This window comes from Methylocystis sp. L43, from assembly GCF_015709525.1.
Taxonomy (GTDB): domain Bacteria; phylum Pseudomonadota; class Alphaproteobacteria; order Rhizobiales; family Beijerinckiaceae; genus Methylocystis.
The window spans coordinates 1-54,692 of sequence record NZ_JADNRA010000025.1 but is presented as its reverse complement, the minus strand read 5'-3'; the positions used below and the strand labels follow the sequence as shown (position 1 = coordinate 54,692).

Genomic DNA, 54,692 nt, shown 5'->3' with positions numbered 1-54,692 from the left:
GGCTTGTGCAAGACGTGATCACGAACTGAGGCGGCTGGCGTGCAGAACATTGCGATCCTTAATCTTCCCGGGCCTGAATTTCTCAATGTCTTCGGCCTCGTCGTCATCCTCGTGCTGGCGGCCACTTACCTTTGCATTCGGCTCGCGGACCGCACCGGTCGCCGCGCGCCGCCGCCCGTGCCGCAGAACCCCGACGCGATGGAGGTCGCCTTCCTGCAGGGCGGCGTCAATCAGGTTATCCGAACGCTGATCTATGATCTTGCGCAGCGCGGCTTCGTCGTCCTCGCCGCGGAGGATCACGTGATTCCGACAGACAAGCAGCCGGAGCCGGGCGAACTCAACGCCATGGAGACGCGCCTGCTCGAAGCCGTGCAGGCGAAGCCGAAGGCGCATGCGCTGTTCGAAGATCGCGGCTTGCGGCGCTGGCTGCTGGAACAGCTCGCGCCGCTGCGCGCCAAGCTCGCCGCGGAGGAGCTGATCAAGCCCAAGTCGGTGAAGATTTGGCGCCGGCGCGCGCAGATCGGCGGAACGCTGATCATCGTCGGCCTGGCGCTTGCCAAGATCTATGTGGAATGGACAGCGGGCGCCGAGAATGTCGCCTATCTGGTCTTTCTCGCAGCTGCGTCGGTCGCGTCGCTTTTTGCGCTTGCCTATGTGCTGACCAGAACCCATGCCAGCCGTCGCGGCCACGCCTATCTCGACGCGATGCGGCTGGCCTATGGCGGGCGTCTGAAGGCGGCCGTCGGTCACATCGGATCGCCCGGACCCGAAGCGCGCGCCTTCCACGGCGCCGCGTTGTTTCTCATCGGCCTATATGGATTCGCGCCGCTCAAGGGCACGACGGAGGCGATGTTCGCCGAAGCCTTCAGTCGCGGCTCCGGAAGCGATGGCTCCGATTGCGGAACAAGCTGCGGCGGCAGTTGCGGCGACGGCGGAGCGAGCGATGGTGGCGTCCGCGATTGACGCGCCGGCCCTCGGGTCCGGACTTGGCTATCGTCCGCAGTTTCGCGCCGATCTCTTCGCCCGACGGGACGATGTCGATTTTATCGAGATCATCGCTGATCATTATCTCGACGCATCAAAAGAAAAGCTCGCTGAACTTGAGCTTCTAAGAGCGCATTTTCCGCTCGTCGCGCATGGTCTCGATCTCTCGATCGGAAGCGCGGACGGCGTCGACTCATGCTATCTCGATAAAATTGCCGCGCTGATCGAACGCATCGATCCGCCCTGGTGGAGCGAACATCTTTGCTTCACGCGCGCGGGCGGAATCAGCATTGGGCATCTTGCGTCGCTGCCCTATACGCAGGAAGCCATCGACGTCGTCGCGCGCAATGTCGAAATAGTGCGCAGGCGCATCAAGACGCCGCTGATTTTGGAAAACATCACTTGCGTGGTGCGCATTCCAGGCGGCGAAATGGACGAAGCTGAATTTTTGTGGCGCACGCTGGAAGCGACCGGATGCGGTTGGCTGTGCGACGTCGCCAACATGCATGTGAATGCGACGAATTTCGGCGCCAATCTCGAAAGCGACTTCGCGCGCTGGCCATGGGACAGACTCGTGCAAATCCACTACGCCGGCGGACGAGAGCGAGACGGTCTGTTGATCGACAGCCATGACGCCGCGACGAGCGATGCGGTTTGGCGGCTCTATGATCGCGTCATCGCCCGCGCGCCGGTCAAGGCCGTCATTCTCGAGCGCGACGAGAAAATGCCGCCGTTCGGCGAACTCATCGATGAAGTGGCGCGCGCGCGACGGACGCTCGTGGAGAACGGGCGATGGCGTTAGCGCAGACGCAGGCGCTGCTCGCGCGCCTGTTCACCGACGATGATCTGCGGCGGGAATTCTTCGAAGCGCCGATCGCCGTGGCGATGCGTTTCGGCTTGAGCATGTATGACACGGAGCGCCTCGCCGGAATCGACAGGCGCGAAACGGAAGTCTTTGCGCAGAGCCTGATCGGCAAACGCGCGCTTTATGTGCGCAGGGCGCTGCCGCTCACAGCGCGCGCATTGGGCGATCGATTCGATGCGCTTTTCCGGCAGGCGATCCACGGCGCTGCGCGAGAGGCGACAAATCGCTCGGACGCTGCGGCGCTGATCGCATTTATCGATACGCGTGTCGCAAAAAGCGAATTGGAGCCGCGCTGGGTCGCCGACCTCGCGCGTTTCGAATTGGCCTTCATCGACGCCGGGCGTTCCGGCGCGACGCTTTTTTTCCGGGCGTTTGATTTCAATGTCGCATCGGTCGCCCAGGCTCTCGCCAAAGGCGAAGAGTTCAGCGCCGTTCGCCGAAAAACGTTTGGCGTTTGGGCGCGCGCGCCCGGAGGCAGGCTGCGCTGGCGGCTATTTCAGCCTTAAACCCTGCGCAAAACTTCCGGCATTTCTGCGTGGCGCCGCTCGGCGACGACATCAACCATGCGCTCGGCGCCGCGGTCTCGCGCCTCCTGACTCTGCGCCTTGGCGAAGTCTTCGCTGGCTTCCTTGAACTGCGCTTCCGCTTCTTCGAGTTGGCCGCGCAGTTCCGCGATCGACGCAAGGATGTTGTCGCGTCGCGTGCGCGCCGCCCGCGCATAAGTCGGATAGGCGAAATGATTGGGATCGTCGATGTTGGCGCGCCGCTCTTCCTGACCGATTTCACGGTCGAGCTCATTGGCCATGCGCGTGAATTCGGCGATCATTGCATTCAATTGGACGACGCGCCGGCGTTTTTCCTCGGCCTGGAACCGTTTGAGACGGACAAGCGTATCCCGCGACTTCATGCGACAAGCTCCATTACGCAACTTATGCGAAACAAATCCTTAACTCCGCGAGACAAGGCTCAATATGCCCTGGGGAAGTTGCTCGTTTGTTACCGAAATCGAATTTTTGAATTCTTCGTCGCTGTGTGTCTTCGGCGCACTATCTCAAGCCAGGGGCGCGCTTTGGAGGCCCAAGCTATGCGAAATCTTGCTGCAATTCTTGCGGGCGCGGCCATAAGCCTCGCAGCTCCCATCGCCGTAATGGCGGAAGCTCCAGGCTCCGCTTTTTCGCAAGATAAACTCGAATGGAAAGCGGGTCCGTCAGAACTGCCGAGGGGCGCGGAAGTCGCGATGCTCTTCGGCGATCCGACGCAGGGCGGACCCTACATTCTGAGAATGCGTGCGCCCAAAGGATATAAAATCGGGCTGCACAAGCACAGCGGGATGGAGACGATGACGGTGCTGTCGGGAGCCGTTCGTTACGGCGAAGGAGCCAAGCTCGATCCAAACGCCGAGAAGACGCTTGCCGCCGGCGGTTTTGCGGCGACGCCCGCGGAAGCGGGCCATTGGGTCACCTTCGAAGACGATACAGTGGTGCAAGTGACCGGCGTCGGCCCGTGGAACATCACCTATCTTGATCCGCGCGACGATCCTCGCGCAGCTCAGCGGTAGATCACGCCGGCTCCTTGGCGCGCGCCGTTGACGCCGCGGCGCCGCCATAGCGGCGATAGATAAAGTCCGGCGCCGTGATGTGCGATTCGACTTCCGCGTAAGCGGCAAAGCGCGCATGGTCCGGCGAGAGGTGGCAGGCGGGGTCTGTCGCCGCGGCGTCGCCGGCGATGGCGAACGCCTGACAGCGGCAACCGCCGAAATCGATTTCGCGGCGCTCGCAGGAACGACAGGGCTCCTTCATCCAATCCGTGCCGCGGAAGGCGTTGAAGGCTGCGCCGTTCCGCCAAATGTCGGCGAGCGGTCTCTCGCGCACATTGTCGAATGTCAGTCCCGGCAAGGTCTGCGCGGCGTGGCAGGGCAGAACCTTGCCGGACGGCGTCACCGCCATGATCGAACGGCCCCAGCCGCCGGTGCAGGCCTTTGGCCGCGTCGCGTAATGATCGTGGATGACGAAATCGAAATTGAGAACGCCGGCGAGACGCTTCTTCGCCTCGTCGACGATGCCGACTGTTTCCATGAAGGCGTCGCGTGTCGGGATGAGCGCGGCCCGGTTCATCTGCGCCCAGGCGTAATATTGAATATGCGCGATCTCGATGCGCTGCGCATCGACCTCGACGGCGAAATCGATAATCTGCGGCAGATGCGCAATGTTCTGCCGGTGCATCGGCGCATTGATCGTCAATCCCATGCCGAATTCGCGCGTCCATCGCGCGACGTCGCGCTTCTTGCCGACGCCGCCCTGATAGCCCGAGATTCGGTCGGCGCTCTCAGGAACGACATCCTGGATGGAGACCTGCACATGATCGAGGCCGATCTCGGCGAGACGCTGCAACCGCTCGCGCGTCAGCAGAACGGCGGAGGTGACGAGATTGGTGTAGAGCCCCGCGTCGACCGCCTGTGCGAGTATCTCTTCAAGATCGCGTCGCACGGTGGGTTCGCCGCCGGAAAGATGCAGCTGCAGCGCGCCGATCGACGCCGCCTGACGGAAGGTCTCGCCCCATTCATCGGCGGTGAGTTCGGTATTCGAGCGCTCGAGCTCAAGCGGATTGGAGCAGTACGGACATTGCAGCGGGCAGCGATGCGTAAGCTCGGCGAGCAGCCCCGCGGGTCCGCCCGCGAATGGCGCGATCGACGCGGCGAAGGCGGAAGGCGGCGGCGCCGCAAATTCGTCGGTTCCGTCGCACAGCAGCCGCTTGTCGGCGAGGCCTTGCAGCAGCGCCGTGACGTCGCGCGTGATAACGTCGAGGGGCGCGGAATATTGCTGCGCGAGGCGCGCGCACAGATCGGCGAGGCGTGTTGCGCCATCAATCGCGCGCAGCACGATGAGCCCAATCGGATCGAGTTCATAGGCGCGCTCGGGCGCGAGAATAACCGTTCGAGCGCGCGCGCGGTCTTCGTGCAGCCGCGCGTAGCGCGTGAAGGCCGAACGCGAATCCGGCCCGATCACGAACCGCGCGGCATGCGCCTCAGACATTTGCTTCTCCTGGCCGCCATGCGCCGGGCGGGATCGGCCCGGGCGTGACGTAGGCGTGATGTAATGCGTCAAGCTGCGCCCACAAGACGTCGCATTTGAACCGCACGGCGCCGACGCAGGCTTCCTGTTCAGCGCGGGTTTTGGCGTTATCGAGCACATAGCCGAGCGCAAATTCGGAATCGCGCGGCGCCTGGGTCAGCCGGCGTTTGAAATAGGCCATCACCTGGTCGTCGACGAAATCGTAATTTTCCAGCATTCCGACGATGCGTTCGCGATGGATCGACGGCGCGAAGAGTTCGGTCAGCGAAGACGCGACCGCAACGACGAGCGGCTGCTCGACGACAAAGCGCACATAGGCTTCGACGGCGAATTTCGTCGCGGGCAGGGCGCCGCGCCGAGAGGTCACGTAGTCGCGCGAGAAGCCGAGCGCGTCCGTCAGCACGAGCCAGCGCTCGATGCCGCCGCCTTCTTCGCCCAGACCATCATGATCATGGATGCGATGTATCCATTCGCGGCGCAGCTCGCGATCATGGACGCGGCTCATGAAAGCGGCGTCCTTGCGCGGCACCGCCTCCTGATAGCAGTAGCGGTTCAGCGCCCAGGCGGCGACCTGATCCTTGTTGAGCTTGCCGCCGTGCAGCAGCTTATGAAACTCGTGCTTGTCGTGATAGCGCTCGGCGCCAATCGCACGGATCGCAGCTTCGAATTCGTCGCGGGGGAGGGGCGCGACGCCGCGCCAATCAATGGCTACGATCTCGTTCACAGGTCGACCTCCATGCCATCCTCGCCGATTTCCCAGCCGGCCGCTTGAGCGGTCGCATATGCGTCCGAGAATTCGTTGAGCAGAGGATTGGAATTGTTGATGTGCACATAAATTTTGCGGTTCACGTCGAGCGGCGCGAACGCGGCGATGGAGCCGTCGGCGCCGCTGACATTGATATGGCCCATGCGCGAGCCGGTCTTGCCGAGCAGACCTTGCTCGATCATCTCATTTTCGTGGAAAAGCGTGCCATCGAAGAAGACAAGCTTGGCGCCCCGAAGCCGCTCGGCGAGATCCGCGTCAACCTTGGCGCATCCCGGAATGTAAAAGAACGAGTCGCCAGTTCCGGCTTCGATTATTTCAAGCCCCAACGTGTCGCCGGCGCTCGTGCCGAAATTCGGCGCATTGGCGTTTTCGAGGTAGAGCGCGATCTTGCCCGGAACGGGGAAGGCGCGGATCGCGAGACCTAGATCGATGCCCGCTCCGGTGACAGGCACGGCTTCGTCTATGCGCAGCTCAATGCGGGGCACGAGCTGCGTCTGCAGGATCGTGAAAATCGGATTGGCGCCGAGCGCATCGAGAACCCGTCCCGCGGCGTAGAGGCTGAACGGCTGCGCTTCACGCATGTTGAGAAGACCCGCGACATGGTCCACGTCGCCATTTGTCAGCGCCACCGCCTTGATCGGGCTCGCGCGCAGACCGTCATCGGGGGCGGGAGCAAGCTCGGGCGCGGCGGCGATTTGCTCGCGCAGATCAGGCGAGGCGTTGAGCAGCAGCCAATCGGCGCCATTGGCGCTCACCGCCAATGAGGACTGTGTGCGCGGCAAAAAGCCAGGCGCTCCGGCGCGGACAGCCCGGCAATTCGCGCAGTTGCAATTCCATTGCGGGAAGCCGCCGCCGGCTCCCGACCCCAAGATTCTGATCCGCATTGGCTTTTCGACACAGCGGGCGCGCCGCCACGTCGGATCTCCCTGAATGTTATTTTCTTGGCACTATGCGCAGGCGACCCACATTCGCGCAAGTGCGACCGATTTGCGCGGGCTTCATGAAATATCGAGAATTTTTCCCTGCAGTGGCGGGCGTCTCGCCCCGCTTTGGACGCTTTCATTCGTCAGAAGCGGCTGTGGAGAGGCGAAGCGCCTCAGTCGAAGCGCGCCGCTCAGGATTCAGTTCCGAGCAGGCGCTGGATCGAGCCAAACAATTTGCGCACTCACAGAAAAACGCTGACGCGCTTAAGCGCGCTCTTGATCGCGGCGGCGCTTGGCGGCTGCGTGTCGGACGGCATGCGGATGGTCGACGGCCACGTCGGCAACGCCGTTTCTCTCGTCTCTGGAGCCCAGGGGGAGCCGTCGAATGTCGCCATTTTCGTCGCTTCGACGCGGCGTTCCGAAGGCGCGACGGACGACGGCCGCGCGCATTTTTCGCTAACATCGATTGGCGTCCCGCTCAACCATCGTGCTGGAAGCCTCGAGCGTCCAAGCTTTGGCGGCGCCGATCGGCGGCGGCATTTCACAGTGCTGTCGAAGCGCAATATGGATGAGCACGAATTCTACGGCGAAGTCGCCTCGCACGTCTCGGGTCGCATCGGCAATTCGCGCGACGTGCTGCTTTACGTGCACGGCTTCAACACCGGAGTCGAGGAGGCGCGCTTTCGTCTGGCGCAGATTGTCGCCGACGGGCGCTTCTCCGGCGTTCCCGCGCTCTTTACGTGGAATTCCCGAGGCGGGCTGTTCAATTATGAGTCCGACAAGGAGGCGGCGACAGTCTCACGGGACGCGCTTGAGAAGTTTGTCGTCGAACTGTCGCGCACGCCTGGCGTCGGACGGATTCATGTGCTCGCCCATTCGATGGGCGCGTGGCTGACGATGGAGACGCTGCGCGGCGTCGCGCAGTCCGGCCATCCGGATCTCGACGGCAAACTTGGCGAAGTCATGCTGGCCGCGCCCGACATTGATCTCAATGTTTTCCGCCAACAGGTCGCGCGCGTCGATCCTCGGCATGTGTCGATCTTCGTCGCCAACAATGATCGCGCGCTGTCGCTCGCGTCGCGCATCGCCGGCGACCGGCCGCGCCTCGGCGCGATGAATCCCACCAATCCTGAAGACAAGTCGGAGCTCGATCGATTGGGCGTCGCCGTACACGACATCTCGTCCTTCTCGACGGACTTCGTCGGCCATGGCGCATTCGCCGAAGCGCCCGACGTGGTGCGAAAGATCGGCGCGCAGCTGACAGCCCCGCGCCCTGGCGAGGCAGAGACGCAAGCGGTCATTGACGCGCGTGGAAGCGAGGCGGAGCCGGAACGCGCCTCAGCGCCCGTCAATCAGAAGGTCGAGAGCCAGCCCCTGGCGCCGCTCGCCGCCGCTCGGTGAGCTTGCCATTTTCCGGTCTTATGACTACTTTCTTACGAGTCGATAATCGATCTGCTCAGCGTATGAAAAATGTCAGACACCGCTACACTTTCCGCAAAATTTCAGATCTCGATCCCAAAGGCCGTTCGCGAAGCGCGCAAATGGAAGGCCGGCCAGGAGTTTGCGTTCATCCCCAAAGGATCTGGCGTGCTGCTCGTTCCCGTGCCTGAGCGCGATCAACTGGCCGGGATCGCGAAGGGCGCAAAACCAGAAAACTACCGCGACCGCACAGACCGCTTTTGATGCGTCTCGTCGATACTTCTGCGTGGATTGAATGGCTGATCGGGTCACCCACGGGAAAGGCGTTGTCACCTGCCATTCCCTCCCGTGATGACTGGCTTGTTCCGACAATCGTGCAGCTTGAACTCTTCAAATGGATGAGCCGCGAAGTAAGTGAAGATCGGGCGGACGAGGTGATTGCTTTCACCCAACTTTGTGTAGTGGCGGCGCTCGACACTAAAATCGCTCTGACGGCTGCGGAGCTATGCGCCAAACACCATCTGGCCACCGCTGACGCCATCGTCTACGCCACAGCGCTGGAACATGGCGCAGACGTTCTGACATGCGACGCGCACTTCAAAACCTTGCAGCGCGTCCTCTATGTCGCGAAAAGCAAATCATAGCCGCCACCAAACCCGTTACGCCTCTTTCGGCGGCGCCGCTTTTTCCGCCTCCGCTTTCGCGAGCTTGTTATAGCGCCTCACGCTGAGCGGAATGGCAGCCAGAAACGCGACGCTCAGCACGGCGAGCAGCTCCATCGGATAGATCGCCAGCAGCAGCGCCGTTACGCCCACGCCGAAAAGCACCGGGATCACGAGATCACGCGGTATGCGCCCGATGCGCTTGCCGGAGAAATGCGGAATGCGGCTCGCCATCAGGAAGGCGATGCCGAGCACGTAGACGATGTAAAACGGCGTCATCGCCTTGGATGCCGGCAGCTCCAAAACGGAAAAATGTAGATAGAGCGGCAGCAACACCGTCACGGCGCCGGCGGGCGCCGGCATGCCGACAAAGAATTCGGCGTGCCAGGCGGGCTTCGTCGGATCGTCCATCGTCACATTGAAGCGGGCGAGCCGTAGTGCGCCGGCGATGGCGAAGACGAGCACGGCGAACCAGCCGAGGCCTTTGATCTCGTGCAGCGTCCACAGATACAGCAGCAGGCCGGGCGCGACGCCGAAATCGACGAAATCCGAAAGCGAGTCGAGCTCCGCCCCGAAGCGCGACGTGCCCTTGATGGCGCGCGCCAGGCGGCCGTCCAGTCCGTCGAGCACCGCCGCGGCCATCACCGCCGTCACTGCCGTTTCAAATCGTCCTTCGATTCCATAGCGGATCGCCGTCAGCCCCATACACAGGGCGAGCAGCGTCACGAGATTGGGAAGAACGATGCGCAACGGAATGTTGCGGAATCGCAGCCGACGCTGTTCGGAAGGCGTCAGCACGCCCTCTTGCGAATCGCGCCCGGAGAAGAAGGGATCGGCCATGGATCGTTCAACCCGCCTTGAATGACAGCGCAGGGGCGCCGGCGGTCATGTCGGCGAGGATCGTCTCGCCGGCGATGGCCCGGGACCCGATAGCCACCATGGGCCGGGCCGATGACGGCATATAGACGTCGACGCGCGAACCAAAACGAATGAGGCCAAAACGGTCGCCGACGCCGATCTGCTCGCCTTCCTTGACGAATCCGACGATGCGCCGCGCGACGAGACCTGCGATCTGCACCACCCCAAAGCGCCCCGACGGCGCCTCGATGACCATGCCGCTGCGTTCATTGTCTTCGCTGGCCTTGTCGAGGTCGGCGTTGAGGAACAGCCCCGGCTTATAAGCGATTCTCGAGATGCGGCCGGTGATCGGCGCACGGTTCACATGCACGTCAAAGACGCTCATGAACACGGAGATGCGCTGCATCGGCTCGGCTCCCAGGCCGAGTTCGGCCGGCGGCAGAAAAAAGCCGACCGCGCTGACGACGCCATCCGCGGGCGAGATGACGAGCCCTTCGCGCAGCGGCGTCACCCGCGGCGGATTGCGGAAGAAATAAGCGCACCAGGCGGTGGCGATGAAGCCTATCCAGCCGAGCGTCGGCGACAGCCAGTCGAGCAGGAAGGAGACGGCGGCGAAACCAGCGATGAAGACGTAGCCTTCCGGATGGATCGGAACGAGCGACTTACGGATGGAATCGATGATCGACATGCGGGCCTGCTTTCGTGGCGGGCTAATCAGCGCGCGCGTTTCCTTTGCCATGTTGCGGCGCCAAAGTCACGGATGCGCGGCGTCATCATGGCAGCCGAAGGATGCGGCAGGGGTCGCCCTTCGCCAGGGCTGGCGCGCCTGGCTCGCGGATCAGCAGCGCTTGCGATTGCGCCAGCTCGGTGAGCAGCGACGAGTCTTGCAGCGGCTGCGGCGTTGCGACGAGCCGGCTATTTTCGTCCAAGGCGAGCCGCGCGCGCATATAGTCGCGCCGCCCCTTGTTGGCGGAAAGGGCGCTTCCTGCGATCGCCAGTTCGGTTCGATCTGCGCCGGCGTCGGGATCGCCCTGCAATGCGCGCAGCAGCGGCGCGAGAAATACCAGCGCGCAGACGTACGAGGCGACCGGATTGCCGGGCAGGCCGAGGATGCGCGCGTCGCCCAGCGCGCCATGGATCAGGGGCTTGCCCGGCCGCATCGCGATTTTCCAGAAGTCGAGCGACATCCCTTGGCGCGCCAGCGCCGGACGCAGCAGATCGCGGTCACCGACCGAGGCGCCGCCAAGCGTCACCAGAACGTCGGCGCGCGCCTCGCGGGCGAGGCCGACGCCGCGTTCGAGTTCCGCGAGATCGTCGCGGAAGATGCCGAGGTCGACGACTTCGGCGCCGGCGTCTTCGGCGATGGCGGCGACCGCCAGATTGTTGCAGGAGATGATCTGGGAGGGGCCGGGCTCGGCGCCCGGCGGGACAAGTTCGTCGCCCGATGCGATGATCGCCACGCGCGGGCGCCGCGCGACAGGAATTGCAGCGTGGTTCATCGCCGCGGCGAGCGCGAGTTCGGCGGGACCGAGGCGCACGCCCGCGAAGAGCGCGACTGCGCCTTCGCGAAAGTCGAGGCCAGCGCCGCGAATATGTGGGCCGGGCGGCGCGCCTGCCGTCAACGCGCCGTCGGCGACGACAGCGTCTTCTTGAAGCAATATGGCGTCGGCGCCCTCCGGGACCGGCGCGCCGGTAAAGATGCGCACGGCTTCGCCCGGCTGCAGCGCCGCGCCATAGCCGCGGCCAGCGGCGCTTTCCCCGATGACGCGCAGCGGCCCGGCGGCGAGGTCAGCGGCGCGCAGCGCAAAGCCGTCCATGGCCGAGACGGCGACGGGCGGCTGGCTGCGGCGGGCGACAAGGTCGGCGGCCAGCGTGCGGCCGCGCGCCCGCGCCAGCGGCGTCAATTCTTCGCCAAGCCGTGAAGCCCCAGCGAGCACCCGCGCAAGCGCGTCCGAAACGGAAAGAAGCTTATCCACGCGAAAATCTATCCCCGGTTCGCGACGCGGCGGTAAATGAAAGCGCAGAGGCTTTCGGCCGCAAGTGCGACGAGCAGGATGACTGTCGCGAGGGCCGCGTCAATATCGACGCCGGGATAAGCGAAGGAGAAGGTTACGCCAAGAGCGATGGCCAGCAAAAAAACGGCGACGATCCGAGGGAGTGATAATTTCATTTGGGCGCTTCCCCGTCGCTCTTCTTGGCCTCGGCGAAGTGCGTAATGTCAGCGACCGCCGCGCTCACAGGCTGAACCCAGTCCGCCGCGGTCAAAAGAATATTTGCGACCTGCAGATTGAAATCGGCGAGTCGCGCGCCGTCCGAGAAGTCGGGGCGTTTCACCTGAGCGGCGTAGGCCGCGACGAACAGCGGAAAGGCGCGCGGACGCACATTCGTGAGATCGACGAAGAGGAAAGGCGGCGGCAGAGGTGAAAGATCGCTGATCTTTGTCGCGTAGGTGAGAAGATAGGGGCCGCCGGAAAGATCGTTCTCGCAAAGCTGCGCAACCGCCGGCGCCGGCTTGTCGCACAAATGAAACAGCAGGCGTTGCGCCATGGCGAAATCATAGTTTTTGGTCAGGAAAGTTTTGACCACGGATTTTTCGACATCGGCAGGGAACGCGGCTTGGCCACGCGAGCGCGCCTTAGTCGGTAGGTAAAGAATGTTGATCCGCTCCTTTGGCGCCACGACATCCGACGCCGCGGGAAAGCGCCCTACGATCTCGCTCAGAAAGGCGACGGCGCGGTCGTTGGGCCGGGGCAGGATCACATAGGAATAGAGGCCGTAGCCTGCCGTCTCCGCGCCAGGGGAATAAAGATAGTCATAGGCCGTGCCCAAAATGCTCGGCTTTGCGACAGCGCCGGCGCCGCCGCTCGGCTCTGAAGGTCCTTCAGCTCTTGGCGCATCGGTAGACGATGGGGCGCGCCGATAGGCGCGCGGCCTAAAGTGTCCACCCCAGCCGGAGTGGGGTCGATAGGAATAGCCCATGCAGCGCCGGTAGCAGGCCGCGTCCTCGCCGCACTGGCGCCGACATTCGTTCGCCCGATCGGCGAGCGCTGGCGCGCTCAATAACAGCAGCGCAACGGCGAAAACGAAAGGCCGCATGACAGGCGCCTCCACCAATCATCAAATATATCGATCGTTACGATATAGAGCCTTGCCGCCGCAGTCGAACTATTCGCCACGTCGCCAGTCGCCGGACTTGCCGCCGCGCTTTTCGACGAGTTCAACGCCTTCGATGCGCATGCCGCGATCGGCGGCCTTCAGCATGTCATAGATCGTCAGACAGGCGACTGAGACGGCCGTCAGCGCCTCCATCTCGACGCCGGTCTTGCCGGTGACAGAGGCTTCGGCCAGGACACGCAGGCCGGGCAGCGCGTCATCGGGCGTGATCTCGACCGAGATGCTCGACAAAGGAATAGGATGGCACAGCGGGATGAGCTCGCTCGTCTTCTTGGCCGCCATGATCCCCGCAACGCGGGCGACGCCGAACACATCGCCTTTCTTGGCCTGACCTTCGAGGGCGAGGCATAGAGTTTCACGCGCCATCACCACCTGGCCGCGCGCGCGCGCCACGCGAGTCGTCTCGGCCTTCGCCGACACGTCGACCATATGCGCTTCTCCAGCGGCGGAGAGGTGGGTGAGTTTGGTCATCGCTCGCGTTTTGCGCTTTTGGCGGGTTCGAGGCAAGGTCGGATCACATTGATAATCGATCAATCGTGTGTATAATAGTGCGCATTACAGGGTGATTTATGGCAAAGGTCGAAACCAATGCCCGTAAAATCGTCGCGCGACTGGAAAAGGACGGCTGGATAAGCATCGGTGGCGGAAGCCATGACCGTTTCGTCAACGAAAAGCGGCCCGGCGTCATGATCACTGTGCCGCGCCATCGGCAATTGACGCCCGGAACCGCGCGGTCCATCGCCAAGGCCGCCGGATGGATGGAACAATAGAAATGACGCATTTCGTTGGGGTGATCGACGGCGCCGGGAAGAATTGGGGCGTGCGTTTTCCGGACGTGGACGGTTGCGTCGGCGTCGGCGCGACGCCGGAAGAGGCAATCGCCAGCGCGACGGAGGCGTTGCGCGAAGTGATGAGCTACAAGCGGGGCGGCGGGTTCAAGATCAATAAAGCGCGAACGCTTACGCAAATTCTTGCATCCGGCGAAGTCGCGCCGGGAGAGACGACTGTGCTCATTCCACTGCTGCTCGACTCTGGCCGCGTCGTGCGCGCCAATCTGACCTTCGACGCGGGGCTACTTGAATCGATCGATGCGGCGGCGAAGAATCGTGGCCTCACGCGCTCGGCCTTCCTTGCGAGCGCAGCGCGGGAAAAGATTGAGGCGGGGAGGTAACTAAATTCACCACTCCCCTGGCGGCGCGCGGACCTTACGCCCCTGCCGTTGACCTTGCTGGGTCAGATTTGGGATTTCCTGCCGAGCCTTGCAGGAGTTCGCGCGTAGCCGCTTCGACGTCGTGCTTGCGCATCAGGCTTTCGCCGACGAGAAAGGTGAAGATGTGCGATTTTTCCAGGCGCACGCAGTCGTCATGCGTCGTGATTCCGCTTTCGGCGACGATAATCTTGTCGCGCGGAATCTTCTCGGCGAGCCTCTCGCTGACTTCGAGCGACACTTTGAAGTCGCGCAGATCGCGATTGTTCACGCCGATCAGGCGCGTCTCCAGCGCAAGCGCGCGATCGAGCTCCTGCTCGTCATGCACTTCGACGAGCACGTCCATGCGCAGATCATGCGCGGCCGTGTTCAGCGCCTTCGCTTCGTCGTCGTCGACAGCGGCCATGATGATGAGAATGCAATCGGCACCGTAAGCCCGCGCTTCATAGACCTGATAGGGATCGAACATGAAATCCTTGCGGAGCGCCGGCAAATGCGTCGCCTTTCGCGCGACCTCAAGGTCTTCGAGCCTGCCTTTGAACGAGGGCGTGTCGGTCAGCACCGAAAGACAGGCCGCGCCGCCGGCTTCATAGGCGCGCGCCAGTTTCGGCGGATCGAAGTCTGGGCGAATGATTCCCTTGGACGGGCTTGCCTTCTTGATCTCGGCGATGAGCGCGATACGACGCTCGTTCAGTTTCTGCTCGATCGCATGGACAAAGCCGCGCGGCGGATCATGATCGCGCACGTTGCGCTCGAGCGTCGCGAACGGCATGCGCACCTTGGCCTCGGAAATCTCGGTGCGCTTATAAGCTTCGATCTTTCTTAGGATGTCGGTCATCTTCTCGCCTGCGGCGAAGACGGGCCGCGACCATCTTCGCTCGAATTCGTTCCGCCGACTGCCGGCTGCTCATGAATAGCCGATAAATGGGCGCAATCCTATCCCGATCGCAGCGCGAAGGCCGATCAGGCGTTTCGATTGGAGCAGCGGATCAGCGCTTCGAGCTTATTCCGAGCCGCGCCGGAATCGATCGCCGCCTCAGCGAGCGCCGCGCCTTCGCGCACATTTGCGGCGCGCCCGGCGACGACCAGCGCCACGCCGGCGTTGAGGACCGCGACGTCGCGGTAGGCGTTCCTCGCGCCCTCCAGAACCGCGCGCAGGGCTCTGGCGTTATGCGCCGCGTCGCCGCCGACAAGCGCCTGAATCGTCGCGCGGGGCAATCCCGCCTCCTCCGGCGAGAGGTCAAAGCTGCCGATCTCGCCGTCTTCGAGCGCAACCACATGGGTCACGCCCGTCGTCGTCGCCTCATCCAGTCCGTCGTCGCCATGCAGCAGCCAGACGCGCTTTGCGCCGAGCTCGCGAAGCGCGCGGGCCAGAGGTTCAAGCCAGTCGCGGGAGAAGACTCCGATCATCTGCCGCTCGACCCGCGCGGGGTTACACAAAGGGCCAAGCAAATTGAAGATCGTGCGCACGCCCAGCTCGCTTCTCACCGGCGCGGCGTGGCGCATGGCCGGGTGGTGCGTCGTCGCGGCCATGAAGCAGATTCCGGCATCTTGAAGAGATGCGGCGGCGGCGGCTGGCGAAACGCCGACCTTGACGCCGAGTTCGCCGAGCACGTCGGAGGAACCCGACAGAGACGAAGCGGCCTTGCCGCCATGTTTGGCGACGATCGCGCCGGCGGCTGCGGCGATGATCGCGGCAAGAGTGGAAATATTGTAAGTGCCGGCGCCGTCGCCGCCGGTCCCGACAATGTCGATTGCGCCGGCCGGCGCTTCGACCGGCGTCATCGCGGCGCGCATGGCCTCCGCGGCCCCGATGATCTCGTCAGTCGTCTCGCCGCGCAGCCGCAGACCCATGAGAAAGGCCCCAAGCTGCGCCGGCGTGGCGTCGCCACGGAAAATCAGGGAAAAGGCCGCTTTCGCCTCGTCGCGGGCGAGGGGCGCGCCGGAGACGAGCGCGGCGATGTAGGATTTGAAATCCTCGCTCACTGTCGTTCAGCGCCGTTGCGCAAGGGCAGGGCCGCCGGCCGACCGCCGCAGGCGACCTTCGAAGCGGCCCTCACGCCGCCTTCTCACGCCGGCGAGGGCCCTCGTTCCACTCCCGCGCGAGATCGAGGAAATTTTGTAAAATTTTGTGGCCGTGCTGCGAGGTGATGCTCTCGGGATGGAACTGCACGCCATGCGTCGGCAGCGTCTTATGCGACAGCGCCATGATGAGGCCGTCAGGCGTCTCGGCGGTCACCCGCAGGCAGTCGGGAAGGGTGTCGCGGCTGACGATCAGCGAATGATAGCGCGTCGCCTGGAACGGCCCCTCGATGCCGCGAAACACGGCGTCGCCGTGATGGAGAATGGTGGCCATCTTGCCGTGGATCGGCAGCGGCGCCCGAATGACGTCGCCGCCAAACACCTCGCCGATCGACTGATGGCCGAGGCAGACGCCGAAAATCGGCACGGTCTCGGCGGCGGCTGAGATCAGCTCCATGCAGATGCCCGCCTCATGCGGCGTGCAGGGGCCGGGCGACAGCACGATCGCGTCGGGTCCCCCGGCCAGCACTTCGGCGACCGAAACGGCGTCGTTGCGGTGCACCGTGACGTTCGCGCCCAGCTGGCCGAAATAGTGAACCAGGTTGAAAGTGAAGCTGTCGTAGTTGTCGATAAGCGTGACGTTGGACATTGGGCTGCTGTCCAGCCTCCTGGCGCGGGTTTGACAGTGCAATAGGCCGGGTGGCGGGCTTAAGCAACCGTCGGACGGCGATCGTCTCGCGGCGAGAAGCGCCAGTCCGGCCGAACGTCTTTGATCATCATGATCTCAGCCAGCGACTGACGGGTCAGGAGACCCAAGAACCGCCCCTCCTCGTCGACCACGCCGACCGCCTCTCCGCCCGTGAGCCTGGGCAGGGCGGCGTCGATGCTCTCGCGACCGTCAATCGTCGCGGGCTCCTGGCGAACGAAAGGCGCGATCGGCGCGCCGGGTTCGGCAGCCCGCAAGGCTTCGATGATGTTGGCGCGGGACAGAAAGCCGCCGAGCCGGCGCGAGGCGTCCACGACCGGGAATTCGTCCTGAGACGTGGCCAGAAGGATATCCACCGCTTCGCGCACGCTTGCGCTGCGTTCGATCACGGCGATGCGCGTCTCCATGGCGTCGGCGGCTTGCAGGCCGCGCGCCGCCTCGGACATCGACGTCATCTGCGCTTCGCCAGCCGCCGCGATATAGACGAAAATCGCGATGAACAGCAGCAGCGGATTTCCGAACAGCCCGAGAAAACCGAGCAGAAAAGCGAAGCCCTGACCGATCTGCGCGGCGATGCGCGTCGCACGGCCCTTGCCAATCCAGATCGATAGAGCCGCCCGCAGCACGCGGCCGCCGTCCATCGGAAAGGCCGGGATCAAGTTGAACGCCGCGAGAAAGATATTCACGGCCGCCAGACGCTTCAGAAGATTGACGGATGGGTCGCTGATCTGGATTCCGTCGGACACGTCGACGGCGCCAAGAAACAGGATCAACAAAGCTGCAATGACGAGATTGACCGCCGGACCCGCCAGCGCGATCAGCAGCTCCTGGCGGGGCTTTTCAGGCATCTTTTCCATGTCGGCCACGCCGCCGATCGGCAGCAGCGTGATCACCGGCGAGACGATGCCATAGCGCCGCGCGGTCAAGATGTGTCCGAACTCGTGCAACACGACGCAGATAAAGATCGCGACGATGAACAGGATGCTGTCGCGCGCTGCGACGGCGCCGCCGCGCTGGTAGGCCGCAAAGCCGATCCAGCCCAAAAGCAGCAGGAACGTGACGTGAATGCGCACGGCGGTTCCCATGAAGGAGCCGATCGTGAGGGACCAACGCATTTGAGCTCCTTCGGTTGTGGTTAACAGCCGGTAAGATAGGACTGAGCGGCGGTTTGCGCTAGAGCGCTTCCTGCTCACACGGATCATGTGATCGATAAGGAAGCGCTCAAAATCAAAGCGTTGGAGCAGCTTCTCATCGAAAAAGTCTGTCAAACCGGCTCGGGGATGCGCACAAAAAACGCCGGCGAAGCGGCTCTGGGGCGCTTGCCGGCGATAGAGAGACTACGGTTGAGAGACGAGAAGAAAGCGAAATCGCCTCAGAGGCGATAGCGGACCTGATCGGTCCAGAAGCGCTCCAGCCGTGAAAGCGACGTATTGAGGGTGCGAAACTCGTCGCAGGAGACGCCGCCGATCTGCTCGACCGTCAGCGCGTGCTTCTCATAAAGCTGCGCAACGATGTCGTGAATTTGCTTGCCCTTCGGGGTCAGGCTGATGCGCACCGAACGCCGATCAAGGCGCGAGCGCGCATGATGCATATAGCCCATGTCGACGAGCTTCTTGACGTTGTATGAAACATTGGACCCGAGATAATAGCCGCGCGTGCGCAATTCGCTCGCGGTCAACTCCTTGTCGCCGATGTTGTAAAGCAGCAGCGCCTGCACGGAATTGACGTCGCCAAGATCCCGGCGGTCGAATTCGTCCTTGATGACGTCGAGCAGACGGCGGTGAAGGCGTTCGACGAGCGTGAGCGCTTCGAGATAAACCGGTCGGATCTCGCTGGCGCGATCCTCGCGGGCAGGGGCTGTCTTGGTCATGGCGCTCATCGTCTTCTCCATCAGGGCGGATGCATCGCGCATCTCTTGATCGGCGTTCGATGAGATCAAATTAGATCGGCGCAGGTGAAAGGCGGTTTAAACAACAGCCTGAATCGCGCGTTTACCCCGATAGGGGCTGTTTGCGGTGAATGAGAGATGAACTTAAACGTCGATTTACGCTAATGATTCCTCTAACAAACCTTGCGCGTTAGGAAGCCTTTGGCGGTTTCCTGTCGAATTTGCGGCGACGGCGGCGTTCGCGCATGTGCTGCGCCTCGATATCGCGTCCGGCCTCGAAGGTCAGCCCGAAATACATGGCGATCAGCACGGCGTTGACGCCGATCAGCCAATAACCGCCGGTGAAGAATCCCGGCATGCTGAGCGTAAGAAAAATCTGCGCGCTCGCGACGAGCAGCCACAACACGCCGCCCCAGGGCGTCGCCAGCCACAAGCCGACGCCGGCGATGAGATCGAGCACGGCGAAGAAAATAACGGCGGAGGCTGCGCTCTGCGGCATGGTCTCAAAAATCGAGCGTTCCGCAGCGAGAATGATCCGCCACTGCATCAAACCTTGCACGAGCCAAAATAACGCGACGATGCGCATGAAGCGCGAAAGCAGCACGCCCCATTTTGCGGCGTCGCCGCCATTCGGTTCGCCGACGCGAATTGCGCGGTAGGGATCGTCGCCGTCGTCGTAGATCGTCGGGCCGTCCATCAGATGCGCCGCCGCCTGTCTCGCTGTCCATGCGCTTTGGCGGAAATGGCTACTGCCCCCGCCGCGCGCGCGTTGCGAAGCGAACCGCTTCCTCGGCGGCGCGGAAAAGCGCTTTCGCCTTGTTGACGCATTCGCGGTGTTCATATTCCGGTTCGCTGTCGTAGACGACGCCGGCTCCTGCCTGCACATGCATCTTGCCGTCCTTCACGATCGCCGTGCGCAGCACGATGCAGGTGTCCATTTGGCCGCCGGCGCCGAAATAGCCGATGCAGCCGCCATAGATGCCGCGCTTGTCGGTCTCAAGCTCGTCAATGATCTCCATAGCGCGCACTTTCGGCGCGCCGGAGACGGTGCCGGCGGGAAACCCCGCGGCGAGCGCGTCGATGCAATCATGGCGCGCATCGAGCTCGCCTTCAACATTGGAGACGATGTGCATCACGTGACTGTAGCGCTCGATGGTGAAACTGTCAGTGACGCGCACCGTGCCCGTCCTTGCGACGCGGCCGACGTCGTTGCGGCCGAGGTCGAGCAGCATGAGATGTTCGGCGCGCTCCTTTTCATCGGCGAGGAGATCCGCCGCCAGACGCTCGTCCTCCGCTTTCTCCTCGCTGCGCCAGCGCGTGCCGGCGATCGGGCGAATCGTCACCTTGGCGTCGGCGACGCGCACGAGGATCTCGGGACTCGAACAGACGATCTGAAACGCGCCGAAATCGAGAAAGCATAAAAAAGGCGCCGGATTCACGCGGCGCAACGCGCGATAGAGCGAAAAGGCGGGCAAAGCGAATGGCGCGGTGAACCGCTGCGACAGCACGACCTGGAAGATGTCGCCGGCGCGAATGTATTCCTTGGCGCGCTCGACCATCTCGAGAAAACGCGATTGCGGCGTATTCGAAACCGGCTCCTGAGCGAGAAGCTGCACGTCGGCCCCGCCATCGCGATGCTCCAGCGGCGCCTCCAGCGTTGCAACGACTTTGTCGAGGCGCGCGAGCGCCGCTTCATAGGCCGCCTTCGCCGCGACGCCGGCTTTTGGTCGAGCGGGCGTGACAATGGAAATTTCGTCGCGAACCGTGTCAAAGACGATCATGACCGTCGGACGCATGAAAAGCGCGTCAGGCGCGCCGATTCTGTCTTGCTTGGCCGGTCCGAGGCGCTCCATCTGGCGCACCATGTCATAGCCAAGGTAGCCGAAGACTCCCGCCGCCATCGGCGGCAGCCGCACGGCCTGCGGCACGGCGGATTCGGCGATGAGCTGACGTAAGGCGACGAGCGGCGCCCCCTCGCAGGGCGTGAAGACGCTCGCGTCGTCGAGTGCGGCGCGATTAATTTCCGCTCTGTCGCCGAGGACGCGAAAAATCACGTCCGGGTCGAGGCCGATCATCGAATAGCGGCCGCGGGCGGCGCCGCCTTCGACGGATTCGAGCAGAAAAGCAGCGCCGCGCCGATTGTGCGTGAGCTTGAGATAGGCGGAGACCGGCGTTTCGAGATCGGCGACCAACCGAGTGACGACCAGTTGCGGCCGATCTGCGTCGTATTCGGCGCCGAAGGCGTCGAAGTCAGGCTCGAACAGCGCGCCGCTCACTTGTCGCGTTCCGCTCCGGTGGCGGCTTCCAAGGCCTTCTGGTTGATGTCGACGCCGAGCGCCTTCTCGAGGCCGCCGACATATTGTTCCAGCAGGTCGTTGTGAATGGCAGGCTTCAGTTGCTGGGCGATCGTCTTCGCTTCGATCGAACTCGGGTCGAACACGGGAGTCGCCGAGTCGCGCACGAAAAACACCAGCCGCCCATTGTCGACGACGGCGGAGCCGGCGGTGCGCGGCGCGACATCGAAGAATCGAACGATGACGTTGGTGTTGAAGTCGGGCCGCGCTTCGCGCTTCACGTCATTGGCGCGTTGGGTCTGAACGCCCACTTCCTTGGCGACGTCTTCGATTGACCGGCCCGCGTTCAGCTTCGCGACGATTTCATCGGCCTTGGCGGCGAGCGCCTTTTGCGCTGCATCGCTGCGCATGGCGTCGACGACGGCCGCCTTCACCTCTTCGAATGTCTTCTGCCGGGCGGGCTCGATGCCGTTGACCTCGTACCAGACATAGCCGCCGTCACGCGTCGCGACGGTATCGTTATCGACGCCGATGTCCGATGCGAAGGCGGCCTTCACGAGGTCGGGACCGGAAGGAAGGCCGGCGATCGGCTTGCCGCTGCGGTCATTGCCTGCATCGTCGACGCCATCATAGACCTGCGTCTCCAGCCCCACGGCCTTTGCGGATTCGGCGAGAGTTTTGCCAGAGGCGCGTTGGTCCTCGATGGCCTCATGGAGCCGGCGCACTTCAGGCATGGCGCCCTGCGCGGCGATTTCCGCGCGCAGTTCCGGCTCGGCCTGCTCGAAAGTCTTGTTGTAGACCGCCGGGGCGATGCTCTTGACCTGGGACACGACGGCGCCGAAGGCGGTGTGAACCGGCTCTGTGAGCCCCGGCTCGGCAAGCGCAAATACGGCCGCGCCGACCTTGGGATCGCCAAAGTCGCGCTGCTCGACGAGGCCGAGGTTGACGTCCTTGGGATTGAGTTTGAGCTCGGCCGCCATCGCCTCGATGTCCGCGCCCGCTTTGAGTTTGGCGAGCGCGGCTTCGGCTTCCGTGTCGGTCTTGAACACGATCTGCCGCACGTCACGCTTTTCCGGCATTCCGTAGCGCTTCGATTTGACCTCGTCATAAAGCTTGCGCACCTGCTCGGCAGGCACGCTCTCCGGCTTACCGACCGTGGAAGGGCTGACGACCAGCGCCGTCAGCTTGCGGTATTCCTTGGCGCGGAAGCTCTGCTCACGTTCGTCGAAGTATTTTTTCAGCTCTTCGTCGGATGGCGTCGCCGCGGCGCCGGCCAGCGACGGCGGCAGAATGACGTAGTCGATCGTTCGCGATTCATTGCGGAAACGATAGATCGCCTCGACCATCAACTTGGGCGGCTCGGCTCCGGCGACGACGACGTCGGTGATCATCTTGCGCAGGTAGGCGTTCTTCTGATCCGCGACGAAGCCGCGCTCAGTGAAGCCGGAGTCATTGGCGATCTGCTTGAAGCGCATGGCGTCGAATTTGCCGTCGGCGCCCTGAAACACCTTTTCGGACGCGAGCAGACGCTGGGTGGTCTCATCGCTTGCGGCCAATCCGAGCTGCCGCGCCTTTTGGTCGAGCGCGACTTCGGTGACCAGGCGCTCCAGGATCTGCAGATCCAGTCCTGACTGATGGGCTTCCTCATTGGTGATCGCGCGCCGCATCCGCTGCTGAATGCGGCGGAGCTCGTTTTGGTAGGCGCTGCGGTAGGTCTCGACCGTGACTTCGCCGCTGCCGACTCGGGCGAGCCGCTGGGCCGTCATGCCGCGAAACACGTCTCCGACGCCCCAGATCGAGAAGCTGATGACGATGACGCCCATGACCAGCGCCATGATGGAGCGGCCGATCCAGTTCTGCGAGGCGACGCGCAGGCCTTCTAGCATGAGTATTGCATCCTTGGGTACGTTGAATCCGGCTTCCCGGTTTTGCGGCGGACTATAGGGAGGGGGCGGGCGCGTGGCAATGCGCTCCGCTCAGAACCGCGCACGCGTCGAAATGCGCTATTGCCCTGCGTTTCGAATGCTTGCAGTCTCCTCCCGGCCAGAAACCGCGCCTGAGCAGTTCCAATCCGCGCGCCGAAAATGAGACCCGATAATGGATGAAACCGTCAACGCGGTCGCTGAGACCGGCGTGGAGGCTCCAGGTCCCAAAGTCGAGGCAGAGCCCGGGGACGTTCAAGGGGCAGGGCGCGCGGCGCATCCCCACGCGCCGCATCCAGACGTGCGTCGCCTGCGGGCTGATGCCGAAGCGGTGCGGAAGGCGTTTGAATCAGGAGAATTTCCGTACAAGACGCGCCTGAGCGAGAAGATCTACCTGAGGCATATGGAGCTGCTCCAGGTGGAGCTCCTCAAAGCGCAAAACTGGGTGAAGGAGACCGGTCAACGCATCGTCTTGCTGTTCGAGGGGCGCGACGCCGCCGGCAAGGGCGGCACCATCAAGCGTTTTATGGAACATCTTAACCCGCGCGGCGCGCGCGTCGTCGCGCTGGAGAAGCCATCCGAGCGCGAGCGCAGCCAGTGGTATTTCCAGCGTTACATCCAGCACCTGCCGGCGGCGGGCGAGATCGTTTTCTTCGACCGCTCCTGGTACAATCGCGCCGGCGTCGAGCGGGTGATGAATTTCTGCACCCCGAACGAATATCTCGACTTCATGCGCCAATGTCCCGATCTTGAGCGCATGTTCGTCAATTCCGGCGTTCGCCTCTACAAATATTGGTTCTCGGTGACGCGCGAGGAGCAGCAGCGCCGCTTCCGCTCGCGAATGAACGATCCCTTGAAGCAGTGGAAACTCTCGCCGATCGACCGCGCGTCAATGGACAAATGGGACGATTACACCGAGGCGAAGGAGGCGATGTTCTTCTTCTCAGACACGGCCGACGCGCCCTGGATCGTCATCAAATCGGACGACAAAAAGCGCGCGCGCCTTAATTGCATGCAGCACTTTTTATCGAGCCTCGACTATCCGAATAAAGATCATAGCGTCGTACACGGACCCGATCCGCTCATCGTCGGCGCCAGCGCACACGTCATCGGCCGCGACGAGCACATACTGGGCAAGTCGCTAGCGATGGACGCCGAGAAGAAGCGCAAGCGTTCCCGCTAGAGCTTTACGGTATGGGCGTGGACATCGCGCCCGGAGTGCCGCGCCAAAATCTCCTGCGCCTTGCGTTCGCGCTGAGAATCCCGCGTCCGCACCCAGAGAAGCAGTCCGCCATGGCGAAGTTGTTCTTCAAGGTGTTTCGCGTGATGATCGCCGATCAGCTTGGCCAAAGCCGCGCCGAGCACGCCTGCGCTTCCTCCCGCGAGCAGCGCGCCCGCGATCACCGTCGCCAGGGCGCCGCCTGACGCGAATATGGCGCTGATCGCCGCGCCGGCGCCGACATACACCAGCCCGCCGATCACGCCGCCTTGCGCATCGCCGATCGATTCCACCGACACGTAATGCGTCCGCGGCGCGGCCTCCTCGTCTTCAAGCTCGGTGACCTTCTTGTATTTATGACCGAGCTTTTCGTCGACGGCCTCCTCGCTTGCGAGCAGACTGATCTCAGCGCGATCGAAGCCCGACGACATCAGATCGTCGATGGCCTCTTGGAGCGCGCCAGCGTCGTTGAACACGCCAACGACCTCGCGCGTCTGGCTCTGTTCTTCTTCGATTGTCATTAACGCGTCTCCTTGAAAAAGGGCTGTCCGGCGAGCGCAAACCGCGCCGTATCTTTTGGATAAGGGGTGGGCTCGCGGAACTTCAAGCGCGCGGCTGGCCAATTGCGGCGAACGCCGCCGTGGCGAATCGACGCCCCGCTGTTGGGGCGGTCGTCGCTACTTGTTGTCACGCCTTCTTGGTCTTGAGCTCATAGTCGCCATTTGAATTGAAGCCACTAAGTTGGAGAAGGCAGCATGTCCGTTGACGAAAAGACGATTGGAGCGCTGCGTGAGGCGCTCGACGACGAGTACAAGGCTCGCGCGACCTATCAAGGCGTGATTGACAGATTCGGGCCGGTCAGACCTTTTGTGAATATCATCGAAGCCGAAGAGCGCCACGCGAACGCGCTTCTCCGTCTTTTTGAACGCTTCGGCATTGAGCCGCCGAAGGACAGATGGGCGGGCCAGGTCCCGGCGCCCTCGAGTCTTGCCGAAGCGTGCAAAGCGGGAGTCGAGGCGGAGATCGAGAACGCCGCGATGTATGCGCGGCTTTTGGCGCAAGTCAGCGACGCGAATGTTCGCGACGTCTTGACGCGGCTTCAACAGGCTTCGCAACAGCGCCACCTCCCGGCGTTCCGTCGCTGTGCGGAGCGTCGATCCGGTGTATGAGCGCTCTTCCTTGTATTGCCGTTGCGCGGGGTCTTTGCCGCTATCGTCACGGCCCAGCCTGGATTGAACATGATCGTTGAGAGAGACAGCGGTCCTTCGCTCAACGCGCCAGCATCCAACCGCCGAGGCCAATGAGAACGACTCCGCCGATCAGGCGGCTGATGGCGGCGTAGCGGGTATTGACAATTTTCTGCACGGCGAAGGCCGCCAATCCGAAGATGATGAGATCGTCCAGCATGAAAAAGGCGACATAGAGCCCGATGTAGGCATAGTGCAGAGCGATCGGCAGATCGGTCAACGCAAGCAAGTGCGTGTAGATCGCCGGCAGTGCTGCAGAGCAGATGAATTCGATCGCGTTCACCGCGAAGGCGAGCGCAATCACCATGACGAGGCTGGCGATCCCTACGGGCGCGGCGACGATCTTGCGCCCCCACTGCATCGTGCGCTGGCGCTGCTCCATGTCGCCCACTTCGCAGACGACCTCTCCGCGGGCTGCGGCGACGCCGATGAGATGGTCGAGGCCGAAACCGATGGCCGTCAGCGCGATGAGTTGCGTGAGCGGACGTATATATCCAATGAAAAGAAAAGTGTTGAGCCACGCGGTCATGAACAGGAAGTACAGGACTCCTGAAGCGAGCACGAACGTGCCGACCAGCCACCAGATTTTTTGTCGATCCTGAATGTTTACGATGAGAGAGATCAGGTAGATCAGCACCCACATCGCGCATGGATTGAACCCGTCCGACAAACCCATGAGCGCTGTCAGCGCGAGAAGGGAATGGTGCGTCGGATCAACTTCGCCGATGAGCGGAATAGTAATTTTCGATTCGGCGGCGCGTCGCGCAACGGTTTCCTGGCCGGAAAGCAGCGCGAGAATTTCGCGCCCAGTGGTTTGCGCTGTGTCAAAGCCAATGACATAGCGCGAGCCGCGCACGAAGAGGGGAACGGCTGGGTCTTCTATGCCGTAGTGCTTCACCACTCTTCGAAAGAGCGCCTCGCTCGACGACTTTGAAATGTCATGTAGCACGTAAGCGGTCTTGCGCCGCTGTTTGAGAAACTCGATGGCTTCATGGCAATGCGGACAGTCGGGCGAGAAAAATACATGCAGCTGGCCATCCTCGCGCCAGTCGATCTGCGCGGGCGGCGGGCTGGCCGGCTCTGCAAACTGCAGCCACGCGAAAGCGAGTCCAAGAAGAACGGCGAGCGCGACGCGAAAGTGAGGGAGTTTCAACTTTTGCTCCTTAGCAAATGCGGGAAAATGAATTTAGCAGCTCTGGAGATCAATCCGCTGTGGCTGTTCGCGCCTAACGTTCCGCGGGCCCCGGGAGCTCGACGTATCGTTGGGCTGAAGGCGGTAGGGCGCACGGCCGTCCCGACAAGCGCCATCTTCAAAAAAAATTCACCATAAAGTTAAGGCCCTGCTTGCACTGCAGATATCGCTTGTTTAAAAAAGGAACGCTGAAGCTGGAAGAGGCGTGAGTTGTAGCCCTTCCCCTTCCCGAGGGGCCCGAGACACGCGCTCGGTCGACTGAGCCCTGACAGCTGTGGGCGGCGCGGCCGCCCCTTACGAGCGCCCCAAAAGGAAATCCTATGCTGCGATCTCTTGGTCTTGCAGGAATGATGACGGCTGTACTTTTGACGGCGCCCGCCCAGGCTTTCGACGTCATGGCGCCTGACTACGGCGGACGCGTGGAGCAATATGAAGCCAGGCTTGCGAGGGCGCGGGCTCGGGGCGAGCCGATCCGTATCGGCCCGACTGAATGCGATTCCTCATGCACGCTCTATCTGGCGAATCCCCAGTCCTGTGTTTCCGAGGGCGCGGTTTTGGGCTTCCATGCGCCTTGGTTTGGCGGGCCCGAGGGGGGCGTCGTCGATCCGCGCATGACCGCGGTCTTCGCCGCACATTATAAGCCCGGGCTGCGTCAGGCCTTCATGGCTCACGTGCGACGCCACGCGCATCAGGCCCCCGGCCCGATGCTGCGCATCACCGGTCGCCAGCTCGCGGCGTATGGCTATCGCCTCTGCTGAATTAGGGTAGATCGATGTGCGCGGAGACTTGATCGGGAGATCGCAGCGCCCCGCGCTCATACCAACCCTTGCTCCGATTGACGATCCAGACAACGCTCAGCATCACTGGAACTTCGATGAGGACGCCAACAACGGTGGCGAGCGCAGCGCCCGAGTCAAAGCCAAAGAGGCTGATGGCCGCCGCGACCGCCAGTTCGAAGAAATTGCTCGCCCCGATCAGCGCCGAAGGGCCGGCGACGCAATGCGCTTCTCCCGCCGCGCGATTGAGCAGATAGGCCAGTCCGGCGTTGAAATAGACCTGGATCAGTATGGGCGCCGCGAGCATGGCGATGATCGCGGGTTGCCGGATGATCTGTTCCCCCTGAAAGCCAAAGAGCAGAACGAGCGTCGCGAGCAGCGCGATCAGCGACGCGGGGCCGATATGCGCGAGCGTCCTGGCGAGACCCTTTTCGCCGCTTGACGCGAGCAGCCGTTTGCGGGCGACCTGGGCGATGATCACCGGAACGAGGATGTAGAGGACAACCGAGAGAAACAGCGTGTCCCAGGGTACGACGATCGAGGACAATCCAAGCAGCAACCCCACGATGGGCGCGAAAGCGACGATCATGATTGCGTCGTTGAGCGCGACCTGGCTCAGCGTGAAATGCGGCTCGCCCTTAGTGAGATTCGACCACACGAACACCATGGCGGTGCAAGGCGCGGCTGCGAGCAGGATGAGGCCGGCGATATAGGAGTCGATCTGGTCCGCCGGCAGATAGGGTCGAAACAGATAGCCGATGAAAATCCATCCGAGCAGCGCCATGGAAAAGGGTTTCACCGCCCAGTTGACGGCGAGCGTGACGCCAATCCCGCGCCAGTGACGCCCCACTTCCGCAAGCGCCGCGAAGTCGATCTTCATCAGCATCGGCGTGATCATCAGCCAGATGAGCGCTGCGACGGGCAAATTGACCTTTGCGACCTCCATCGCGCCAATTGCATGAAACACGCCCGGCAGGAAATGGCCCAGCGCGACGCCGGCGACGATGCAGAGCGCCACCCAGAGCGAGAGATATCGTTCGAAAATAGTCATGGCTTACTCCGCGACCGCGTTCGGCGACGTTGCGCCTTCCATCTCGCCGATCTCGCGCAGGCGCTGGCTGAGCGCGAGTTTGTCGAGGCGATGCAGCGGAATCGCGCAGAACTGATCGACGCGGTTGCGCAGATAGCGAAAGGCCGTAGCGAAGGCGCGCTGCTTTTCTATGTCGCTTCCTTCCACCGCCGCAGGGTCTTCGATGCCCCAATGCGCCGTCATTGGTTGACCGGGCCATGCCGGACAAGCTTCACCCGCTGCGCTGTCACAGACGGTGAAGACGAAATCCATGCGGGGCGCGTCAGGGCGGGCGAACTCGTCCCAGCTTTTGGACCGATAGCCTTCGGAAGGAAGGCCCATCGTCTCCAGCGTATAGAGCGCGTAGGGGTTCACCTCGCCCTTAGGATGGCTGCCGGCGGAAAAAACGTTGAACCGGCCGGCGCCGCGCTCGCGCAGCAGCGCTTCGGCCAAGATTGAACGCGCACTGTTGCCGGTGCAGAGGAACAGCACGTTGTAGATCCTGTCGGTCATTGGCGAGACTCACATTTGATGCGTGCAAGAGAGTCGGCGGGCGCGCAAGGCGCGCCGCCGCAACAGTCTTCGGCAAGGAAGCGCGCCAGCGCATTCAGCCGCGAAAGGTCCGCCCGATAGACGATGCTGCGGCCGGTGCGGGCGCTGATGACGAGCTTCGCCTGAGAAAGGACGTTGAAATGGGCGGACAGCGTGTTTTGTGGAACGCAGAGCGCGCGGGCGACGTCGCCGGCCGGCAGACCCTCGGGCTCGTGCCGGACGAGCAAGCGGAAGGCCTCGAGCCGCGTCGGCTGCGAAAGCGCGGAAAGACAGGCGAGAGCCGCTTCTATTTCCATTAATCCAGATATATCGAAATATATGACGGCGCAATGACATTTCTGTAGGGCGCGCCACATTGTTGCGTGCCTTTAGCTCTGTTACCCAGGCGTATTGTCAGGAGCATTTCGCATGACCCGTCGCCCGCTCGTCGCCGGAAATTGGAAAATGAACGGGTTGCGCGCCTCGCTTACCGAGATCGAGGCGATGGGCGCCGCCTACGACGATGCGCTGCGCGCGCGCGCCGAACTCATCGTCTGCCCGCCGGCCACCTTGATTGCGGTTGCGCGCGAGAGCGCGGCGCGCGGAGGCTTGGGCCTTGGCGGGCAGGATTGCCATGCCGCTGCCAGCGGCGCTCACACGGGCGATATTTCCGCCGAGATGCTCAAGGACGCCGGCGCGTCCTACGTGATCGTCGGTCACAGTGAACGTCGTTCGGACCATGGCGAGACCGACGCCGACGTGCAGGCGAAAGCCGCCGCCGCCCTGCGCGCCGGGCTCACGCCGATCATTTGCGTCGGCGAAACGCGCGCCGAGCGAGAGGCAGGCGATGCGTTGAGCGTCGTCGGCGCCCAGATCGAGGGCTCGCTCCCCGCGGATGCGCCTGCTTACATCGTCGTCGCCTATGAGCCGGTGTGGGCGATCGGCACGGGGCTGACGCCGACGACCGAGGACGTCGCCGAAATGCACGCCTTCGCACGCGAGCGGATCGAAGCGCGGCTGGGCGGGGGCAAGAGCGCCGACATTCGCATTCTCTATGGCGGCTCGGTCAAGCCGTCGAACGCCCGCGAGTTGATGCATGTCGCCAATGTCGACGGCGCGCTTGTTGGCGGCGCGAGTTTGACGGCCAAGGATTTTATCGGCGTGGCGAGCGCCTATCGCTGACGGGCGAAGCTGGACAATCGGTTGGGCTCGAATAAAGTCGTCTATTCAGTGGTTTTTTTTCAGCAATTGATTGAAAGGGCCGCGTCATGAGCCAGAATGATTTCGGCGTCATCGAAATGGTCGATGAAGACCGCCTCTATCCCGGCTCGCGATTCAGCGAAGTGCGGGACGCGGTGTTCGCCAATCCCTATCAAAAGGTCTGGGGCGCGCCCGGCGCGCCGCCGCTCCCCTTCGTGATGCCGACCTTTTTCGACATGTTGCGCGCGCTTTGGCGGGGCAGGCACTTTTTAACGCAAGCCGCCGAGCGATCGGTCGATGCGCGCAGTGATCTGAGGTGGGGGCCTGATAAAAAAGGCTTCAGACGCATCGTGCATCCCTGGGGCGTCGTTCTGACGGGTTTCTGGGAAATCACCGAGGACAGCGGCTACACCGGCTATTTCCAAAAGGGCAGCAAGGCGCTTGTCGTCGCGCGCTATTCCAACGGCGGGGCGGTGAAGCGCGGCAAACCGCGCGGGCAGGGCATCGCCGGCAAGCTCTTCCCGACGACCGACCCGGACCATAAAGAGCCGTTGCAGACGGCGAATTTCTTCACGATCGACGATATCGTCGGCGCGTCGACGCGCTACATCAACGATGTCGATTTCGTCAATGCGCCGAACGTCACGCTCTCAAACGATTGGGCGACCTCGCCCATCGTCATGACGGCGGGCGTCGTGTTCGCGATCACCGATAAGGATCCGACTGAGCGCCAGCTTCATGAAGTCGCCGAGCTCGGCAAGCCTCGCGACCTTCCCACCCGCGCCCCCCGCTTCATGCGCTTAAAGCTTGCGCCGGGTCATCCGCGCATTGAAGGAGAGGAACTCGATTCACGCGACGAATTGCTCGCGATGATGTTCGACAAGGGCGATCCGACGCCGAGGCGTGAGATCGTTTTCACCATCGAGGTCACCGAGGATGGCGAAGTGACCGGCCGCACCGGATTCAAGGAAGGAACGTTCCGCAATTGGCGGCGGATCGGCGCGATGACGTTCGACAACGCCGTCGTCTCCTACAACGGCGATCGCGTGCTGCATTTCCACCATCCGAATTGGCGCATCGATCGCAACGATCCGGCGACCAGGTTCCGGCCCTCGCCAGCGGGCGGCGAAGTGGAAAAGACCGAGGCGGTGTAGGCTTGCCGCTTCGGCGAGCGACCGATATAAGCGCGACGCCTACACCATGCTCCAACGACGAGGCGACGCGCTCCTATGGCGATCGAACGCACTTTTTCCATCCTCAAGCCCGACGCGACGAAGCGCAATCTCACAGGCAAGATCAACGCGCTGATCGAAGATGCGGGCCTGCGCATCGTCGCTCAGAAGCGTATCCGCATGACGCGCGATCAGGCGGAAACATTTTATGCTGTGCACAAGGAGCGGCCGTTTTTCGGCGAGCTCGTCGACTTCATGATTTCCGAGCCCGTCGTCGTGCAGGTGCTCGAAGGCGAGAACGCCATCGCGCGCTACCGCGAAGTCATGGGCGCGACCAATCCCGCGAACGCCGCGCCGGGGACGATTCGCAAGGAACATGCGCTGAGCGTCGGCGAGAATTCGGTGCATGGCTCCGACGCGCCGGAAACCGCGGCGGTGGAAATCGCGCAGTTCTTTTCCGGCAATGAGATCGTCGGCTAATCTGCGCGTCACTGAGTGAATGGCCGGGCCAAGCCTGGCCATGCTCTTGCTGAGCGGCTCCTGACTATGCCGGCGCGTTCTCAGGAAAATACGCCTGCATGATCCTGTCGCTATAGGCGACGAGGTTGGCGCTCGCCAGCGCCGCGTCGCGAACGGCGCTCTCCGACATCGGCGATAAGACCGACGCCACAAAGGCGAAGACCGTAGCGTCGGCGCCGCAGGGCGCATCGCCGAAGAGATAGGGCTTGTCGCCGATCAGCGTCGCGAGCGCTTCAATGTCGCGCACGCCGAGCGCATCGATTTCCGACGGGCTGTGACGGCCCATGCCTTGCGCCCAAAGCGATTTGGCGATCTTGCGGCGAATGAACCATTTCGCCAGCGGGCGCGCGAGGGCGGGCACGCTTGAGAAAAAACGCGCCGGACCGCGTTCGAAATTAGCCTCGTCCATCCAGCGGGTATGGACGATGATCCAATAGAGATGTTCTTCGCACATCTTCTCGACGCACCAGCCGATCGCCTTTTGCGCGTCGCTCAAATGTGCGTCGAAGTCCACGCCGTATTTCTTTTCGATATGGAAGCGAACGAAGGTCGAATCCGCGATGACTTCGCCGTCGTCATTGATGTAGGGCTGCTTGCCTTTCGGCGCTTTCGAAAAGCCGCTGCGGTCTTCGACATAGTCGAGGCCGGCCATCTTCAAAAGCACCATCGCTTTCGTCACGAAAGGCGATGCGTCCGGCAATCCGGCGACGGGGCGGAAGCAGTAAAGCGTAATCGTCATGAAATTCCCTTGCTGGGCGCGGTTGCGTCGGGAACGATAAGCACCGCCTCGCGGGGCGCCGGCGCCGAGAGCACGCGATTGCCTTCGATCCGCACGGCGCCCGACGCGACCAGCCGCAGCGCCATCGGATAGATGACATGCTCCTGCGCGAGCACGCGGGCGGCGAGGGTGTCCGGCGTGTCGTCGTCGAGCACGGGCACGGCGGCCTGCGCGACGATCGGACCTTCGTCCATTTCCGGCACGACGAAATGCACGGTGGCGCCGTGAATCTTTACGCCGTCGGCCAGCGCACGCTCATGCGTGTCGAGTCCGCGATAGGAGGGCAGCAGGGCAGGGTGAATGTTGAGCATGCGCCCGCGCCAGAGGCCGACGAACCAGGGCGTAAACATGCGCAGGAAACCGGCGAGGCAAATGAATTGTATGCGGTAGGTTTCCAGCACCAATTGCAGCGAACGCTCGAATTCCTCGCGTCCCGCATAAATCTTGTGGTCGACCGCGGCCGTCGCGACGCCGGCGGCCTTGGCTTTGGCGAGGCCCGGCGCATCGGGACGATTGGAAAGCACAAGGGCGATTTCAGCCGGGAAGTTGGGGTCCCTGGCGGCGGCGATCAGCGCGTCCATGTTTGAGCCGCGCCCCGAGATGAGAATCGCGGTGCGCAGCCGCGTCACAACGTCAGAGTCCCGTGCGTAACGACCCCCTCGGCGTCCGTCTCGATGACTTCGCCGATGCGCACGGGCTTCTCGCCGACGGCGCGCAAGGCCGACTCCACCTCGCCGGCGGCGGGCTCGGAGGCCACCACCACCATGCCGATTCCGCAGTTGAAGGTGCGCAGCATCTCGCTTTCCGCGATGCCTCCCGTCTCGGCGAGCCAACGGAAAACCGGCGGAGGCGCGAACGTCGACAGATCAAGCGCGACGCCGAGCCCGCTTGGCAGCACGCGTGGAAGATTGTCGGGGAAGCCGCCGCCGGTGATATGGGCGAGGGCGACGATATGCGGCGTCGACTTCATGGCCGCGAGCAGGGGCTTCACGTAGATGCGGGTCGGCGTCAACAGCGCCTTGGCCAGATTGAGGTCTCGCGCGAAAGGCGCGGTGGCGCTCCACGCGAGTCCGGCGTGCTTCACAACGCTGCGTACGAGCGAATAGCCATTGGAATGGACGCCGGAAGAAGGGAGTCCAAAAAGGACGTCGCCGGCATGGACGTCGCGGGGTAGAAGGCGATTGCGCTCCGCGGCGCCGACCGCGAAGCCGGCGAGGTCATAGTCGCCACGCGCATAGAGGCCGGGCATTTCGGCGGTCTCGCCGCCAAGCAGGGCGCACCCCGCCTCGACGCAACCGGCGGCGATGCCCTTCACCACCGACGTCGCGACGTTCGGGTCGAGTTTGGCCGCCGCGTAATAATCCAGGAAGAAAAGCGGCTCGGCGCCCTGAACGATCAGGTCATTGACGCACATGGCGACGAGATCGATTCCGATCGTGTCATGCAGACCGGATTCGATCGCGATCTTCACCTTGGTGCCGACGCCGTCGTTCGCCGCGACGAGGACAGGATCGGAAAATCCGGCCGCCTTGAGATCGAACACGCCGCCAAAGCCGCCGATCTCGCCGTCGGCGCCGGAGCGCCGCGTCGAACGCACGGCGGGACGGATCATGTCGACGAACCGATTGCCTGCGTCGATGTCGACGCCGGCGCCAGCGTAGGTAAGGCCCGAATTTCTCTGTTGCATTTCATCCTTCGCGTCGTGGGCGCCGGCGTTAGATGGGCGCAAGCGGCGGCGGCTGTCAAATCCGCTCGGAACGGCTACGCTCTTGTGCGTTTGCACAAAGTTTATTCCGTAGCGCGGCATATGAACGTCGCCGCAAAGGAGCAGCGCCATGAAGTTTCGGTTCACCATTGACGATATCGCGGCCGCCCGCGACGCCGGCGCGATTGACGCCGCGTCCTTCGAGCGGCTGTCACAGTTTCTTGCGTCGCGGCGCGCGGCCCTCGCGGAGGCGACGTCCCAAGCGCCGCGCTATGACGTCGTCAACTTGCTTTGGTACGCCGGCGCGCTGATCGTGCTCGGCGCCATGGGCATGTTTTCGACGACGGCCTTTGGCCTTTGGGGCGATAAGGCGCTGCTGGTCACCGCGCTCGTTTACGCCGCCCTGTTCGCCTTGGCCGGCGCTTATCTCTGGCATAGGCGCGGCTTGCACACGCCGGGCGGGCTGCTCATCGCCTGCGCAGTGGGGATGGCGCCGCTCGCGATCTTCGCGCTGCAGTCGTTGTACGACGCCAGTCCGGCGGGGGAGGCGCGGCCGTACCGGGACTTCTACATTTGGATTCAGTCGAGCTGGCTTCCTATGGAGCTTGGAACGATCGCGGCGGCTTCCGTCGCGCTGCTCGCCTTTCCCTTTCCGTTCCTCGTCATGATCATCGCCTTCGCGCTTTGGTTCATGTCGATGGATCTGACGCCCTGGCTGATGGGCGTCGAAGAATTTTCATGGGATCAGCGGGCGACGGTGAGCATGTATTTTGGACTCGCCGTTCTCGCCGTGGCCTGGCTCGTCGATCTCAAGCGGTGGCGGCACGGCGATTTCGCTTTCTGGCTGCATCTCTTCGGGCTGCTGGCCTTTTGGGGCGGGCTGACGGCCCAGCACAGCGGCAACGAATTGGGCAAGGCGCTCTATTGCGCCGTCAATGTGGGACTCATCGTTCTGTCGCTCTTCCTGATGCGCCGTGTCTATGCGGTATTCGGCGCCGTCGGCGTCACGACCTATCTGGGCTATCTCGCCGGCAGCGTTTTCAAGGATTCGATCCTTTTCCCCTTCGCGCTGTCGGGCATCGGCGTTCTGCTCATCGTCTTCGGCCTCTTGTTTCACCGCTACGGCGCCGCCATCGGCGAAACGATCGGCGAATTGTTGCCGGCGCATTTGCGCGGATTGCGCCCGGCGCATGCCCGCGAGCAGGACTCCGCATGAGCGCTGGCCGAGTTCGCGGCGTTTTAGCGGGAGTTTCCGGATTGATTGCGCTTTAGGCGGCGGCGGATTATATAGGCGAAATCCCAACATGGACGGTCGTTCTGTGGGTCGCTGGCGCCGGGCGGCGCGGCGCCAGACGTCGCCCCCATGCCTGATCAAGGAGTTTGCAGATGGGCAACGCCCCGCTGATGCCGAAGGCCACGGCCGTTTGGCTCGTCGAAAATACATCGCTGACGTTCGATCAGATCGCCGATTTCTGCAAACTGCATCCGCTCGAGGTGAAGGGCATCGCCGACGGCGAGGTCGCGGCCGGCATTCGCGGCCATGACCCGATCACCTCGGGGCAGCTCACGCGCGAGGAGATCGAAAAGGCCGAAAAAAACTCGGGCCATCGCCTCCATCTCTCCGTCTCCAAGGTCGTCGTGCCGGAGGTCAAAAAGGCGCGCGGTCCGCGCTATACGCCCCTCTCGCGCCGCCAGGATCGTCCGAACGCGATTCTGTGGCTCGTGCGCAATCATCCCGAGCTGAAGGACGCCCAGATCATGCGTCTCGTTGGCACCACGAAGACGACGCTGAAGGCGATTCGCGAGCGCACCCACTGGAATTCCGCGGCGCTGACGCCGATGGACCCGGTGACGCTCGGACTTTGCTCGCAGATTGATCTCGACTTTGAGGTCAATCGCGCGGCGAAGGACAAGCCGGCTACCGTGGAGGATCATGGCCAGACGCTGGTGCCTGCAAGCGTCACCACCAGTCCGCGACCCGAGCCGTCCACGACCGAGGACGTCTTCGGCAAGGCCAAGCCAGCGGCGCCGCAGGACGACGAAGACCATTTCGACGCCGACCGCGTATTCGGGCGGCTCAAGGACATCGATTTCGGCGAGTGACGACGGCAGTCTCGCGCGAGCGCCGATTGATCAACCGGTAGCCCGCGCGTATCTTGCATATAGAGCTTAGCCGCGCGGACTGACGCACATCGCGCGGGCGAGCGTTGCTTTCGCCGTGTTCACATTCTCGCTGGCGAACCTTTGGACTCTCCGGATGACCGACTCGCCTTATGATCGCGACCTCGAACGAAATCCGGCCAATTTCCAGCCGCTGACTCCGATCACCTTTCTGGAGCGCGCCGCGGCCGTCTTCCCTGAACGCATCGCGATCGCGCACGGCCAGCTGCGGCGCAATTATCGCGATTTTTACGCCCGCAGCCTGCGGCTCGCGAGTGCGCTTGAGAAGGCGGGGCTTGGTCGCGGCGACACCGTCTCCGTCATGCTCGCGAATACGCCGGCGATGCTTGAATGCCACTACGCCGTCCCGATGATGGGCGCGGTGCTCAACACGCTGAATACGCGGCTTGACGCTTCGATCCTCGCCTTCACCCTCGACCATGCCGAGACGAAGGCGCTGATTGTCGATCGGGAGTTCTCAGACGTCATTCGCAACGCGCTTTCGCTCGCGAAGGCGAAGCCCGTGATCATCGACTACAGCGATCCGGAATATGACGGGCCCGGCGAGCGGTTGGGCTGTGTCGAATATGAGGACTTCCTGCGCTCGGGCGACGTCGACTATCAATGGTCGCCGCCTGGGGACGAATGGGACGCCATCTCGCTTAATTATACCTCCGGAACGACGGGCGATCCGAAGGGCGTCGTCTATCATCATCGCGGCGCCTATCTCACGGCGCTCGGCAACGTTCTCACCGGCGACATGGGCCGCCACCCGGTCTATCTGTGGACGCTGCCGATGTTCCATTGCAACGGCTGGTGCTTCCCCTGGTCGATTTCAGTCAACGCGGGAACCCATGTCTGTCTGCGACAGGTGCGCGCCGGCCACATCTATGAGCTGATGGCGGAGCACGGCGTCACGCATCTGTGCGGCGCGCCCATCGTCATGTCGACGCTTCTCAACGCGACCGTATCGGAAAAGAAGCCGCTGACGCGGGCCGCGCGCTTCTTTACCGCCGCCGCGCCGCCGCCGCAGGCGGTGCTCGCCGGCATGAAGGCGGCCGGATTCGAAGTCACGCATCTTTATGGACTGACTGAAACCTATGGCCCCGCCGCCGTCAATGAATGGCACGACGACTGGGATTCGCTGGACAGCGCCGCGCAGGCGCAGATGAAGGCGCGGCAAGGCGTGCGCTATCTCGTTCTCGAAAATCTCGACGTGATCGACCCCGACACGATGCAGCCGGTGCCGCGCGACGGCGCGACAATGGGCGAGGTCATGTTCCGCGGCAACGTCGTCATGAAGGGCTATCTGAAGAATAAGAGCGCCTCGGAAAAAGCCTTCCACGGCGGCTGGTTTCATTCCGGCGATCTGGGCGTGCGCCATCCCGACGGATACATCCAGCTGAAGGATCGTTCGAAGGACATCATCATTTCGGGCGGCGAAAATATTTCCTCGATCGAGGTCGAAGACGCGCTGTTTCGCCATCCCAAGGTGCGCGCCGCCGCGGTGGTCGCCGCCCCTGACGACAAATGGGGCGAAACGCCTTGCGCCTTTGTCGAGCTGAAGGATGGCGAACAGGCGACGGCGCAGGAGCTGATCGAGTGGACCCGCCAGCATTTGGCGCATTTCAAGTGCCCGCGCCACGTCGTCTTTTGCGAGCTGCCGAAGACCTCGACAGGAAAGATTCGCAAATATGTTCTGCGCGAACGCGCTCGTGAAATCTGGCCGGCGAGCGCCACGGCGGCGTCCCTTTAGGAGGAAAAGAACGGCCTTAAAAAAGAGAGAAGCCAGCAGTCTTGACGACTGCCGGCTTCGCGTCGGGGGCGGAAGGCCGAAACTTTCCGCGCCCCGCTATGTCGCTTGAATCTAGAAGAAGAGTCCGAGGCAGCCGCCAGCCAGACCGCCGACGACAGCCGCCGCGATCGTGTTGGGGATGCCGCCCAGCGCGACGGAGGCGAGACCGCCGAGGATCACGGCGCCGATGCCAGCGAAGATGTAGGTGTTCGTGGTGATTTCGAGTTCTTTCTCAGCCATCGTTCTTCACTCCTCTTATTTTCGTTCCCTGAGTCGCGCCTTGTCCGCCGGCGCATTCTCATCCCAATGGGCGCGTCATTTCGACGCAGGCCGGAGGTTAGCACAAGTTGGCGCTGAGTCAATTGCGCATGCGACAGGATGTCGCGCATGTAACTAAATGATAAGTAAAAACATTCGGCGATTGATACGATTTTCGCCGTTCAGTAGCGAAAAAGAAATTTCGATTTCAATGCGCTTCTGCGGCGGTTTCGGTCGCGGAGCGCTCGCTTCAATTCGTTTTCGTCGAACACGGACGTTATACCCCCTGCCGATGACAAAAAAGAACGCTGACGTCGATTCCGTCGATCCCGTGGCGCGCAAACCGGATCGCGGTTTGAAAGCCACACTCTCTCCGCTTCGGCCCTTGCTGCCCTATGCGCTGCGCTACAAGCGAACGATCGTGTTCGCTTTTGTCGCGCTCCTCATGGCCGCGGGCGCGACTCTCACCTTGCCGCTGGCCGTGCGCGGCATGATCGACCACGGCTTTTCGGCCGACAGCGCTGGCGCGGTGAACGCCTATTTCGGCGCGATGATCGCGGTCGCCGCGACGCTCGCGATCGCATCTGGCACCCGCTACTATTTCGTTATGACGCTCGGCGAGCATGTGGTGGCCGACCTGCGCGCCGATCTCTTCAAACATCTCACAGCTCTCGACGCCGCCTTCTACGACACGGCGAAGACAGGCGAGCTACTCTCCCGGCTGACCGCCGACACGACGCAGCTGAAATCCGCCTTTGGCTCGTCGGCGTCCGTCGCGCTGCGCAATCTCTTCATGTTCTTCGGCGCAATCGTCATGATGGTGGCGACGAGCCCCAAGCTTGCCGGTATGACGCTCGCGGCCATCCCGATCATCGTTCTACCGCTCATCGCGTCAGGCCGGGCGGTGCGTCAGCGCTCCCGCTCCGCTCAGGACACTCTGGCGCAGGCTTCCGCCTATGCCGGGGAAAATCTCTCGGCCGTGCGCGCCATGCAGGCGAACGGCGCGCAGGCGTCGACGACGGCGCGGTTCACACGCGCGGTGGTGGCCGCATATGAGGCGGCGCAGGCCGCGACGCTGCTTCGCGCCATCGTGACCGCCGGAGCCATTCTGGTCGTTTTCACGAGCGTTGTCGGCGTGCTCTGGTTGGGAGCCCAGGACGTGCTCGCCGGACATATGACGTCGGGCGTTCTGTCCCAGTTCGTTCTCTACGCGGTGCTTGGCGCGAGCTCGCTCGGCGAGCTCACTCAGACCTGGAGCGAACTCTCCGCCGCCGCCGGCGCCGCCGGCCGAATCGCCGAAATTCTTTCCATTCAACCGCGCATCGTGGCCCCGGCGCGGCCGACTCCACCGCCGGCGCGCTGGCAGGGACGCATCGCCTTCGATCATGTGCGCTTCGCCTATGCGACGGCGCCGGATAAACCCGCGCTGCAGGATTTCTCCCTCGTCGTTGCGCCCGGCGAGCGCGTCGCGCTGGTCGGGCCGTCCGGTGCGGGCAAATCGACGACCTTTGCGCTGCTCCTTCGCTTCTACGACGTCGACTCCGGCTCCATTACTCTGGACGGCGTCGATCTGCGCGATCTCGATCCCGTGGCGCTGCGCCGGGCGATCGCGCTCGCTCCGCAGGACCCGGTGATCTTCGGACTGTCCGTCGCTGAAAACATCGCCTACGGCCGCGACGACGCGTCGAGCGGAGAAATCATCGCCGCGGCGAAGCGCGCCCAGGCGCACGATTTCATCATGGCGCTGCCGATGGGCTACGACACGCTGCTCGGCGAGCGCGGCGTCACGCTCTCCGGCGGGCAGCGCCAGCGTCTCGCCATTGCGCGCGCAATCCTCGCCGACGCGCCGGTGCTGCTCCTGGACGAAGCCACCTCGGCGCTCGACGCCGAGAACGAGGCTTTGGTGCAGGCGGCGCTGCATGACGTCATGCAGGGGCGCACGAGCCTCGTCATCGCCCATCGTCTCGCGACGGTGTTGGAAGCCGATCGAATCATCGTGATCGACGAAGGCCGCATCGTCGAGCAGGGCACGCACGCGAGTCTGACCGCCGCCGGCGGCCTTTATGCGCGGCTGGCGAAACTGCAGTTCGACACCGACCGCGCCGGCGCCGCCGCCTGAGGGCGGCTTGTTGACCCAGCTGAAACGACGTAGCCTCGCGTTTTATTTCAGCTGGAGCGTTCGTCATGTCGCAAGAAGCGCGCAACGCCGCGATTTTGAAGGAAGCCTATCGTTCGTGGGATGAAACGAAGGGCGCCAGCGTCGATCATTGGCTGAGCATCCTTGCCGACGAAATCAATTTCGGCTCATTGGCGCAGGGGCGCCCGGATGCGCTGTCCTTCACCAAGACCCGGCATTCGCGTGATGGCGTGGCGTGCTACCTGCGCGAACTCACGCGCGACTGGGAGATGGTCTATTACGCCGTCGATCATCTCGTGGCGGAAGGTGAACGCGTCGTCGCCATTGGCCGTTGCGCATGGCGATTCAAGCTCACCGGCAAGGTCGTTGAAACGCCCAAGGTGGACGTTTGGCGTTTCAACGCGGCGGGAAAGGCGGTCGAGTTCTTCGAATATTACGACACCGCCGCTGTGATTGAAGGCGCGCAAGCGAACGCTCCGGCCTGATCGGCGATAGTCGCGCTTTCAATCGGCGAGAAGATATAGCTTAGCCGTTTAACACGTCGCCGCCGGTTGAACGGATGCGCTCGATCGTGGCTTTCAGCAGACTGATCGCCTCGTCCTTATCGGCTTTCAGGAGATCGACGTCGACGCTTAGACCCTCACGCTCCTCGTGAATGACCTCCGTCATGGACGGCGCCTTTTTGCGAATTGCCTTATATGTGCGGATCGGGCCGCTGACGCCCTTCACATGAAGCGGAGATTGTTCTTCGACTTCGATCGCGTCGCTCACGAGCGTCATCGTCTCATGAGAGATGAGAACTGCGCCCGGCGCGGCCGACTGCTCAAGTCGAGCGGCCACATTCACCTGATGACCGACGATAGTGTAATCCATCCGCTCCTGGCTGCCGAAATCGCCGACGGTGCAATAACCCGTGTTGACGCCGATGCGGATCTGGAATCTCTGATCCAAGCCGTGTTCGCGCCATCGGCGCTCCAATTGTCGGGTCATCGCCTGCATGTCGAGCGCCATGAAAATGCAAGCCACGGCGTCTTCCTTGACGCCGCGCGTCTCCGGGTCGCCGAAGAATATCATGACCGCGTCGCCGATATATTTGTCGATGGTGGCGCCATAGGCTAGCGCGAGGTTCGCCATTTCATTGAGAAAATCGTTCAGCATGCGGGTGATGTCTTCGGATTCCAGCCGCTCGGCCATTTCGCTGAATCCGACGACATCGGAAAAAAAGATCGTCAGCTTCTTGCGCTTCGCTGAAATGGACGCGACGGTCTTGTTCTTGAAAAGCGTGCCGTAGAGCTGGGGCGAAAGATATTTCGAGAGGCGCGCCGACAGTCGTTCGAGTTCCGTATTTCGCTCCTGGAGCGCCTGGGTTCGTTGGGTCACGAGTGCGTCGAGCGTCCGTTCGCGATCGAGAAAGTCGAGCGCCATTTTCTTGAAGACGCGCGCCAATTGTCCCACTTCATCGGTGCGCTCCTCGACATCCGACAATTCGCCGGGCGTAAACGCTCTGCGCTCGACATTATGCGCGGCCTTGGTGATCGCCACGACAGGGGCCGTCTGTTTTCGCGCGATCCAGACCGCCATGCCGCCGCCGAGCAGGGTTGCGGCCAAAGCGATCCCGAGCGCCGTTTCGATCTGCGAGGCGAGCACGCTGTTCAGTCGCGCCGTCGGCATTCTGATCAGAGCGGCGCCGATGGCGCCGCCGCCGTTATCGGCACTAATCGGGGAGATGACGCTGAGCTTGCCGACGCCATTCACCGACTTTGGCTTCCCGCTTGCGATAACGGTGCGGACGGGCGCCAGCTCCTCGTCCGTTAGCCGATCGCGGCCGTTGTTGAGACGTGCGGCCTTCGGGCTGGCGATCAGGTTCGAATCCTTGTTGAAGACGAAGATCGCGTCGATTTCGCCGCTGCCCAGAAGGTTATCGATGGCGCGCGGAAGGCCGATCTGTTCGTCGACGTCCTCAAGAATGCGCGCATTGTAGCCGACCTGCACGATCCGCGGCTTGTCTACGCCGCGCACGCCGACATATTTGAATCGCTCATTGTCGATCTCGCGCTTCCTGGCGTCCTGGACGACCTTGTCCGTCTTGCCGCTCAACAGTTTCCAAAATTCATGCGCCTGCGGCTGCTCCTCGGCGGATGCGCTGAATTGGAAGTCCGCGTTGTTGTTGCCGTGAATGTAGGCGTAGCCTTTTTCGTTGGTCACCCAGAACTCGTCGAGAACGGTTTTCTTGGTGATTGCGCTCAGCCGGCTCCTTATCTCGGCGGACGACATGCCAGCCTTTTCCGCAGCGGCGATAAACTGCGCCAGAAGCTCGGCCGAGACGATCATGTGCTGCGAGAGCATTTGCTCGACTTCCAGCGGAAGTTCACGCGCGAGGCTTGCGCTCCGCGCCAGAAGCCGCGCGACGCTTTCGCCTTCAACTTCGGCTTCGGCGAGCATGGCGCGATAGTTGGACCAGGAGAGCAGCATCGACGACATCAGCGTCGCGCCGACGCTCAGCGCAGCGACCAACGCAACCAGGCGTGAAGCAAAGCTAAGTTGAATAAGGCGCATAATCTTCTCGCGCTCCAATCGTCAATTCTTGGAGAACATAGCAAATTCTCCTGCGCTTTGTGCGCGCGAAGCCCTGTGCGCCTGTCAGTTTCGCAGCACGCGCGCGTCGTTATCCTTTGTTCATTCGTCAGGCAGATGCGGAGCGCGGGCGCGCCGGAAGACGAAAATCGACTAGATGGATCGGAACCGATGACGCCGTGAACTGTTAGGTCGCGACTGGCGCATCCTCGCAGTTTCACCGCCGGACGGTGAAGCCTCGTTGAGCCGCCTGCTAAGGCGAACAAGATGACACGAGATCCGCAAGATCGAGGGAAGAAGGTGAATAGCGCGCCGCTTGCGCGGGAGGAGTTGATCGTTGGGAAGCGTGAAGTGCGCGGCGCCACGACTCGCGTGGACGTCGTGACGCATGAGCGCCCGGCCGTCGTTGACGAGCCGGTGCGCATCGAACGGGTCGAGGTGCAACGCGTTCCTGTGGACCGGGTCGTGACCACTGCGCCCCAGGTCCGACGCGACGGCGACGTGACGGTGATCCCCGTCGTCGAGGAGGAGATCGTGATCGAGCGCCGCCTCCGGCTGAAGGAAGAAGTGCGCATCTGGCGAGTTGTCGAGGAGCGTCGTCATCGAGAAACGGCGCCGCTTCGCGAGCAGCAGGCGGTCGTCACCCAGCGACCGCCTGCCTCGGACGAGGACCGCTGAGTAGCGAGCCTCGATGCGAGGAGTGGGTCACGAACATCAACATCTGGAAAGGAAGAAACCATGGCCTATGAAAAAATCATTGGTGTTTTCGACAGCACCGCTCATGCACAGGCGGCTGTGAACGACCTGGTCGCGAATGGCGTGCCGCGCGAGGCGATCGAGACCTACAACCGCCAGACGCGCGGCCGCGAGGATGGCGGCTTCTGGAGCAGTCTCTTTGGCGGCCAGACCACCAATAACGACCGCGACGTTTACAACCGCAGCATCGAGGCGGGCCGAGATATCGTCGCGGTTCACGTGCATGAGCGCAACGCCAAGCCGGTTATGGCCATTCTCGAGCGCGACGGCGCAATCGACATCGATGAGCGCGGCGACGCGACAGCGGAGGCGTCCAAGCCTGGTGCGCGTGCGGGCGACAATGTCGATAGCATGAAGCTGGCCCGCGAGGAGCTTACTGTCGGCAAGCGCGACGTCGGGGGTGGGCGGACGCGGCTCCGCCGGTACACCGTCGAGGAGCCGGTCGACGAGAGCGTGCAGTTGCGCGACGAAAAAGTGACGCTCGAGCGCCGCCCGGTCGATCGCCCTGTAAAATCCGGCGAAGACGTTTTCAGCGAGAAGACGATCGAGGCGACCGAGCGGCACGAGGAGCCGGTCGTGAGCAAGAAGGCTCGCATCGTTGAGGAGATCGCTCTGCGCAAGCAGGCCGAGGAACGAGTTGTAAATGTGCATGATACCGTGCGTCACGACGAGGTAAAGGTCGAGAAAACCGACGACAGCGAAGAAGCGCGCAGGCGCGGCGCCCCTGGGCGCTGACGCGCTCGCTGGAAAGGGCGCTCGCCCGTCGGGCCGGATCGGACCCGCGATCCGGCCCAAGACGCGTACGTGGTGGGAAAGCAGGGACCACCGCACGCTTGTCGAGAACGGTCGCATCGCAAACGGAGCGATGTCTATTTCATCACAGTCACTCTCCCGCATCCGGCGTCGCGACGAGCCGAACGACTGCTGCCGCGTCGTGGCGCCCGTCATTTGCCTTCCTCCTGAATAATGCTATGAGCACGCGCCAACCCCAGACGGCGCAGGCCGTCAAATTTCCATCCCGCGGCTGACGCTTGCATCGCCGCTCAGAGGAGTTGGCGCCAATGGCCAAATCGCCCGTCACGTTGACCGAAGCATTGACCTTCGACGACGTGTTGCTGCGGCCCGGCCATTCGCGGGTGATGCCTTCCGCCGTCGATGTCACGACCCGGCTGACGCGCGAGATCACGCTCAATTTGCCGATCGTTTCGGCCGCAATGGACACCGTCACCGAGGCGCGTCTCGCGATCGCCATGGCGCAGGCGGGCGGCATCGGCGTCATCCACCAGAACCTGTCGCCCGCCGCGCAAGCCGCCGAAGTGCGCAAGGTCAAGCGCTACGAAAGCGGCATGGTGATCGACCCGATCACCATTTTCCCGGACGAAACCCTCGCCGATGCGCTTGCGCTGATGGCTGGCCACGGCATTTCCGGAATACCGGTCGTCGAGCGCGCCAGCGACGGCGGCAGGGGCAAGCTCGTCGGCATCCTGACTAATCGCGACGTGCGCTTCGCCCAGGATCGCAGCCATCCCGTGGCCGAGTTGATGACGAAAAAACTCGTCACAGTCCAAGAAGGCGTGGGGCAGGCGGAGGCGCAGCGGCTGCTTCACGAACATCGCATCGAGAAACTGCTCGTCGTCGACGAGGATTACCACTGCGTCGGCCTCGTCACGGTCAAGGACATTGAGAAGGCGACGCAACATCCTTACGCCTGCAAGGATCATGAAGGGCGGCTGCGCGTCGCCGCCGCCTCGACCGTCGGCGACCACGGCTTCGAGCGCGCGCTCCAGCTCATCGACGCCGGCGTCGACTGCGTGGTGATTGACACCGCGCATGGTCATTCGCAGTCGGTGATCGACCAAGTGACGCGGGTCAAGAAGGCGTCGAACAAGGTCTCGATCATCGCCGGCAACATCGCCACCGCGGAAGCGGCCAAGGCGCTGATCGGCGCGGGCGCCGACGCGATCAAAGTCGGCATCGGCCCCGGCTCAATCTGCACGACGCGCATCGTTGCGGGCGTCGGCGTTCCGCAACTCACCGCGATCATGGAGGCCGCGGACGAAGCGCGCAAAGCCGACGTGCCGGTGATCGGCGACGGCGGCGTCAAATATTCGGGCGACCTCGCCAAGGCGATCGCGGCCGGCGCCGACGTCGTCATGATCGGCTCGCTGTTCGCGGGAACCGAGGAGTCGCCCGGCGAGGTGTTTTTGTATCAGGGCCGCTCGTTCAAGGCCTATCGCGGCATGGGTTCAGTGGGCGCGATGACCGCAGGGTCGGCGACCCGCTATTTCCAGGGCGATGTGAAGGAACAGCTCAAACTTGTTCCAGAGGGCATCGAAGGACAGGTGCCCTATCGCGGCCCGATTGCGCCGATCCTCTACCAGCTCGCCGGCGGCCTGCGCGCGGCGATGGGCTATGTGGGCGCGCCGACGGTCAAGGAGTTCCAGGAGCGCGCGCAGTTCGTGCGCATCACCAACGCCGGATTGCGCGAGAGCCATGTGCATGACGTCGCGATCACCCGCGAGAGCCCGAATTATCCTACGGGCGTCTAATACGCTGAGCAAAAAAAGGGGGCCGCGCAACGGCCCCTAAGAGATGGGAGAAAAGTCGAGGAGGAAACATCCTGGTAAAAGTATCACCTGAGAAGTGAGCGCCAGATAAGCGAACAATGAGAGCATTTGCGCTCGTCTAACTCCTTGCGCCCCTCACTGTTCATGAAAAAAAACTACGACCAAAATCGCTCCTCCGCGTCATTCGAATTGATGATGACGGGGTTTTTTTTGAAGCGTGGCTCAAGTATTCGCCGAGAGCAGGTTCCAAAAAAGTTGGCAGACCTTTTCGACGAGAACCTGCTCCAATACTTTGATTTCCGAGCGCTTCCTCGAGCTGACGTAGGGAAACAGAGGGCCTCGCGAAGGCCCTCAAAATTTAAGCTCAAAAGGGCTGCTGAAAGAATTGGGCTCAAAAAGGCAGGCTGAAAATTGAGCGCGTAGTATCGAACCCCGAGTTACTGAAGCGTCCGCGGCAATTTCGTCCGCCCCCCCGACGTTCGAGAAAACGTTAAGACGAAACAAAAGGGCCAGCATCATCCAAACGGATGAGGCCAGCCCTCAATTCCTTGAAATCAAATGTATACGCTTATCCGCCTCTCGGCGCGTTGAGTGGGGCGAGCCCGCCAAGGAGCGCGACCACTTCAGCCTGGCGGTTGCATCCGGTTTTTTCCATCACGCCGCGTAGGTGCGTGCGCACAGTGTTGCGCGACACGGATTGTTCGGTGGCGATCTCCTCGAGCGTTTTGCCCCCCACGAGGCCGCGCGCGACGCGCGCCTCGGCCGGCGTAAGGTCATAGAGCGACTGGACCAGCTCGATCGCCGGCGCCTGCTGCGAGCCGACCGGAGTCATCACCATAATCGCCGCGCAACGCACGAAAATGTCGCGCGCCGGGCCGCGAATCGGCACTAGATTGGCGATCATCGGACTTTCGTCTTCGCCAGCCCGGGCGGCGAAGGATTTCGGCGCGCCGACAAGATCGTCGTCGAGCGTGTCCATGGCCTGACGCAGCAGCCCGTCGGCGGCGGCGTCTACGAGCGACACGCGGTCGTGGGCGCGCCAGCGGACATATTTGGTCAGCGCATTGCTCGGATCGTTGGCGGAAATGACGCGCCCGTCTTCGTCGAGCACGAGCGCCGGGAGGCCGATGAGCGCGAAGGTTTCGCCGGCGACGCGGGCGCGCTCGAGCTGCAGACGCGTGGCGAGGAAGGCGGCGCGCGCAAGGTGCGGCCGCAATTCATCGAGCTTGCGGATGACGGACGGCTCGACGGGTCCGCGGTTATGCGACCGTTCGAGGCAAATAATGCCGGTGTCGCCGGTGGGCAGCGAGATCGCCGTCGCCGCGCTGAACCCCAATCCGCGTGGCCGCAGGAAGTCGCTATAGTTCGTATCGCGCTCAAGCTCCTCCGCCGTATAGACGTCGTCGTCGGTGAGGAATCCCGGATGGCGGCGACTGAACAGCCTGCCGCCCCGCGTGCAGTTGCTGAGCCAGTCCCCGCGCATGAAGTTCTCGACATGTTCGCAGATCGCCGGAGACGCCGTCCAGTGGGAGACTTTTTCTCGGGCCGCGAAGAGCACGCCGCCCTGCGCCTCGGCAAGATGTGAGAGTTCGTCGAGAACGTCGGGCCACATGTCGGGCGCGAAGGAGCATTCGTAAATACGATCGATGAGTTCTTGAACCATCTTCAATATCTCTTGTTGGCGGTCGCGCTAAAGGCGCGTGCGCTTTGAAATAAACCGTATGCAAACGTGCGGCCGGCAAGATGGTTCCAGCCGGCCGCGAATTTGGTCAGTGCTTGCCGGCGTCGATCGCGACGCCTTTGCGCTCCTTATGAATATAAGCGACGAGCGCCGTCATCTTCGGATCATCGGCCGGAAGCGCGGCTCCCTGCAGCGGATTTCTGATGCACCAGTTCACCATTTCAAAGAGCTGCGCGACCTTTCCAAGCTGCTTTTGGAATTTTGGATAGGTCTCCGGGTGGGTGTTGGCGGCGTTCGGATGGCACTGCGCGCAGGCGACGCCGTTGGTGCCCACAGCTCCACTGGTCCAAAGCTCGCGGCCTTTCTTCGCCACAGAATCAAATTCGCTCTGCCAACGGTCGACGTCTGTCCCCGTGAATTCGTCGGCGAACGTTGCCGGCGAAAGCAGCACAGCGCCTAAAACAAGCGCAATCGTAAAGCGGCGCATCGTCATTCTCCTCGACTAGTAATGCAGTTGCGGCGCCTTGCGGACGATCGCCTCTTGATATTTTTTGTCGACAGGCTTTCCGAGCTTCGGATCGTAGCCGACGACGCGCTCCTGGTTGTCCCACAGCTGGTAGCGCGCGGTGACGCGGCCGGAGTTGACGTCGATCATCTGCCAACCAGTGGCGTCGCGTTCGAAGAACGGATCGGCGCGGTTCATCGGAACCGTGAGCACCGGCACATGCGCGCCGGCCTGCGCATAGGTGTCGGGATAGGGCCAGGGCCAGGCCGTCGCCATCACCGCGTTGAAGGCGATGTTGCCGATCTGATTGTACTGGATCTGGTGCACGTGGCCGTAGATCACATTGACGGACTTGAACGGCTGCAACAACGCCTGCACCTGCTCGGCGTCGTCGGTCCAGAAATTCCAGCCTTTGTAGATTTTCTGTAGCGGCGAATGCGAGAAGACGATGAGCGGCGTGTCCTTGGACACCTTGTCGAGATCGTCCTTGAGCCAGGCGCGCTGCTTTTCGCCGACCATGAACGGCGAGCCGTTTGGATTATCGAGTCCGGCCATTTCGAGCATGCGCTGCTCGGCCGTCGGCCAACGATGAAACGTCCAATCGTCGGTCGTGAGAATCGAGTTCAGCACGACGAAATGGACGCCTTTGTGATCGAAGCTGTACCACTGCGGTCCGTAGAGCTTCGACCAATATTCACCAAGGTCGAGATAATAGTCATGCTCGCCCATGACGCAGTGGAGCTTGCCCTTCACATGCGAAAGCATCTCGGCGCCGTGGTCGAGCTCCTCCTTCTTGCCGAGTTGCGCGAGATCGCCGCCAAACATCACGAAATCGGCTTCCGGCGTAATGAGATTGGCCTCGGCGACGGCGCGCTTCAGGCCCATGTCCCAGTTGCGCACGAAGCTCGCGCCTTTGATCTGCTGAATGTGCGAATCGGAAATATAGGTGAAGCTGAAATCCTCGCGCGTTCCGCCGAAGGCGAGGCGCACCATGGAGATCGGCAGGGTCGTGAGCGTTCCGGCGGCGGCGCCGGCGGCGATGACGCTGCGTCGGGTGATGAGTCTGGTCATTTCTATCCTCCCTCGCGGCTTGGCGCTTTCTTGGCGACGCCGCTTGTTCTCTCCTGCGCTTTGGTCTTGCGGCTATTTTGTCTGCGCCGTCACATAAGCAGGACTCGTCAGCGTCTCCAGGAAAGCGACGAGATCGTCGATCTGCTGATCCTTCAAATCCAGCGGCCGAATGCCGCCGGAGAGATAGGGATTGACCGGCGTCGGATCGCCGGGGCTCTTTCCGCCCTCGTTGTAATGCTTGATGACGTCTTTGAGCGTCTTGAGCGAACCGTCGTGCATGTAAGGCGCGGTCACCGCGATATTGCGCAGCGTCGTGGTCTTGAAGGCGCCGATTTCATCGAAGGAGTTCGTCACCGCGAACCGGCCGAGTTCGGAAACCTTCGGATCGGCGAGCACCGTCTTGTCGACGGACGCGCCCGCCGCTTTCGCCTTGAGGAATTCGGCGGCGAGGCGCGGCACGTCGCCTTGAATGCGGTTGATCCCAACGCCGATGTTGTGGAACCTGTTGTCGGTGAAGAGCGCCTGCGTCTGTTCGATGGCGTGGCAGGACACGCAGCGTCCTTGACCGACGTAAAGGTCGAAGCCGCGCTTGGCTTGATCGCTGATGGCGTTGCGGTCGCCGCCGAAATACCACTTGTCGAAGGGCGAATCGCCCGAGATGATCGTGCGCTCGAAGCTCGCGATCGCCTTCTCGACGTCATCCATCGTCACGTCTCGGCCACTCTTGCCGAACGCCTTCTTGAAGCCCTCGACATAGGCGGGATCTTCGCGAACGATCTTGAGCACCGGCTCGTGATCGGGCAGCCCCATCTCCACCGGATTGACCATCGGGTGCTGCGACTGATCCTCCAGCGAGATCGAACGTCCGTCCCAGAACTGCGAGGTGTAGTAGGCCGCGTTGATGACCGATGGGGCGTTGCGCGTGCCGGTCAGCTTATGGTGACCCTCGGAAACCCGCAGCGGACTGTCCGTGAAAGCTTTTTTGTCGTTGTGACAGGTTGAGCAACTCACCGTGCCGTCGATCGAGAAGCGCGCGTCATGGAACAGCTTGTCGCCGAGCGCGATCTTTTCCGGCGACTGCGGATTGTCCGCCGGGACCGGGAGTTTTGGCAGGCCGAGCGGCTCGGCCATCGCCCAACCGCCGGCGGCGAGTAGCGCCGCCAGCGGAAGCGCAACAAGCGTCGTCTCAACGGATTTCCAAACATTAGCAACGCGCGCCATGAGCCCCTCCGCGACCGCTCGGCTTCTCGCCGGCTTTTGTTTTCACGTTAAGTTTGCTCTGCTTTTAGCGGCAGGGCAAGTCATGGCTGTGACGCTCGGCGCGCTCGTCAAAGAACTCGCCAAACGAATATTCCATCATCGCGAGTAATGATTGTGCATTGCATTAGGGTGGCGCAATAAACCGCCCGATATGGTGCTTGGTCGGTGCTTGGCAATTCGTCGTGGCGCTGCGCTCTTCAGGTCGTGTTCATGCTACACTGGACTGTTTTTGAACAGTGTCCCTCCCATGCGCCCTTCCGCCGCCAGCCTGGCTGTGATAGCTGACGTCCGCAGAGAGGCCGTTCGTCGCAACGCGAAACAGCGCCTCCGCAAATCAACTGCAGGAGTAAGGGATGTATTTGACCAGGTTCGCCGCGCTCGCAGCGACTCTGCTGGCGCCGGCCATGGCCGTCGCGGGCGATTTGCGCGCCGACGCCAATGCGGTCTTCAAGCCGATCGACGCCGCGAGCGTCGCGAGCGTCGTCAAGAACAACGAGATCACGCCCGCCAAGATCGACCTCGGCAACAAGCTCTTTTTCGATCCGCGACTTTCGAAGAGTCAGATCATCAGCTGCAACAGCTGTCACAATCTCGGAACCGGCGGCGTCGACGCCGGCCCGACGTCGATCGGCCATGGCTGGGCGAAGGGACCGCGCCGCGCGCCGACCGTGCTCAACGCCGTGTTCAACGTCGCGCAATTTTGGGATGGGCGCGCCGTCGACCTTAAGGCGCAAGCAAAAGGCCCGGTCCAGGCCGACGTCGAAATGAACAACACGCCGGCGCAGGTCGAAAAGATGCTGAATAGCATGCCGGCCTATGTCGCGGAGTTCAAGGCCGCCTTTCCGACCGACCCGAAACCGGTCAGTTTCGACAACATGGCGAAGGCCATCGAGGCTTTTGAGGCGACGCTGACGACGCCGAATGCGCCATTCGACAAGTTCCTGAAGGGCGACGTCAACGCGCTCAATGACGTTGAGAAAAAAGGCCTGCGTCTCTTCATCGACAAGGGCTGCGCCGCTTGTCACGGCGGCGTCAACATCGGCGGCAACGGCTATTTCCCCTTCGGCGTCGCTCAAAAGCCGGGCGTCGAGATCATGCCCGTCGCCGACAAGGGCCGCTCCAAGGTCACCAATGACGTGGCGGACGACTTCGTCTTCCGCTCTGCGCCGTTGCGCAACGTGGCTTTGCGCGCGCCTTACTTCCACACCGGCTCTGTCTGGACCCTGGAAGAGGCGGTCGATCTCATGGCCAAAGACCAACTCGGCGAAACTCTCTCCGATCCGGACATCAAGGCGATCGTCGCATTCCTCGGGACTCTGAATGGCGACCAGCCGAAGGCGGTCTATCCCGTGCTGCCGCCACGCACCAAGGACACGCCGCTTCCCCAGTAAGCGGGCTCGAGCGAAGGACCTGTTAAGATGAAAAGAAGACGGCGCCGTCACAATTGGTGCGGCGTCGCCAATTAAATTCTCCGCGCGGCCCAGCGCCGCGCGGAGGGCGCCTGTCAATGAAAGCTGTCGGACGGCTCGTAATTTCACTCGTTTTTTATGCGGCCGCGACCTGCGCGCGCGCTGGGGCGCAGGAACAAGAAAATCCTTTCGCCCGTATCGGCCATGTCGTCGTGATCTTCACTGAGAATCGCAGCTTCGATCATGTGTTCGGGCTGTTTCCGGGCGCGGAGGGCGTCAACTCGGCGCAGCACCCGCCGCAAGTGGATTTCGACGGACGGCCGCTGACTGCGCTGCCGCGTCCCCGATGGGACGATCGCTTCCCGCGACGTTTGCCCAACGCGCCGTTTCGCCTCGAGCCTTATGTCGGCATCGACGGCCACACCATGGATCCGGTGCATGACTTCTATCTCGAGCAGGAGCAGATCGACGGCGGAAAAATGGACCGCTTCGTCGAGGCGTCAAACGCCGGCGCGCTGGTCATGGGCTATTACGACGGTTCAGAGCTCAAGCAATGGGCCCTGGCCAAGGAATTCACCCTCGCCGACCATTTTTTCCACGCGGCGTTCGGCGGCTCGATGCTCAACCATTTCTTCCTGATCTGCGGTTGCGCGCCGGCCTTCGACAATCCGGTCGAATCAACGAAAAAGAAATTTGATCCGAAGCTCGACGCCATCAAGGACGCCAAGGGGGCGGCGCTCGTCATTCGCGCTCGACAGCCCGACTCGCCGCGAAGCGTGCTTGACGGCCCGCCGCGCCATATGAACCTCGCGCCGCTGACCAAGAAGCTGGAGGCGATCGGCACGCTGCAGCCGGGAAATCCGGTGTCAAAGCATGACAAGACGGAAGCGCAGGAGCGGCTTCCGCCGTCGCATTTGCCGACGATCGGCGATCGCATGACCGAGAAAGGCGTCACTTGGGCCTGGTACGCGGGCGGCTGGCGCGACGTCGTCGAGGGTCGGCTCAAGCCTTATGGCGAAGGCAAGCCCGACTTTTTTCAGACTCACCATCAGCCGTTCGCCTATTTCGCCAATTACGCGCCGGGCCAGAACGGCCGCAACAACCTCAAGGACGCCGATGAATTCTACAAAGCGATTGACGGAGGCGATCTGCCGCAGGTGAGCTTTTACAAGCCTCTCGGCGTGTTCAACGGCCACCCCGACTATTCCGATCTCGCCGCCGGCGACGCCCATGTCGCGGACGTCGTCGCAAGGCTGCGCAAGAGCCCGAATTGGGCCGACATGCTGATCATCGTCACGGCGGATGAAAACGGCGGCTTCTGGGATCACGTCGCGCCGCCCAAAAGAGACGACTACGGTCCCGGCGTCCGCGTGCCGACGCTGATCATCTCTCCCTTCGCCAAGAAGGGCTTCGTCGACAAGACGGTATACGACACGCTCTCGGTGCTGCGCACAATCGAGTTCCGTTTCGGCGTTGCGCCGCTTTCCGAGCGCGACGCGCGGGCGACGGATCTGCGCAACGCCCTAGTCGCGCCGTGAGTTCCGCTCGATTTCTGCAAGAGGCTCTGTCCAACTGGCGAGGCGACCGCCTAAACAGCCACGGTTACGCCAAAAAATTGCTGCCGATGGCACCACGTAACATAACTAACTGATAGTATTAACTTTACTCTATACCCGTGCAAGCGCCTCCGTAGTCCTACCCAGCCCTTATAGCCAGTTGTGACACTACCCACTAGGGTTGCATTAGCTATTCGATAGATTGTTTTGCTCTATACTAATGGGTATTGTGATTATCGGGGGTTATTGGAATGTTGCGGCACGCTGAGCTGGGTCTGCGGTCTGCTCTTTCAAGGGGCGGACTGGGGATTTTGGCTTAGGCGGCGACGTCGGTTTTCGTCCGATAACAACAAGCAGCCGGGTTCTGGGGTTTTGGGGATTGCTCGCGCAGGCGGGGGATTTTCCGGGATTTTCGGGAAGGCTGCGGCAACAAGGGCGGTTTTGCGTGTTTTTAGAAGAAGACGCGCTTTCGCTTTGCTTTACGAAACGAGGACGAAGCGGCTCCGTTGTGGGAGGCGGAGCGATACCGGTCACGCGCAATTCCCTGGGAGCACATTGGAGGAGAAGGGTATGAGCTCAACGACTGACACAGCAGCCCGCGCTGCTGCTGGCACGGAAGCTGTAGTAGACCTGAAGGGCATGTGGATCGGCTTGGCCGTTCTGAACGGGTTCTATCTGGTCGTCCGGATTTACGAGCAGGTTTTTGGCTGGCGCGCCGGCCTTGATTCGTTCGCTCCGGAGTTTCAGACATATTGGATGTCGATCCTTTGGACCGAGATTCCGCTTGAGCTGAT

Annotated in this window: 59 protein-coding genes (1 of these 59 running past the window's edge); 27 read left to right on the top strand and 32 right to left on the bottom strand. The window is 62.6% G+C overall.

Translation table 11 applies throughout. The annotated features are described in order from the left end of the window. The 4 genes in view from IYX23_RS07430 to IYX23_RS07415 are tightly spaced (at most 10 nt apart) and all read left to right on the top strand, a layout consistent with a single transcriptional unit that may run on beyond the window. On the top strand, positions 1-29 hold the final stretch of the coding sequence (locus tag IYX23_RS07430) for a COX15/CtaA family protein (protein ID WP_196392292.1). 1,084 nt of this gene lie to the left of the window's left edge; only the last 29 of its 1,113 coding nucleotides appear in the window; its start codon lies off the left edge, out of view; the stop codon is at positions 27-29. A gap of 10 nt (positions 30-39) precedes the next feature. Then, positions 40-963, top strand: coding sequence for a TIGR04222 domain-containing membrane protein (locus tag IYX23_RS07425; RefSeq protein WP_196392291.1), 924 nt, complete (start codon positions 40-42; stop codon positions 961-963). After that, positions 944-1,786: a DUF692 domain-containing protein gene (locus tag IYX23_RS07420; RefSeq protein ID WP_196392290.1), complete on the top strand. Its 843-nt coding sequence runs from the start codon at positions 944-946 to the stop codon at positions 1,784-1,786. The genes IYX23_RS07425 and IYX23_RS07420 overlap by 20 nt, the downstream gene beginning before the upstream one ends. Further along, positions 1,777-2,355 carry a hypothetical protein gene (locus tag IYX23_RS07415; protein ID WP_196392289.1) on the top strand — a complete coding sequence of 193 codons (579 nt, stop codon included), beginning with the start codon at positions 1,777-1,779 and terminating at the stop codon, positions 2,353-2,355. The genes IYX23_RS07420 and IYX23_RS07415 overlap by 10 nt, the downstream gene beginning before the upstream one ends. Here the strand turns inward: IYX23_RS07415 and IYX23_RS07410 are convergent. After that, the gene (locus IYX23_RS07410; RefSeq protein ID WP_196392288.1) at positions 2,352-2,756 is read right to left on the bottom strand and encodes a flagellar export protein FliJ; all 405 of its coding nucleotides are present in this window, start codon (positions 2,754-2,756) and stop codon (positions 2,352-2,354) included. The genes IYX23_RS07415 and IYX23_RS07410 overlap by 4 nt on opposite strands. A gap of 177 nt (positions 2,757-2,933) precedes the next feature. On the opposite strand from IYX23_RS07410, the gene IYX23_RS07405 reads away from it, so the two are divergent. Beyond that, positions 2,934-3,407: a cupin domain-containing protein gene (locus IYX23_RS07405; RefSeq protein WP_196392287.1), complete on the top strand. Its 474-nt coding sequence runs from the start codon at positions 2,934-2,936 to the stop codon at positions 3,405-3,407. A gap of 1 nt (position 3,408) precedes the next feature. On the opposite strand, the gene pqqE is transcribed toward IYX23_RS07405, so the two are convergent. From pqqE to pqqB, 3 genes are read right to left on the bottom strand one after another with little or no spacing between them, the layout of a single operon-like run. Beyond that, complete coding sequence (pqqE, locus tag IYX23_RS07400) at positions 3,409-4,881, bottom strand: pyrroloquinoline quinone biosynthesis protein PqqE (RefSeq protein WP_196392286.1); 1,473 nt, start codon at positions 4,879-4,881, stop codon at positions 3,409-3,411. After that, positions 4,874-5,644 carry a pyrroloquinoline-quinone synthase PqqC gene (gene pqqC, locus IYX23_RS07395; RefSeq protein WP_196392285.1) on the bottom strand — a complete coding sequence of 257 codons (771 nt, stop codon included), beginning with the start codon at positions 5,642-5,644 and terminating at the stop codon, positions 4,874-4,876. The genes pqqE and pqqC overlap by 8 nt, the downstream gene beginning before the upstream one ends. Next, complete coding sequence (pqqB, locus tag IYX23_RS07390) at positions 5,641-6,570, bottom strand: pyrroloquinoline quinone biosynthesis protein PqqB (protein ID WP_196392284.1); 930 nt, start codon at positions 6,568-6,570, stop codon at positions 5,641-5,643. Before pqqB ends, pqqC begins: the two co-directional genes overlap by 4 nt. 273 nt (positions 6,571-6,843) lie before the next feature. Between pqqB and IYX23_RS07385 the strand changes: the two genes are divergently transcribed. The 3 genes from IYX23_RS07385 to IYX23_RS07375 all read left to right on the top strand — a co-directional run bounded on the left by IYX23_RS07385 (position 6,844) and on the right by IYX23_RS07375 (position 8,672). Continuing rightward, positions 6,844-8,010 carry an alpha/beta hydrolase gene (locus IYX23_RS07385; protein WP_246716556.1) on the top strand — a complete coding sequence of 389 codons (1,167 nt, stop codon included), beginning with the start codon at positions 6,844-6,846 and terminating at the stop codon, positions 8,008-8,010. A gap of 69 nt (positions 8,011-8,079) precedes the next feature. Then, complete coding sequence (locus tag IYX23_RS07380; protein ID WP_029651765.1) at positions 8,080-8,292, top strand: AbrB/MazE/SpoVT family DNA-binding domain-containing protein; 213 nt, start codon at positions 8,080-8,082, stop codon at positions 8,290-8,292. Further along, positions 8,292-8,672, top strand: a complete 381-nt coding sequence (locus IYX23_RS07375; RefSeq protein WP_196392282.1) for a type II toxin-antitoxin system VapC family toxin — start codon at positions 8,292-8,294, stop codon at positions 8,670-8,672. Before IYX23_RS07380 ends, IYX23_RS07375 begins: the two co-directional genes overlap by 1 nt. A 15-nt stretch (positions 8,673-8,687) precedes the next feature. Here IYX23_RS07375 and pssA read toward each other — a convergent pair whose 3' ends face one another. The 6 genes from pssA to moaC form a co-directional block, all read right to left on the bottom strand. Beyond that, positions 8,688-9,530, bottom strand: a complete 843-nt coding sequence (gene pssA, locus IYX23_RS07370) for a CDP-diacylglycerol--serine O-phosphatidyltransferase (RefSeq protein WP_196392281.1) — start codon at positions 9,528-9,530, stop codon at positions 8,688-8,690. A 7-nt stretch (positions 9,531-9,537) separates the two neighbouring features. Next, on the bottom strand, positions 9,538-10,287 hold the full coding sequence (locus IYX23_RS07365; protein WP_196392280.1) for a phosphatidylserine decarboxylase: 750 nt from the start codon (positions 10,285-10,287) through the stop codon (positions 9,538-9,540). A 34-nt stretch (positions 10,288-10,321) separates the two neighbouring features. Beyond that, complete coding sequence (gene glp, locus IYX23_RS07360; protein ID WP_196392279.1) at positions 10,322-11,524, bottom strand: gephyrin-like molybdotransferase Glp; 1,203 nt, start codon at positions 11,522-11,524, stop codon at positions 10,322-10,324. Positions 11,525-11,532: 8 nt separating this feature from the next. Then, a complete protein-coding gene (locus IYX23_RS07355; RefSeq protein WP_196392278.1) occupies positions 11,533-11,718 on the bottom strand; it encodes a hypothetical protein in 186 nt (61 codons plus the stop codon). Beyond that, positions 11,715-12,644: a hypothetical protein gene (locus IYX23_RS07350; RefSeq protein ID WP_196392277.1), complete on the bottom strand. Its 930-nt coding sequence runs from the start codon at positions 12,642-12,644 to the stop codon at positions 11,715-11,717. Before IYX23_RS07350 ends, IYX23_RS07355 begins: the two co-directional genes overlap by 4 nt. A gap of 69 nt (positions 12,645-12,713) precedes the next feature. After that, entirely contained in the window at positions 12,714-13,193 is a 480-nt protein-coding gene (gene moaC / locus IYX23_RS07345) for a cyclic pyranopterin monophosphate synthase MoaC (RefSeq protein ID WP_196392276.1), read from the bottom strand. 98 nt (positions 13,194-13,291) lie between these two features. On the opposite strand from moaC, the gene IYX23_RS07340 reads away from it, so the two are divergent. Both IYX23_RS07340 and IYX23_RS07335 read left to right on the top strand, forming a co-directional pair. Then, the gene (locus tag IYX23_RS07340) at positions 13,292-13,492 is read left to right on the top strand and encodes a type II toxin-antitoxin system HicA family toxin (protein WP_196392275.1); all 201 of its coding nucleotides are present in this window, start codon (positions 13,292-13,294) and stop codon (positions 13,490-13,492) included. Between the two features lie 2 nt (positions 13,493-13,494). Next, positions 13,495-13,893, top strand: a complete 399-nt coding sequence (locus IYX23_RS07335) for a type II toxin-antitoxin system HicB family antitoxin (protein WP_196392274.1) — start codon at positions 13,495-13,497, stop codon at positions 13,891-13,893. 34 nt (positions 13,894-13,927) lie between these two features. Here the strand turns inward: IYX23_RS07335 and trpC are convergent, their stop codons facing one another. The 8 genes from trpC to IYX23_RS07295 form a co-directional block, all read right to left on the bottom strand. Further along, positions 13,928-14,767 (bottom strand): indole-3-glycerol phosphate synthase TrpC, encoded by an 840-nt coding sequence (gene trpC / locus IYX23_RS07330; RefSeq protein ID WP_196392273.1) that lies wholly within the window; start codon positions 14,765-14,767, stop codon positions 13,928-13,930. Between the two features lie 125 nt (positions 14,768-14,892). Then, the gene (trpD, locus tag IYX23_RS07325) at positions 14,893-15,915 is read right to left on the bottom strand and encodes an anthranilate phosphoribosyltransferase (RefSeq protein WP_196392272.1); all 1,023 of its coding nucleotides are present in this window, start codon (positions 15,913-15,915) and stop codon (positions 14,893-14,895) included. Positions 15,916-15,985: 70 nt separating this feature from the next. Further along, the gene (locus IYX23_RS07320) at positions 15,986-16,600 is read right to left on the bottom strand and encodes an aminodeoxychorismate/anthranilate synthase component II (protein WP_018408698.1); all 615 of its coding nucleotides are present in this window, start codon (positions 16,598-16,600) and stop codon (positions 15,986-15,988) included. A 59-nt stretch (positions 16,601-16,659) separates the two neighbouring features. Beyond that, entirely contained in the window at positions 16,660-17,772 is a 1,113-nt protein-coding gene (locus tag IYX23_RS07315; RefSeq protein WP_196392271.1) for a site-2 protease family protein, read from the bottom strand. A 257-nt stretch (positions 17,773-18,029) separates the two neighbouring features. Next, positions 18,030-18,536 carry a winged helix DNA-binding protein gene (locus tag IYX23_RS07310; protein ID WP_109026472.1) on the bottom strand — a complete coding sequence of 169 codons (507 nt, stop codon included), beginning with the start codon at positions 18,534-18,536 and terminating at the stop codon, positions 18,030-18,032. A gap of 199 nt (positions 18,537-18,735) precedes the next feature. Further along, a complete protein-coding gene (locus IYX23_RS07305; protein ID WP_109026390.1) occupies positions 18,736-19,242 on the bottom strand; it encodes a DUF6163 family protein in 507 nt (168 codons plus the stop codon). Between the two features lie 49 nt (positions 19,243-19,291). Next, positions 19,292-20,821, bottom strand: coding sequence for an anthranilate synthase component I (gene trpE / locus IYX23_RS07300; protein WP_196392270.1), 1,530 nt, complete (start codon positions 20,819-20,821; stop codon positions 19,292-19,294). Continuing rightward, positions 20,818-22,725: a peptidylprolyl isomerase gene (locus IYX23_RS07295; RefSeq protein WP_196392269.1), complete on the bottom strand. Its 1,908-nt coding sequence runs from the start codon at positions 22,723-22,725 to the stop codon at positions 20,818-20,820. Before IYX23_RS07295 ends, trpE begins: the two co-directional genes overlap by 4 nt. A 211-nt stretch (positions 22,726-22,936) precedes the next feature. Here IYX23_RS07295 and ppk2 point away from each other — a divergent pair, with 211 nt between their 5' ends. Then, positions 22,937-23,944, top strand: coding sequence for a polyphosphate kinase 2 (gene ppk2, locus IYX23_RS07290; protein ID WP_196392268.1), 1,008 nt, complete (start codon positions 22,937-22,939; stop codon positions 23,942-23,944). Here ppk2 and IYX23_RS07285 read toward each other — a convergent pair. After that, entirely contained in the window at positions 23,941-24,501 is a 561-nt protein-coding gene (locus IYX23_RS07285) for a hypothetical protein (RefSeq protein ID WP_196392267.1), read from the bottom strand. The genes ppk2 and IYX23_RS07285 overlap by 4 nt on opposite strands. Before the next feature lie 234 nt (positions 24,502-24,735). Between IYX23_RS07285 and IYX23_RS07280 the strand changes: the two genes are divergently transcribed. After that, positions 24,736-25,149: a DUF2202 domain-containing protein gene (locus tag IYX23_RS07280; protein WP_196392266.1), complete on the top strand. Its 414-nt coding sequence runs from the start codon at positions 24,736-24,738 to the stop codon at positions 25,147-25,149. Between the two features lie 100 nt (positions 25,150-25,249). Here IYX23_RS07280 and IYX23_RS07275 read toward each other — a convergent pair whose 3' ends face one another. Continuing rightward, positions 25,250-26,380 (bottom strand): glutaredoxin domain-containing protein, encoded by a 1,131-nt coding sequence (locus IYX23_RS07275; RefSeq protein WP_196392265.1) that lies wholly within the window; start codon positions 26,378-26,380, stop codon positions 25,250-25,252. 359 nt (positions 26,381-26,739) lie between these two features. Here IYX23_RS07275 and IYX23_RS07270 point away from each other — a divergent pair, with 359 nt between their 5' ends. Next, positions 26,740-27,177: a hypothetical protein gene (locus IYX23_RS07270; protein WP_124738559.1), complete on the top strand. Its 438-nt coding sequence runs from the start codon at positions 26,740-26,742 to the stop codon at positions 27,175-27,177. 1 nt (position 27,178) lies between these two features. Here the strand turns inward: IYX23_RS07270 and arsB are convergent, their stop codons facing one another. The 3 genes from arsB to IYX23_RS07255 are packed head-to-tail and all read right to left on the bottom strand — an operon-like array spanning position 27,179 to position 29,112. Beyond that, positions 27,179-28,246, bottom strand: a complete 1,068-nt coding sequence (gene arsB / locus IYX23_RS07265) for an ACR3 family arsenite efflux transporter (protein ID WP_196392264.1) — start codon at positions 28,244-28,246, stop codon at positions 27,179-27,181. A 3-nt stretch (positions 28,247-28,249) separates the two neighbouring features. Continuing rightward, positions 28,250-28,777, bottom strand: coding sequence for an arsenate reductase ArsC (locus IYX23_RS07260; RefSeq protein WP_196392263.1), 528 nt, complete (start codon positions 28,775-28,777; stop codon positions 28,250-28,252). Next, positions 28,774-29,112: a metalloregulator ArsR/SmtB family transcription factor gene (locus IYX23_RS07255; protein WP_109026384.1), complete on the bottom strand. Its 339-nt coding sequence runs from the start codon at positions 29,110-29,112 to the stop codon at positions 28,774-28,776. Before IYX23_RS07255 ends, IYX23_RS07260 begins: the two co-directional genes overlap by 4 nt. A 112-nt stretch (positions 29,113-29,224) precedes the next feature. Between IYX23_RS07255 and tpiA the strand changes: the two genes are divergently transcribed. The 3 genes from tpiA (at position 29,225) to ndk (ending at position 31,647) form a co-directional block, all read left to right on the top strand. After that, entirely contained in the window at positions 29,225-29,977 is a 753-nt protein-coding gene (gene tpiA / locus IYX23_RS07250) for a triose-phosphate isomerase (protein ID WP_196392262.1), read from the top strand. An 86-nt stretch (positions 29,978-30,063) separates the two neighbouring features. Next, on the top strand, positions 30,064-31,149 hold the full coding sequence (locus IYX23_RS07245) for a hypothetical protein (RefSeq protein ID WP_196392261.1): 1,086 nt from the start codon (positions 30,064-30,066) through the stop codon (positions 31,147-31,149). 75 nt (positions 31,150-31,224) lie between these two features. Then, positions 31,225-31,647: a nucleoside-diphosphate kinase gene (gene ndk / locus IYX23_RS07240; RefSeq protein ID WP_196392260.1), complete on the top strand. Its 423-nt coding sequence runs from the start codon at positions 31,225-31,227 to the stop codon at positions 31,645-31,647. Between the two features lie 64 nt (positions 31,648-31,711). On the opposite strand, the gene IYX23_RS07235 is transcribed toward ndk, so the two are convergent. The 3 genes from IYX23_RS07235 to purM are packed head-to-tail and all read right to left on the bottom strand — an operon-like array spanning position 31,712 to position 34,151. Then, positions 31,712-32,425 (bottom strand): glutathione S-transferase family protein, encoded by a 714-nt coding sequence (locus IYX23_RS07235; protein ID WP_196392259.1) that lies wholly within the window; start codon positions 32,423-32,425, stop codon positions 31,712-31,714. Next, positions 32,422-33,093, bottom strand: a complete 672-nt coding sequence (gene purN, locus IYX23_RS07230) for a phosphoribosylglycinamide formyltransferase (RefSeq protein WP_196392258.1) — start codon at positions 33,091-33,093, stop codon at positions 32,422-32,424. Before purN ends, IYX23_RS07235 begins: the two co-directional genes overlap by 4 nt. Then, complete coding sequence (gene purM, locus IYX23_RS07225; protein WP_246716555.1) at positions 33,090-34,151, bottom strand: phosphoribosylformylglycinamidine cyclo-ligase; 1,062 nt, start codon at positions 34,149-34,151, stop codon at positions 33,090-33,092. Before purM ends, purN begins: the two co-directional genes overlap by 4 nt. 148 nt (positions 34,152-34,299) lie before the next feature. Here purM and IYX23_RS07220 point away from each other — a divergent pair, with 148 nt between their 5' ends. The 3 genes from IYX23_RS07220 (at position 34,300) to IYX23_RS07210 (ending at position 38,085) form a co-directional block, all read left to right on the top strand. Further along, on the top strand, positions 34,300-35,385 hold the full coding sequence (locus tag IYX23_RS07220) for a hypothetical protein (protein WP_196392257.1): 1,086 nt from the start codon (positions 34,300-34,302) through the stop codon (positions 35,383-35,385). 170 nt (positions 35,386-35,555) lie between these two features. Further along, entirely contained in the window at positions 35,556-36,272 is a 717-nt protein-coding gene (locus IYX23_RS07215) for a cell cycle transcriptional regulator TrcR (protein WP_018408677.1), read from the top strand. 154 nt (positions 36,273-36,426) lie between these two features. Further along, complete coding sequence (locus IYX23_RS07210) at positions 36,427-38,085, top strand: acyl-CoA synthetase (protein ID WP_196392256.1); 1,659 nt, start codon at positions 36,427-36,429, stop codon at positions 38,083-38,085. A 111-nt stretch (positions 38,086-38,196) separates the two neighbouring features. Here the strand turns inward: IYX23_RS07210 and IYX23_RS07205 are convergent, their stop codons facing one another. Continuing rightward, a complete protein-coding gene (locus IYX23_RS07205) occupies positions 38,197-38,364 on the bottom strand; it encodes a hypothetical protein (protein ID WP_164479370.1) in 168 nt (55 codons plus the stop codon). Positions 38,365-38,674: 310 nt separating this feature from the next. Here IYX23_RS07205 and IYX23_RS07200 point away from each other — a divergent pair, with 310 nt between their 5' ends. Both IYX23_RS07200 and IYX23_RS07195 read left to right on the top strand, forming a co-directional pair. After that, the gene (locus tag IYX23_RS07200; protein ID WP_196392255.1) at positions 38,675-40,501 is read left to right on the top strand and encodes an ABC transporter transmembrane domain-containing protein; all 1,827 of its coding nucleotides are present in this window, start codon (positions 38,675-38,677) and stop codon (positions 40,499-40,501) included. A gap of 65 nt (positions 40,502-40,566) precedes the next feature. Further along, positions 40,567-41,004, top strand: a complete 438-nt coding sequence (locus IYX23_RS07195; RefSeq protein ID WP_196392254.1) for a nuclear transport factor 2 family protein — start codon at positions 40,567-40,569, stop codon at positions 41,002-41,004. A 40-nt stretch (positions 41,005-41,044) separates the two neighbouring features. Here IYX23_RS07195 and IYX23_RS07190 read toward each other — a convergent pair whose 3' ends face one another. Continuing rightward, entirely contained in the window at positions 41,045-43,075 is a 2,031-nt protein-coding gene (locus IYX23_RS07190; RefSeq protein ID WP_196392253.1) for an adenylate/guanylate cyclase domain-containing protein, read from the bottom strand. A 285-nt stretch (positions 43,076-43,360) separates the two neighbouring features. On the opposite strand from IYX23_RS07190, the gene IYX23_RS07185 reads away from it, so the two are divergent. The 3 genes from IYX23_RS07185 (at position 43,361) to guaB (ending at position 46,398) form a co-directional block, all read left to right on the top strand. Then, positions 43,361-43,771, top strand: a complete 411-nt coding sequence (locus IYX23_RS07185; protein WP_196392252.1) for a YsnF/AvaK domain-containing protein — start codon at positions 43,361-43,363, stop codon at positions 43,769-43,771. Between the two features lie 60 nt (positions 43,772-43,831). Beyond that, the gene (locus tag IYX23_RS07180) at positions 43,832-44,584 is read left to right on the top strand and encodes a YsnF/AvaK domain-containing protein (protein ID WP_196392251.1); all 753 of its coding nucleotides are present in this window, start codon (positions 43,832-43,834) and stop codon (positions 44,582-44,584) included. Between the two features lie 326 nt (positions 44,585-44,910). Then, positions 44,911-46,398 (top strand): IMP dehydrogenase, encoded by a 1,488-nt coding sequence (guaB, locus tag IYX23_RS07175; RefSeq protein ID WP_196392250.1) that lies wholly within the window; start codon positions 44,911-44,913, stop codon positions 46,396-46,398. 586 nt (positions 46,399-46,984) lie between these two features. Here the strand turns inward: guaB and IYX23_RS07170 are convergent. From IYX23_RS07170 to IYX23_RS07155, 4 genes are all read right to left on the bottom strand, one after another. After that, a complete protein-coding gene (locus tag IYX23_RS07170; protein ID WP_196392249.1) occupies positions 46,985-48,079 on the bottom strand; it encodes a helix-turn-helix transcriptional regulator in 1,095 nt (364 codons plus the stop codon). 106 nt (positions 48,080-48,185) lie between these two features. Then, positions 48,186-48,584, bottom strand: a complete 399-nt coding sequence (locus IYX23_RS07165) for a cytochrome C (RefSeq protein WP_196392248.1) — start codon at positions 48,582-48,584, stop codon at positions 48,186-48,188. Between the two features lie 15 nt (positions 48,585-48,599). Beyond that, positions 48,600-49,673: a metallophosphoesterase gene (locus tag IYX23_RS07160; RefSeq protein WP_196392247.1), complete on the bottom strand. Its 1,074-nt coding sequence runs from the start codon at positions 49,671-49,673 to the stop codon at positions 48,600-48,602. A 72-nt stretch (positions 49,674-49,745) separates the two neighbouring features. Beyond that, positions 49,746-50,894, bottom strand: coding sequence for a cytochrome c peroxidase (locus IYX23_RS07155; protein ID WP_196392246.1), 1,149 nt, complete (start codon positions 50,892-50,894; stop codon positions 49,746-49,748). A 392-nt stretch (positions 50,895-51,286) separates the two neighbouring features. On the opposite strand from IYX23_RS07155, the gene IYX23_RS07150 reads away from it, so the two are divergent. From IYX23_RS07150 to IYX23_RS07140, 3 genes are all read left to right on the top strand, one after another. Then, positions 51,287-52,324: a cytochrome-c peroxidase gene (locus IYX23_RS07150; protein ID WP_196392245.1), complete on the top strand. Its 1,038-nt coding sequence runs from the start codon at positions 51,287-51,289 to the stop codon at positions 52,322-52,324. A gap of 116 nt (positions 52,325-52,440) precedes the next feature. Continuing rightward, complete coding sequence (acpA, locus tag IYX23_RS07145) at positions 52,441-53,880, top strand: acid phosphatase (protein WP_196392244.1); 1,440 nt, start codon at positions 52,441-52,443, stop codon at positions 53,878-53,880. A gap of 588 nt (positions 53,881-54,468) precedes the next feature. Further along, on the top strand, positions 54,469-54,692 hold a 224-nt coding region (locus IYX23_RS07140), incomplete at its 3' end, for a methane monooxygenase/ammonia monooxygenase subunit C (protein ID WP_246716554.1).

Excerpts from the sequence above, each read along its gene's own strand:
- IYX23_RS07420 (WP_196392290.1), top strand. The coding sequence starts at position 944 with ATGGTGGCGTCCGCGATTGACGCGCCGGCCCTCGGGTCCGGACTTGGC.
- IYX23_RS07415 (WP_196392289.1), top strand. The coding sequence starts at position 1,777 with ATGGCGTTAGCGCAGACGCAGGCGCTGCTCGCGCGCCTGTTCACCGAC.
- IYX23_RS07410 (WP_196392288.1), bottom strand. The coding sequence starts at position 2,756 with ATGAAGTCGCGGGATACGCTTGTCCGTCTCAAACGGTTCCAGGCCGAG.
- IYX23_RS07405 (WP_196392287.1), top strand. The coding sequence starts at position 2,934 with ATGCGAAATCTTGCTGCAATTCTTGCGGGCGCGGCCATAAGCCTCGCA.
- pqqE (WP_196392286.1), bottom strand. The coding sequence starts at position 4,881 with ATGTCTGAGGCGCATGCCGCGCGGTTCGTGATCGGGCCGGATTCGCGT.
- pqqB (WP_196392284.1), bottom strand. The coding sequence starts at position 6,570 with ATGCGGATCAGAATCTTGGGGTCGGGAGCCGGCGGCGGCTTCCCGCAA.
- IYX23_RS07380 (WP_029651765.1), top strand. The coding sequence starts at position 8,080 with ATGTCAGACACCGCTACACTTTCCGCAAAATTTCAGATCTCGATCCCA.
- IYX23_RS07375 (WP_196392282.1), top strand. The coding sequence starts at position 8,292 with ATGCGTCTCGTCGATACTTCTGCGTGGATTGAATGGCTGATCGGGTCA.
- pssA (WP_196392281.1), bottom strand. The coding sequence starts at position 9,530 with ATGGCCGATCCCTTCTTCTCCGGGCGCGATTCGCAAGAGGGCGTGCTG.
- IYX23_RS07365 (WP_196392280.1), bottom strand. The coding sequence starts at position 10,287 with ATGGCAAAGGAAACGCGCGCGCTGATTAGCCCGCCACGAAAGCAGGCC.
- IYX23_RS07355 (WP_196392278.1), bottom strand. The coding sequence starts at position 11,718 with ATGAAATTATCACTCCCTCGGATCGTCGCCGTTTTTTTGCTGGCCATC.
- IYX23_RS07350 (WP_196392277.1), bottom strand. The coding sequence starts at position 12,644 with ATGCGGCCTTTCGTTTTCGCCGTTGCGCTGCTGTTATTGAGCGCGCCA.
- moaC (WP_196392276.1), bottom strand. The coding sequence starts at position 13,193 with ATGACCAAACTCACCCACCTCTCCGCCGCTGGAGAAGCGCATATGGTC.
- IYX23_RS07340 (WP_196392275.1), top strand. The coding sequence starts at position 13,292 with ATGGCAAAGGTCGAAACCAATGCCCGTAAAATCGTCGCGCGACTGGAA.
- IYX23_RS07335 (WP_196392274.1), top strand. The coding sequence starts at position 13,495 with ATGACGCATTTCGTTGGGGTGATCGACGGCGCCGGGAAGAATTGGGGC.
- trpC (WP_196392273.1), bottom strand. The coding sequence starts at position 14,767 with ATGACCGACATCCTAAGAAAGATCGAAGCTTATAAGCGCACCGAGATT.
- IYX23_RS07320 (WP_018408698.1), bottom strand. The coding sequence starts at position 16,600 with ATGTCCAACGTCACGCTTATCGACAACTACGACAGCTTCACTTTCAAC.
- IYX23_RS07315 (WP_196392271.1), bottom strand. The coding sequence starts at position 17,772 with ATGCGTTGGTCCCTCACGATCGGCTCCTTCATGGGAACCGCCGTGCGC.
- IYX23_RS07310 (WP_109026472.1), bottom strand. The coding sequence starts at position 18,536 with ATGAGCGCCATGACCAAGACAGCCCCTGCCCGCGAGGATCGCGCCAGC.
- IYX23_RS07305 (WP_109026390.1), bottom strand. The coding sequence starts at position 19,242 with ATGGACGGCCCGACGATCTACGACGACGGCGACGATCCCTACCGCGCA.
- IYX23_RS07295 (WP_196392269.1), bottom strand. The coding sequence starts at position 22,725 with ATGCTAGAAGGCCTGCGCGTCGCCTCGCAGAACTGGATCGGCCGCTCC.
- ppk2 (WP_196392268.1), top strand. The coding sequence starts at position 22,937 with ATGGATGAAACCGTCAACGCGGTCGCTGAGACCGGCGTGGAGGCTCCA.
- IYX23_RS07285 (WP_196392267.1), bottom strand. The coding sequence starts at position 24,501 with ATGACAATCGAAGAAGAACAGAGCCAGACGCGCGAGGTCGTTGGCGTG.
- IYX23_RS07280 (WP_196392266.1), top strand. The coding sequence starts at position 24,736 with ATGTCCGTTGACGAAAAGACGATTGGAGCGCTGCGTGAGGCGCTCGAC.
- IYX23_RS07270 (WP_124738559.1), top strand. The coding sequence starts at position 26,740 with ATGCTGCGATCTCTTGGTCTTGCAGGAATGATGACGGCTGTACTTTTG.
- arsB (WP_196392264.1), bottom strand. The coding sequence starts at position 28,246 with ATGACTATTTTCGAACGATATCTCTCGCTCTGGGTGGCGCTCTGCATC.
- IYX23_RS07260 (WP_196392263.1), bottom strand. The coding sequence starts at position 28,777 with ATGACCGACAGGATCTACAACGTGCTGTTCCTCTGCACCGGCAACAGT.
- IYX23_RS07255 (WP_109026384.1), bottom strand. The coding sequence starts at position 29,112 with ATGGAAATAGAAGCGGCTCTCGCCTGTCTTTCCGCGCTTTCGCAGCCG.
- tpiA (WP_196392262.1), top strand. The coding sequence starts at position 29,225 with ATGACCCGTCGCCCGCTCGTCGCCGGAAATTGGAAAATGAACGGGTTG.
- IYX23_RS07245 (WP_196392261.1), top strand. The coding sequence starts at position 30,064 with ATGAGCCAGAATGATTTCGGCGTCATCGAAATGGTCGATGAAGACCGC.
- ndk (WP_196392260.1), top strand. The coding sequence starts at position 31,225 with ATGGCGATCGAACGCACTTTTTCCATCCTCAAGCCCGACGCGACGAAG.
- IYX23_RS07235 (WP_196392259.1), bottom strand. The coding sequence starts at position 32,425 with ATGACGATTACGCTTTACTGCTTCCGCCCCGTCGCCGGATTGCCGGAC.
- purM (WP_246716555.1), bottom strand. The coding sequence starts at position 34,151 with ATGCAACAGAGAAATTCGGGCCTTACCTACGCTGGCGCCGGCGTCGAC.
- IYX23_RS07220 (WP_196392257.1), top strand. The coding sequence starts at position 34,300 with ATGAAGTTTCGGTTCACCATTGACGATATCGCGGCCGCCCGCGACGCC.
- IYX23_RS07215 (WP_018408677.1), top strand. The coding sequence starts at position 35,556 with ATGGGCAACGCCCCGCTGATGCCGAAGGCCACGGCCGTTTGGCTCGTC.
- IYX23_RS07210 (WP_196392256.1), top strand. The coding sequence starts at position 36,427 with ATGACCGACTCGCCTTATGATCGCGACCTCGAACGAAATCCGGCCAAT.
- IYX23_RS07205 (WP_164479370.1), bottom strand. The coding sequence starts at position 38,364 with ATGGCTGAGAAAGAACTCGAAATCACCACGAACACCTACATCTTCGCT.
- IYX23_RS07200 (WP_196392255.1), top strand. The coding sequence starts at position 38,675 with ATGACAAAAAAGAACGCTGACGTCGATTCCGTCGATCCCGTGGCGCGC.
- IYX23_RS07195 (WP_196392254.1), top strand. The coding sequence starts at position 40,567 with ATGTCGCAAGAAGCGCGCAACGCCGCGATTTTGAAGGAAGCCTATCGT.
- IYX23_RS07190 (WP_196392253.1), bottom strand. The coding sequence starts at position 43,075 with ATGCGCCTTATTCAACTTAGCTTTGCTTCACGCCTGGTTGCGTTGGTC.
- IYX23_RS07185 (WP_196392252.1), top strand. The coding sequence starts at position 43,361 with ATGACACGAGATCCGCAAGATCGAGGGAAGAAGGTGAATAGCGCGCCG.
- IYX23_RS07180 (WP_196392251.1), top strand. The coding sequence starts at position 43,832 with ATGGCCTATGAAAAAATCATTGGTGTTTTCGACAGCACCGCTCATGCA.
- guaB (WP_196392250.1), top strand. The coding sequence starts at position 44,911 with ATGGCCAAATCGCCCGTCACGTTGACCGAAGCATTGACCTTCGACGAC.
- IYX23_RS07170 (WP_196392249.1), bottom strand. The coding sequence starts at position 48,079 with ATGGTTCAAGAACTCATCGATCGTATTTACGAATGCTCCTTCGCGCCC.
- IYX23_RS07165 (WP_196392248.1), bottom strand. The coding sequence starts at position 48,584 with ATGCGCCGCTTTACGATTGCGCTTGTTTTAGGCGCTGTGCTGCTTTCG.
- IYX23_RS07160 (WP_196392247.1), bottom strand. The coding sequence starts at position 49,673 with ATGACCAGACTCATCACCCGACGCAGCGTCATCGCCGCCGGCGCCGCC.
- IYX23_RS07155 (WP_196392246.1), bottom strand. The coding sequence starts at position 50,894 with ATGGCGCGCGTTGCTAATGTTTGGAAATCCGTTGAGACGACGCTTGTT.
- IYX23_RS07150 (WP_196392245.1), top strand. The coding sequence starts at position 51,287 with ATGTATTTGACCAGGTTCGCCGCGCTCGCAGCGACTCTGCTGGCGCCG.
- acpA (WP_196392244.1), top strand. The coding sequence starts at position 52,441 with ATGAAAGCTGTCGGACGGCTCGTAATTTCACTCGTTTTTTATGCGGCC.